Origin of the sequence: Mycobacterium sp. ACS1612 (genome assembly GCF_001667505.1) — a bacterium.
Taxonomy (GTDB): domain Bacteria; phylum Actinomycetota; class Actinomycetes; order Mycobacteriales; family Mycobacteriaceae; genus Mycobacterium.
Genome location: NZ_LZHZ01000045.1, coordinates 1 through 54729 on the forward strand (window position 1 = coordinate 1; position 54729 = coordinate 54729).

The window sequence follows — 54729 nt, forward strand, 5'->3', positions numbered from 1 at the left end:
AGGTGTAAAGCATCAGCCGAAACACTGTCAGCCATCAACCGGAGCCGAAACGTCAAGCATCAACCGACGTCATACAGCTTTTTGGTGCCCCCGCGGAGTTTCGATCTCCGTACCCGCGGATTAAAAGTCCGCTGCTCTTCCGAGTGAGCTACGGGGGCGGAGCCACTCTATCGGAGCGCCAGGCAAAGCGCCGTAGTCGGTGCCCGCGAGCTTCTCGTTTGAGGATTGGGGCCTCGGTACCCTAAGCTATCGAAGCTCCCAGCGTCACAGCGTTGTGAGTACCCCGGAGAGATTCGGCTGGCCCCCTTCGTCTAGCGGCCTAGGACGCCGCCCTTTCAAGGCGGTAGCGCGGGTTCGAATCCCGTAGGGGGTACCCGCGACGCCTCGTACGATGGAGTCGCACGGTACGACAAGCAAGGCCCTGTGGCGCAGTTGGTTAGCGCGCCGCCCTGTCACGGCGGAGGTCGCGGGTTCAAGTCCCGTCAGGGTCGCCAGTGTTTGGCGAGGCACTTGGGTTTTGAGGTATGGGTGCCTTCCGGCCAGGTAGCTCAGTTGGTATGAGCGTCCGCCTGAAAAGCGGAAGGTCGCCGGTTCGATCCCGGCCCTGGCCACCACAGTCGACGACGTTTTCCTCCGCGGTTCTCGGCGTCACTTGGCGACATTCGTCGTTGTAGCCAACCGCTTTGTCCAGAACGTCGCCGACCTCGGTGTGTGCTTGGCGGTGGCCACCGTGTTGCGGAAGCCAACACGACCACCTGATCGACCTGCCGCTCGCCTTGTCCAGAGGACATCCGCCGTTTCAACAACGACGCCGTCGACACTTTCCGACGTCGCGGCCACGGGCCCGCGACTCGCCGTTTGCTGCCGGGCCGGCCTGACACCCCAGGCAAGTCGCTATGGGGCTGGCTCGAACTTGACCCAGTCCACCAGCATCACTGCGGGAGACGGCGTCGAGGCATCTGGTCGACCCACCCAGCCCCCGGAAGCGACAGCCAAGTTCAAGATCAGATAGAACGGCTGATTGAACACCCAAATGCCGCCGAATTTCATCGACTCCGGGGTGAACGTTCCCCACGTAGTCGAGTCCACTCCAAAGGTGAGACTGTCCTCAGCGTGGATCATCCAATAGGTGTGAAACGCCGTGCTCAAATCCGGCGTGGGTGTCCTCAACTGGGCTTGGAAATCCTGCGGCAATATGTAGGTGAACGGTCCATTGATACTGGTATTGGCCTTTGTTGCAACGCTCGCGAATTCGAAAACGTCGATCTCGCCGCACGCTGGCCACGGCACACCTTCTGCGCCATTGGCTCCCAACAGCCAAAACGCCGGCCACAAGCCTGGTCCCATGCCGTTAGGTATTTGGATGCTCGCCGATAGGGTGCCGTAGCCGAAAGTGAACAGGTTTGCCGAGCTCGCCTGACTATTGTTGCCCGGATAAACTGGCACGGCGGTTTGCACACGACCCGACGTCCATTTGCCACCATTGTTGACTGCTTTCAACACCAGATGGCTGTTGCCGTCAACGTACGCGTTCTCGTTTGTATAGTTTTGCTGCCCACCCCAATGGAGGCCGTTCACAACGGCCCAGAAGGCCGGGTTGGGTGCAGACCCCGCCGGACCCGTGAAGTCATCGAAGAAATCGGGAGCCGACTCGGCCCTGGCCGCGGGAACGCGGACCGTGGTCGCCAGCAGGGCAGCAGCACCCGTCAGCATCATTGTGCGTCGATCGATCTCACGCATTGGACAGATACTAGTTGCTAGAAGGGCTCGGGCTACCAACTTGCTCGAGAAAGGCGGCACAGCCGACAGGCTGCGGCAGTTGGCCGGCGGCGCTGGCGGGCCGGTGGCGAGTTGGTGCCTCTGGAACCATTGACGTCGATGCGCACCGTTATCGCCCGCCTGCGGTGGATGCTGCGGCCACACCGCGACGTGCCCGTCGGCCGATTCGACGTGACAACGAACAAGTGGGCCGACGTCACGGTCGACGCCGATTCGACGCGCGACGATTTGACCCTGGCGACCTACAACATCTGGTTGAGCGACCACCACGCAGACGAACGCTACGGCGCGATCGCGCAGTTGCTCTCCGAGCATTCGCCCGACGTCGTCGTCTTCCAGGAAGTCACGCCCCGCGCGCTCGCTGCATTCCTTGCGCAACCCTGGATCCGGGAGCGCTACTACCGGGCGGCGGTGACGGGCAATGAGTTCGGCGACTACGGCCAGCTGATGCTCTCGCGGCTGCCGATCTCGCGGGTGACGTACACCCACCTGCCTACCAGTATCGGGCGCGGCTTACTGCAGGCCGAGTTGACGGTCAACGGGCGCGCACTGGCCATATGTTCGGTCCATCTGGAAAGCGGCAGGCGAGCCTCGCGGCTGCGCGCCCGACAGGTAGACCGGGTGTTCAGCGCGGTCGGCGCGGCGGAAGACGTTGTGCTCTCTGGAGACTTCAACATGCGCGATGACGAGGACGCGCGAATTCCAAACTCCTATGTCGACGCGTGGCCGACGCTGCACCCGAGCGAGGAGGGATTCACCGAAGACACCTCCGTCAACCTCATGCTGTTGGACAGCAAGAAGAAAAACAGACGTGTGCGGTTCGACAGGGTGCTGATCAAGGGCGACGGCTGGACGCCGGCGCTCATCCGACTTCTGGGTACCGAACCCGTCTCGAGCACGCTGCCCCGGGTGTTTCCCTCCGACCACTTCGGTCTGTTGTGCCGCGTTGTCCGGACAGCCGCTCAGCGGTCGATGCACGGATAATTCGAAATCCTAAACACCGGGGGCCTCCGTATGGTGATCCTGAAAAAGGGGGAAAGGACGGGGGAAGGTGAGCGATCGGATCTCGATCCTCATTGCCGAGGACTCGCTACTGATGCGCGACAGCGTCGAGCGGGCCTTGTCGACCGATCCCGAGGTGACCGTCGTGGGCACCGCCGAGGACTACGACTCCGCGGTCGAACTCGTCGACAAGCTGCGACCGACCATCGTGGTCACCGACATCCGGATGCCGCCGACGTCGACCGACGAGGGGATCCGGTTGGCGCGGTGGATGCGCACAGCCCACCCCGACACCGGCGTGATCGTGCTGTCGCAGTACGCCGAGCCGCGCTATGCGGCCGGATTGCTCGAGGACGGCACGGCGGGCCGCGGCTACCTGCTCAAAGAGCGGATCTCGCGTTTCGACGAACTGAACGACGCCGTGCGCCAGGTCGCCGGCGGCGGCACGGTGCTGGACCCCCTGGTCGTCGAAGTGCTTCTCGCGCAGCCCCGCTCGGCCCCCACCTTGAGTCGGCTCACGCCACGGGAACGCGAGGTGCTCAGCGAACTGGCGACCGGGTTCTCCAACCGAACCGTCGCCGAGCGGCTGGTGTTGTCACAGCGCGCGGTGGAAAAGCACATCAACTCCATCTTCGCCAAGCTGGAACTGACCGGCGACGACGCCGTTGACCGCCGCGTCAAGGCCGTGTTGATGTTCCTGAACGACAGCGGGTCGACGTGACCGCTGATGGAAAAGGTGGTGTGTGCACCCTGGTGCGCAGCAAATCCACTCGACACGATGACACCGTGGCGGGCGAACTCGTGCGCGTCTGGGTCGTCGACGACCAGGCCAGTTTCCGGCGGGCTGCCGCCGCGACGCTGGCTGCCATGGACGACTTCGAAATGGCAGGCGAATGCGAGACCGGTGAATCCGCCGTCGACCGCATCCCCGGCGGCGCCGACCTTGTGCTGATGGACATCCACATGCCGGGCATCGACGGCATCGAAGCCACCCGGCAACTCCGCGCGGCACACCCCGGCTTGCTCGTCGTGCTGATGTCGACCTACGACCTGGAGGACCTCCCGGCGGCCGCGTCCACCTGCGGTGCCGTCGCGTATCTGCATAAGGAGCACCTGTCGCCGGAACTGCTGAGCCGGATATGGCGGACAGCGAGCTGAAGTCGCCCGCCACCGGCGGCATGATGCCTCACTGGCGGGTACCGCAGGTGCTGCTCACCGCCGCGGTGCGCTCGTCGTCCCTGCTTGGTCATGACCTGATCAACCGATTTCGGGCCGAGCGTTATCAGCTTTTCCTCACCGGCCATCTACTCGGATGGGCCGGTGCCGGAATCCTGTTGCCGCTCTTGGAATTGGCGTTCTGGTACCGCAACCCGTACGTGCTGCTGTTCGCGGCGGTCGGCGCCCCGCAGTGTGTGGCGCTCGCGGTGGGGCTGCACCTGGCCCGGCTCGGCAGATACTCACAGTCGATCAGCCTGGTCTGCGTCACGAACTGGATCAGCGTGGTACTCGTGACGCTGATCAACCCCAACTTCCTGGCCGTGATGGCGCTGGTGGCCCTCGTTCCCGTGGTCTTCGCCGAGCCTTACATCCGCTGGCAGCGCGGGCTGGCCTTCACGGTGATCACCGCGCTGTGCGTACTGGCGATGGCACTGTTGGTGCGGATCCTTCCCGTTCCGGAGGCGGTGCAGAACGGGCCTCGTTGGTTGGAGACCGCGTTCATCGTTGTGGCGTTGCCGTTCAACGCATTTCACCTGTTGGTGATCGTGTGGAACAACGCCGCGGCCTTGCGGACGTCGGAGGGGCAACTCGCGGAACGCGCCGCCGAACTGGCGGCCTCGCGCACCCGGTTGACCACGGCCGCCGACGAAGAGCGACGCAAACTGGAACGGGATCTGCACGACGGCGCCCAGCAGCATCTCGTTTCCCTCTCGGTACTCATTGCGCTTGCGCGCAAAGCGGATCCGCAGCGGTGCCAGTCGCTGTTGAGCGAGGCGTCCGAACTCGTCGAGACCTCGATCGTCGAGATACGCCGGCTGGCCCACGGCATCTATCCGCCGCTGCTCGTCAGCGGCGGATTGACCGAAGCCCTGCCGACGCTGGCCGCTCGCGCGTCGGTCCCCGTGCACGTGGACCTGCAGGGCCTCGGCCGTTACCCGTCGTCGACCGAGGCGGCGCTGTACTACTGCTGCAGCGAGGCATTGCAGAACGCCGCCAAACACGGTGGTCCCGGCACCACGGTGACGATCAAGGCGCGCGGAGACGGGCAGGCACTGCACCTGTCGATCAGCGATACCGGCCGAGGATTCGAGCCGGGAACCATCGGCCACGGGCTGACCAACATGACCGATCGGCTTTCGGCCATCGGCGGTCAACTCGTGATCGACACGGCGCCGGGACGCGGCACCCGCATCGTCGCCGCCGTCGACGGCAGCGGGTCCTGACCGGGGGGTGTACACACCACCACCAATCGTGTTGTGCGCACGGTAGCTAACGCCGATCGGGGCCAGCAGGATGAGTGTCATCGTCGAAACTGGGGGCAGACATGACGATCACCATGAGCGCGTTGAGTGCGATGGACGCCGACGAACTCCTACCGACCGGCACCGTGACACTGCTGCTGGCCGACATCGAAGGCTCCACCCGACTCTGGGAATCTCAGCCCGAGCGGATGGCGACCGCCCTGGCCACCATGGATCAAGTGGTGGCCGACGTCGTCGACGCCACCAACGGGGTGTGCCCGGTGGCCCAGGGCGAGGGAGACAGCTTCGTGGTGGCGTTCACCCGTGCCGCCGACGGCGTGGCATGCGCGTTGGCGCTACAACGGGCCGCCCTGTCACCGATTCGGCTGCGGATCGGTCTGCACACGGGTGAAGTGATGCTGCGCGATCGCGGCAACTACATGGGGCCGACGATCAACCGGGCCGCCCGGTTGCGTGAGCTCGCCCACGGCGGACAGACTCTATTGTCCGGTGCGACAAGCGATCTCGTTCACGCTGCGCTACCCGACCAGGCGTGGTTGACCCCTTTGGGTTGTCATCCGCTTCGTGACCTGACGCGTCCCGAGCGCGTGGCGCAGCTGTGCCATCCCGACCTGGTCAACGACTTTCCGCCGCTACGTCGCAGTACGATGCCTGTGACATGAAAGGCATTGAGTGACCGCAGCCGCCGGGCGGCGTGACGAGGACGCGAGCAATTTCCGCCAGCGCCTGCTCGACGCCCTCGAAGCGTCGATCGCCGAGGACGGTTATTCGCGTACTACTGTCGCCGACATCGTGCGCCGGGCGCGTACCTCACGACGGACGTTCTACGAACACTTCGACAGCAGGGAAGCGTGCTTCGTCGCGCTGCTCACCGATGCGAACGCGTCGCAGATTCGGCAGATCTCGGCGGCAGTCGATCCGCAGGCCCCGTGGCGGACTCAGGTGCGGCAGGCGATCGAGTCCTGGGTGTCCTCCGGCGAGGCGCGGTCCCCGCTGATGTTGAGCTGGTTTCGCGACGTACCGTCACTTGGCGCGGTCGCGCGACGGTTGCAGCGGGACGGCACCGAGCATTTCATCGAGATGGTGCAGGCGCTCGGCGGCTCCGACGAATTCCGCGCGGCCGGCGTCGGCCCCGTTTCGCGACAACGGATCATCATGCTGCTCGGCGGTCTGCGTGAACTGGCCGCCATCACCGTCGAGGAGGGTGGCCGGATGAGCGATATCACCGAGGAAGCAGTTGACGCGTCGATCGCGTTGCTGAGCCCGCGGTGAACACGACGGCGTCGTCGACCGGACCGCGGCGCAGCAGCCGGACATCCTTGACGTAATTCTGATGCAGCCGCCACGGCGCGCGATCGCCCTGCTTCGGCAGCTCGGCCAGGCTGCGCTTGACGTACCCGGACGCCAGGTCCAGGAACGGGTTGGCCGCCGTCGCACCCGCCGCGTCCGGCGTCACCGCGGTGTAGCCGTTTCGGTCCATGTGCTTGAGCAGCCGGCAGACGTACTCTGCCACCAGATCAGCCTTCAGCGTCCATGACGCGTTGGTGTAGCCGATCGTCCACGCGAAGTTCGGCACACCCGAGAGCATCATGCCCTTGTAGGACACCGTCTTCGACAGCTCCACCGCGCGGCCGTCGACCTCGAGTTGCATTCCACCGACGGCGAGCAGATTCAACCCGGTGGCGCTGACGACGATGTCGGCTTCCAACTCTGCACCGGATCGCAGGCGGATGCCGGATTCGGTGAACGTGTCGATGTGGTCGGTGACGACCGATGCGCGGCCGTCGCGGATGGCGGTGAACAGATCGCCGTCGGGCACCAGGCACATGCGTTGGTCCCACGGGTTGTACGAGGGCGCGAAGTGGGTGTCGACGGCGTAGCCCTCGGGCAGTTGCTTGATCGCCGCCTTGCGCAGCATCGACTTCATCGTCTCCGGGCGGTGCCGACTCAGGCTGAAGATGGCGATCGCCTGTAATGCGTTCTTCCACCGCACGATCGCATAGGCGAGCTTGGCTGGCAGCCATGCCCGCAGGCGGTCCGCGATCGTGTCACTGGCGGGCCGCGACGTGACGTACGTCGGCGAGCGCTGCAGCATCGTGACGTGTGCGGCCGATTCGGCCAGCGACGGCACCAGCGTCACCGCGGTCGCTCCGCTGCCGATGACGACCACCCGCTTGTCGCGGTAGTCGAGGTCTTCCGGCCAGTGTTGCGGGTGGATCACCGGGCCGTGAAACCCCTCGACGCCAGGAAATTCCGGGGTGTACCCCTCGTCGTAGCGGTAGTAGCCGGTGCACACGTACAGAAACGACGCACTGATCGTCAACAGTTGGCCGGTGTCGGTGCGATGCACCTCGACCGTCCAGCATGACTCGGCGCTATCCCAATTGGCGCTCACCACACGGTGATTCAGGCGAATGAGCTTGTCGACGCCGAAACTCTGTGCGGTGTCGTGGATGTAGCGCAGGATGCTTCCCCCGTCGGCGATCGCCTTGGGGTCGGTCCATGGCGAAAACCGGTAGCCCAGCGTGAACATGTCCGAGTCGGACCGGATGCCGGGGTAGCGGAACAGGTCCCAGGTGCCGCCGATGGTGTCGCGCGCCTCGAGCACCGCCACCGACTTGTCCGGACACTCCTGCCGGAGTTGGCACGCTGCGCCGACGCCGGACAGTCCAGCGCCGACGATCAAGACATCAATTGTTTCCGCTGGTAGTGACATTGACGCCGCCTCTCGCCCGCGTTTCGGTACCGCGTTGTACCACGGTTCGGTACCAGACGGTACCACTATTAGACGCGTGTTGGAAAGGGTTGTGCAAATCGGTACCTTGGCGTACCGTGAACCGGTACCTCGGAGTACCACCAACGGAGGTGATCGCATGGCCGTGGCGACGACGGACCCGGTACGGCTACCGCCGGCACCGCGGATCCCGAAACTTCTGCAGGGTGTCGGGTTCGTCGCCGCCAGGGAGAGGTCCGTCGCCGCGTTGGCCAACCGTTACGGGTCCGCGTTCACGCTACGGTTGCCGATTCTCGGCGAGACCGTGGTGGTGAGCGACCCGGCGCTGATCAGAGACCTGTTCACCACCAACACCGACCTCATGCGTCGGGCCGGCGTGCTCGGCGAAATGTTCGGTCCGGGTTCGACTTTCAGCCTGGACGGCAAAGAACACCGCGAACGGCGCAAGCTGCTGGTGCCGCCGTTTCACGGCAAGCGGATGACGTCCTACGAGGACATCATCGAAGAAGAGGTGCTGCGCGAGACCGCGACATGGCCCGAAGGCAAGGAGTTCGAAACCATGCCGTCGATGATGCGCATCACCCTGAACGCGATCCTGCGCACCGTTTTCGGCGCAGAGGGCGCCGCGCTCGACGAACTACGTGAACTGCTGCCCGGCATGGTGCTGCACGCATCACGGTTGGCCGTCATGCCGCGGGTCGTGCGCCGTGACCTCGGACCGTGGAGCCCGGGCGGAAAGCTGGCGGCACACCGTACGCGCTACGACGAGATCATCCGGCGCCTGATCACCGACATCCGCGACGACCCGAAGTTCGCCGAGCGCAACGACGTCCTCGCCCTGCTGCTGCAGGCGCGCTACGAGGACGGCTCGCCGATCTCCGACGACCACGTCGCCGACGAACTGCTCACACTGCTCGCCGCAGGGCACGAGACGACCGCGACCACACTGGCGTGGGCTGTGGAGCGGCTGCGTCGCCACCCGCGCATGCTGGCCCGGCTGACCGCTGAGGTCTCCGCAGGCGGTTCGGACCTGGTGCAGGCCACCATCTGGGAGGTGCAGCGCAGCCGTCCGGTGATCAACAGCACGGCGCGACTGGCCAAGACACGAATCCGATTGGGCGAATGGGTGATTCCGGAGGGCCACACGATCCTGGCGAGCATCTCACTGGCGCACGCGTCCGAGGCCAGCTTTCCCGACGCCGCGACGTTCGATCCCGACCGATTCCTGGGCAACCCGCCCGACAACTATGCCTGGATCCCCTACGGGGGTGGAGTGCGCCGTTGCATCGGCGCGGCGTTCGCGAACATGGAGATGAATGTGACACTACGAACCTTGCTGCGCGAGTTCGAATTCGGCACCACCTACGCCCCCGGTGAACGCCTGCACTCACGTGGGGTGGCAACCGCACCCGCACAGGGTGGCCGTGCGATGGTGTACCGCCGGGCGGTCAGGACGGTGTCGAGGGCCGGGCATGCGCAGCAGGTTTCGGCATGACCGCCCGCGACGAGATACTGGTCGACGTCGGTCGCGGCATCGAATTGTGCTACGACCAGACCGGCGATCCCGCCGATCCGCCGATCGTGCTGATCGCGGGCCTCGGCCAGCAGTTGCTCTCGTGGCCGGACGATTTCGTCGCGGCGCTCGCCGGACGCGGGTTTCTGGTGACGCGGTTCGACAACCGAGACGCAGGCCGGTCGACGCACATGTCCTACCGGCCGCCGAACCTGGTCGCGATGCTGCGGGGCCGCAACCAGTACCACCTCGGCGACATGGCCCGCGACACCGTCGGCCTCCTCGACGCGCTCGATTTCTCCGACGCTCACCTGGTCGGCATCTCGATGGGCGGGATGATCGCCCAGACGGTCGCCGCACACCATCCGGGCCGGGTCCGCACGCTGACGTCGATCATGTCGAACACGGGAGCGCGTAGGCTGGGCCGTCCTGCACTGTCGACATGGCGGCTTATGCTGACCGCGGGACCGCCGCGGACGCGCGCCGAGGCGATCGACCGCGCGGCGAACATGTTCGCGCACATCGGCTCTTACGGGTTTCCGTTCGATGAGAATGCCGTGCGCGAATACGCAGGCACCGCGTGGGATCGGGATCCCAGCCCCACGGGCATCGCCCGTCAACTGCCGGGCATCTTCGCCTCAGGCGACCGCACCGCCGAACTGCGCGACATCGACGTGCCGACGCTCGTCATCCACGGCGACCGCGACCGGATGGTGCACCCCACCGGAGGCGCCGCGACGGCGCGGGCCATTCCCGACGCCCGCTTGGAGACCATCGTCGGACTCGGCCACGATCTGCCCATCGGGGCGTGGGGCCGAATCATCGATCTGATCACCGAGCACACATCGTCCTCACCAGCCACCTACGCCGAATCTGAGGAGCGAGCATGAGCCACCGAAAACGACAACGAGCGAGGACCGGAGCGAGGAGGAGTCGAGCATGAGTAAGAGGACCATCAGCGGCCGTACGGTCGTCATCAGCGGAGCGGCGTCCGGCATCGGTCGCGCGCTGGCGCAGCGGCTTTCGGCGCACAGTTGTCCCGTTGCGATCACCGACATCGACGAAAAGGAACTCAAGGAGACCGAGGCCTCGCTGAGCGGCCCGACGCTGCTGCGGGTCCTCGACGTAGCCGACGCCGGGGCGCAGCGTGACTTCGCGGCCGAGGTGCGCGACTGGGCGCCTAAGCCGATCGGCGCGGTGTTCAACAACGCGGGCGTCGCCACGTCCTCCAGCGTGCTCGACACCATCCCCGAGGACGACGACTGGCTGTGGAACATCAACTTCCACGGCGTCGTCAACGGCACCAGGGCATTCCTGCCGATCCTCGTCGAGCAGAACGACGGCGCGATCGTCAACACGTCCAGCGTGTTCGGACTGGTCGGCATGCCCAACCAAAGCGCCTATTGTGGAGCGAAATTCGCTGTCCGCGGCTTCACCGATTCGCTGCGCCAGGAACTGCGCGGCACCGGCGTCACCGCCATCAACGTCCACCCCGGCGGCATCAACACCAACATCGTGCGAAACGCCCGGTGGCGCAAGGACCCCGCAGGCCGCGGCCGCAGCCACGAGCAGATGGTCCAGGAGTTCGCCGCGATCACACTCACCCAACCGGACAACGCCGCCGAGATCATCCATCGCGGTGTGGAACAAGGTAAAGCCCGCATCCTGGTGGGTCCGGACGCGTATCTAATCGACGCGCTCGCGCGGTTGGCGCCGACGCGGTACTACGACATCCTCGGTCGACTCGAATCGGTGTTGCGCCGCCGGACGACCAGTGCAGCCGAGGCCACCGTCTCGTGAGTGCCGTGCACATGCCGCCAGGCCCGCGGCGGCCGGTGCCGATCCAAGGACCGGTGTATATCGCTGCGCGCCAACGCATGATGGCAATCCTCGGTAAGCGCTACGGCACCACGTTCACCGTGCGGGTGCCGTTCTTCGGGCCGACGGTGGGCGCGCCGTGATGTACCGACGGATGCCTGCGGCCGCAGCGAAAGCCGCCAAGAGCAGTGTCGGAGTTGGTGTGTGAGCATGCGCGCGGTCGTCATCACCAAGCACGGTGACCTGTCGGTGCTCCAAGTGCAGGACCGTCCCGACCCTCCACGGCCAGTCCGGGGGCAGGTACGCATCGCGGTGCGCGCGGCCGGGGTCAACTTCGCCGATCATCTCGCCCGGGTCGGGTTGTATCCCGATGCGCCGAAGCCACCGATGGTCGTCGGATACGAGGTGGCCGGAACCATCGAGGCCGTCGGCGGCGGCGTCGACGCGGCCCGGATCGGGCAGCGGGTGTTCGCAGGCACGCGGTTCGGAGGCTACGCCGAGATCGTCAACGTCCAGGCGGACGACGCTGTGCCACTGCCTGATTCGCTGACCTTCGAACAGGGCGCCGCGATCCCGGTCAACTACGCGACGGCGTGGGCGGCGCTGCACGGCTACGGGTCGTTGCAGGCCGGTGAGCGCGTGCTGATCCACGCGGCGGCAGGCGGTGTCGGCATCGCGGCCATCCAGTTGGCGAAGGCGGCCGGCGCCGAGGTGCACGGCACCGCCTCGCCGGGCAAACACAAATGGCTCGCCGAGTTGGGTGTCGACCGTGCCATCGACTATCGCCGAGACGGTTGGTGGAAAGGCTTACCGCCATACGACATTGTGCTCGACGCGATCGGCGGCACGTCGCTCAAGCGGTCGTATCAGCTGTTGCGGCCGGGAGGCCGGCTCGTCGGATACGGCGTGTCCGCCATGCAGCAGGGGGAGAAGCGGTCGTTGCGCACCGCACTACCGCAACTATTGTCGATGCTGCGCGGGTTCAACCTGATCAAGCAGTTGTCGGAGTCGAAGAGCCTGATCGGGCTGAACATGCTCGCGTTGTGGGATGACCGCGGCACGCTGCAACCCTGGATCGAACCGCTGTCCACCGCACTCGCCGGCGGCATCGTCGCGCCAGTCGTGCACGCCGCGGTGCCGTTCGCCGATGCCCGCGAGGCCCACCGCATCCTGGCGGCGCGCGAGAATGTGGGCAAGGTCGTATTAGTGCCGTGACGGCGTGGGGTCGGCGACCCCACCACCCCTTTAGGCAGTAGTGCGTGCTTGCTCGAGCAACGTCGGGTCGTGCGCGCAGACAATCAACAGGTCCGGCTCCTGGCGCGCGTACAATTCGGCGAGGCGAGCATGGTTGTCCAGCACCGCTTTTCGGTCGAACGCGAACATTGTCTCCATCGCGGTCAAGGCCCGCGGCACTGGCGTCCCGTCCAGCGTGCCGTGGTGGTAGAACGCATCACCGGCGTGCAGCACCCAGCGATGGCCTGCGTCGACGGCCACGCAGGCGTGGCCGCGGGTGTGTCCGGGTAGGGCGACCAATGCGATGCCAGGCGAGATCTCCGTCAGTTCCTTCGCCGCGGCGAAGCCACGCCACTTCTCGCCGCGCGGATCGTGTTCGACGATCTTCGGGTTGTGTGCCCACTGCACCGAGCGGTATCGGACCTTCTCGCGTCTCGACGGCGCCCACATCGCGCCGAGCGCCTCCGCGGCGGTGAGATGGACCTGAGCCTGGGGAAAATCGGCCAACCCGCCCGCATGGTCCATGTCCAAGTGGGTGATGACGATGTGCCGCACGTCGTTTCGCGCAAATCCGAGTCCCTCGATCTGATGCGCGACGGTCTCGTCGTGCCGCAGAACCGGTCTGACCATCCGGCGGGCAGGCCCCACCCGCTTGGGATCGACACAGTCGTGGCTCCCGTAGCCGCTGTCGACGAGCACCAGTCCGCTGTCGGTTTCGACGAGCAGCACGTGGCAGACCATCGGATGTGGCTTCGTCATCGTCCCGCAATTGAGGTGATAGACCTTCACGGCCGCATCCCCAGTCGGGAGGCCAGCAACTGCTCGACCTCGCCGCGCGCGGCGACCAGATCCACCTTCTCGTCGAGCAGATGTTGTAATGCGACTCCTCGCAACATCGCGACGATCACCGTCGCCAAACCGACGGGGTCGACGTCGTCGGGCACGTCGCCGGCGGTCACCGCCGACTGGATCCGCTTCTCGATCTCCTCGCGGAACTCGCGGTCGGCGGAGACCATCTGCGGTCTGACGTCCTCCGATGGCCCCGCCACCGCATCGGCCCACAACACCAGTCTGGCGCGGTTCACCGGCTGGAGGTCGGCCACCACCCGAAAGTAAAAGTCGACCAGCTGGCGCAGCTGGTCCATCGGCGAATCCGATTGACTCTGTTGGCTGATCGCGTCGCGGAACTGACTCGTCACCACCTCAACGAGCCGCTGCATCAACGCGCCCTTCGACCCGAAATGGTGCGTGGCCAGCCCGCGGCTGTAGCCGGCGCGCTGACCGACGTTCGCCAACGTGACCCCGGTGGGCCCGACCTCGCCGACCAGTTCCGCAGCAGCGTGCACCAACCGGCGTTCGGCGTCGATCCTGCGCTGCTCCTGGGTACGCGGCAGACCCGATTCAGTCACCGAGTGTCCCTGCCAGCGCGAGCAATTCGCCGCGGCCAATCTGCGTGACCAGACTCGCGGTGTCAAAGTAGATGCGCTCGTTGATGATTCGGTCACCCTCGAAGAAGAACACCGCAATCAGCGGCACCCGGAACGACTTTCCGGTGGGCGGCATACCGTAGAACTCACCGAGATTCGTTCCTAGAAGGTCGAATTCGACGATCACCGCATCGTCGCAGACATGGAATCGGGCGTTCTCGTGACGCTGGTCCGGGAATGCGGTGCGAGTGCTCAGGTAATAGCCCATCACCTCGTCGTCGCCGTCGTAGATCTGACCGGTGGCCATGATCTCGTAACGCGGATGGCCTTCTCCGTTGGTCTTGAACGTCGCCAGGGTGGCGTCGAACTCCTTGGTCACCTCGGTGTCCATGTGCGTGCGGACGATCGCGAGGCGGCGTTGGCGGAGATCGTCGGTAATCATGGAGCCCTCCCGAGCACACTTGCTTGTTGACGAACAAGTTACGGTACCTGACGGTACCGCGTCAAGAGCCGCCTCAGTTTTGCCGGGTGGCAGAGCGCGCGAGCATCCGGATCAACAACAGGCAGACCGCCGCCAGTGGCGCCTTGACCAGCGGCAGCCGGGCGCTGGACGTGAGGGTGTAGGTGATTTGCGTGCCCGTCCCTGCCTCGCTGAGCCGCACCTCGCCTCCGTAGCCGGGAAACGGCACGCCGGCCAGCGCTTTGTACCCGAGCAGATGAGGCGGTTCGAATGCCACGACTTCTTCGACGAGGTCCGGTGCAGGTCCCGCGACCGCGATACGCCGAACGGCGCCAAGGCCGTTCGGATCGCCTGCGCCGACTTTGTCCATCGTCACAGCCAGCCCGGGCGCCCATCGGCCGATCCCGACGTGATCGCTCAGCGCATCCCATACGGCGTCGATTGGCGCGGCAACCGTTGTTTGTGACGTGACCTGCATTCGTCCCCCTAGGCGGTGTTCTTGGCGTGTTCGTAGAGCTTGCGGTCGTGCGAGCACACGATGAGCATGTCGGGAGCACCGCTTCGATACAACTCGACGAGGCGAGCGTGGTTGTCCTGCACCATCTTCCAATCGAACGCCGTTGCCCGTTCGAATGCGGCGAGCGACCGTGGCATGCGCGCCGTTCCGTCCAGCGTGCCGTGATGAAAGTACGCGTCACCGCAGTGCAGCACCCACCGGTGTCCGGCGTCGACCGCCACGCAGGCATGGCCTCGGGTGTGCCCCGGTAACGAAATCAACGCGATGCCCGGTGACACCTCGTCGAGTTCCTTGGCCGCCGCGAATCCGCGCCACTTCTCGCCGTCGGGCGTGTGCTCGACGATCTTGGGTCCGTGCGCCCACCGGATGGTGCGGAACCGCATCTTCTCTGAGCGGGTCGGCGTCCGTAGCGCGCCGAACGCCTCCGTGCCGGTGATGTGCACCTGGGCGTTGGGGAAATCCGCGATTCCGCCGATGTGGTCGCAATCGAAGTGGGTGATCAGGACATGGCGGACGTCGTCAGCCCGAAAGCCAAGACGGTCAACCTGTTTGACAGCGGACTCGGCAGGGTCGAGCACTGGTCGGACGAAGGTGCGGGAGGCTCCCACCCGACGCCATGGGTCGGCGCAGTCGTGCGTTCCGAAGCCCGTGTCGATTAACACCAGGCCGTTGTAGGCCTCGACGAGCAGGACGTGACACACCATCTGTCCGCACCCGAGCGGATAAATCGTTCCGCAGTTGAGGTGGTGAACTCTCACATGTGCAGTCTCACACGCGAGATGGCACCTCGAGGTCGCTAATCTTGTGCCGATGCTGCCGCTCGACGGTCGCGAAGTAGAACGCGTAGGCGAACGCGCAGCTGGTGAACAGGCTGGACACGAAGAACAGCCACGGCCGCCGGATGCCGCGTCGACGCCCGTCGATGATCGTGAACAGCGGCAGCAGAAGAACATTGACGATCGTGTAATCGGCGCTGGCGGAGGCCGCCGCGGGGTTGACGTAGCCCATCGAGATAAACTGCGTCCAGTTCGCGCCGTCGCCCCAGAAGGGGTTGGCGGAGTATCCGTACACGTATTGGACGTTGAAGTACCAGCACAGCGGCAGTGACGCCAGGCCGATCGCCCAGAACACGATCTCGAGAGTCGAGAAGCGGGCGCCGCCGGCGGGCCGGTTGAAGATCTTCGGGTTCGACGCGATGGTGAACCACACGGTGACGATTCCGAGAATTGCGTGCACGACGAGGGAGACCATTTCCGGAGTGTCGCCAGCCATCCGAGTTTTGTCAATATTGACATAACTGGAGTGCGGTACCTTACGCACATGGTCCGGCCTGCCCAAACGGCACGCAGCGAGCGCACCCGCGAGGCGCTGCGCCGCGCCGCCGTGGTGCGGTTCACCGCGCAGGGCATCGAGGACACCTCAGCCGAGCAGATCGCAGCCGACGCGGGGGTGTCGCTGCGGACCTTCTATCGCCACTTCGCCTCGAAGCACGATCTGCTGTTCGCCGATTACGACGCCGGTGTGCACTGGTTCCGCAAGGCGCTGGCGGAGCGCTCGGCCGACGAACCGATCATCGAGTCGGTGCAAGCGGCGATCATGGCACGGCCCTACGACGACTGGGCGGTGACCGAGATCGCCGCGCTTCGGGCGCAGGAACTCGAACCCGGCCGGATCGTCCGGCACATCCGGCAACTCGAGGTCGACTTCGCCGAGGCGATCGAGGAGCGACTCACCGGCGACAATCCGCCCAAGGCGGGCACCGACGAGCGGATGCGCATCACGGTCACCGCGCGCTGCATCGCCGCCGCGGTGTTCGGGGCGATGGAGGTCTGGATGCTGGGCGAGGACCGGTCGCTGCCCGAACTGGACCGGTTGTGCCGCGCCGCGCTGAAGTCGCTGCGGACAGGGCTGGGGGAGCGGGATTGACCCCTAGTTTTGTCAATATTGACAAAACTATCGGACCCGTGTCAGCCTCAGCCGATGACGGACTTTGACGCGATTGTCGTTGGCGCGGGCCACAACGGGCTGACTGCGGCGGTGCTGCTGCAGAAGGCCGGACTGCGCACGCTGTGCCTCGATTCCAAGCTGTACGCCGGCGGAATGGCGTCCACGGTGGAGTTGTTCGACGGCTACAAGTTCGAGATCGCAGGCTCGGTGCAGATTCCGACCTCGGCGGTGGTGAGCCGCGAACTCGGACTCGACGAGCTGCCGACCGTCGAGCTCGACGTGATGTCGGTATCGCTGCGCGGCGTCGGCGACGAACCCCTCGTCTACTACACCGATCCGATGAAGCTGCTCACCCACATCAACGAGGTGCACGGCGCCGAGGCCGTCAACGGAATGGCCGGGCTGATGGCCTGGTGCCAGGCGCCGACGCGCGCGTTGGGGCGCTTCGACGCTGGCCAGCCACCGAAGACTCTCGACGAGATGTATGCCTGCGCGACTAGCGAATTCGAGCGTTCGACGATCACCGACCTGCTGTTCGGATCCGTCACCGATGTGATCGACCGCTATCTGCCGGACAAGGAGAAGAACGGTGCGTTGCGCGGCATGCTCGCGCTGTTGGCGTGTAACACCACCTATCGCGGACCTGCGACTCCCGGCACCGCCGCCGCGTTGGCGTACGGCTTCGCCGTTCCCGACGAGAACGCGCTGCTGGTCAAGAAACTGCGCGGCGGCATCGGCGCCCTCACCACACACCTGCTCGACGTGTACACCGCCAGCGGCGGAGAGTTGCGCCTACGCAGCAAGGTCGAGGAGATCCTGGTCGCCGACGGACGGGTCACCGGCGTCCGCCTGGAAGACGGTACGACGCTCACCGCGCCGGTCGTGGTGTCCGGTATCGCACCCGATCTGACGGTCGGTCTGGTGGACGGGGCGGCGATGCCCGCCGACATCCGGGAGCGGTTCTCCCGTATCGATCACCGCGGTAGCTACCTGCAGATGCACTTTGCGCTCGACGGGATACCGGAGTTCGCCGCACCCTACGAACTGTTGAACGACCCGGCGATGCAGTCGAATATCGGGATCTTCAGCACGCCAGAGGAACTGCAGCAACAGTGGGAGGACTGCAGGCGCGGCATCGTGCCCGCCGATCCGTCCATCGCGCTTCAGATTCCGTCGGTCAACGATCCCGGTCTCGCGCCGCCGGGCAAGCACGCCGCGTCGGCGTTCTCGCTGTGGTTTCCGCCCGCGGACGCGAGGAGCGGAGATAACCGGGAAGAAGGCGACGTCGGCTACGGGGAGATGAAAGTGCAGATGGGGCAACGGGTGATCGACAAGATCACGAAACTGGCGCCGAACTTCGCGGATCTCATCATCAGGCACACCACGTTCACGCCCAAGCACATGGGCACCATGTTCGGGGCGCCCGGCGGCGACTACTGCCACGGTCTGATCCATCCCGACCAGATCGGCATCAACCGGCCGGGGCCGAAAGGTTATGTCGACCAACCGATTCCGATCGGGGGGTTGTATCTGGGCAGCGCGGGCTGCCACGGCGGGCCCGGTATCACGTTCGTTCCCGGCTACAACGCGGCCAAGGCGGCGCTCGCCGACGCGTAGGTGTATCCGCCGAGACCCCGGTTTCTGACGAAGAATCAGCAGAATCCATCAGAAACCGTAGTCTCGGCGCTGTTTGTTCGGCCGGGCGGCGGGGAACGCCACCGGGTATGTCCCTCACAGTTGCCGTCACAGGTCCCACCGGTGACATCGGTATCTCGGCGGTCCAGGCGCTGGAAAACGACCCCGCAGTCGGTCGAATCGTCGGGATGGCGCGACGGCCGTTCGATCCGGCCGCTCACGGGTGGACCCGGACGCAATACCTGCAAGGCGACATCCTGGACCGCGAAGCCGTCGACGCGTTGGTCGCCGACGCCGACGTGGTGATCCATCTTGCGTTCATCATTCTGGGCTCGCGGGAGGAGAGCGCCCGCGTCAACCTGCAGGGCACCCGCAACGTCTTCGAGGCGACGGTGGCAGCGGCGCGGCCGCGCCGACTCGTGTACACATCGTCGGTGGCCGCCTACGGCTATCACGCCGACAATCCGGTGCCGATCACCGAGGATGTGCCGCCGCGAGGTTCCCCAGAGCACTATTACTCCGAACAGAAGGCTGCGTGTGAGGCGGCGCTGGCCGAGATCACCGGCGGCTCGTCGCTGGAGGTGTACGTGTTGCGGCCGTGCATCGTCGCCGGCCCGAAGGCGCCCGCGTTGGCTGAGGCGATGCCGTGGAACCAGCTGCCTGGCCCGGTGAAGCGCATCGCGCAGGCGCTCCCGGTACTCAAGCCGCCATTCCCCGATCCCGGCACGCCGCTGCAACTCGTTCACCACGACGACGTCGCTGCGGCAATCGCTTTGGCGGCAACGACTTCCGCCCCGCCCGGCGCCTACAACCTCGCCGGTGACGGGGTGCTGTCGATGTCCGACGTGGCCGAGGCGCTCGGTGCCAGGCCCATCCGGTTGCCCCGCGTCACCGCGTCCGCGGCGTCACAAGTCATCGCCCGCCTGCCGTTCGTGCCGTCGGCGCTGGAGTGGCTGCATGCGGGCCGCACGTCGGTGCTGATGGACACCACCAAGGCGAAGACCGTCTTGGGGTGGACGCCCAAATACACTGCCGCCGAGACGTTGTCGTTGCTGGGCGAGGCGATCTAGCGGTCGTCGGTGTCTTCGGCAGGCCCACTCGGTGTGGCGCCGCCTTCGTCGGACCAGTCGCTGCGTTCGCCCGCGCCTTTCGCCGGATCGCTTTCGACGTCGTCGTCGGTCTGTGGCTTCTTGCTGTTCACCGCTGGTGACTACCCGCGTCGTCGGGTTCGGAAACGGTCAGCACGGCGTCGACCACGTACGGGTCGTCCTCCAGTTCGCGCTCGAGGTGGCGCAGCCTGCGTGCCACCGACGACTCCGCGTCGTCGCCCGTGAGATCCACGCTGGCCACCAGGAAAAGCTGTTTGGGCCCAATGAATTCCAGCCGCAGGTACCGCACCTCGGCGACACCATCGAGTTGCCGCACCCGGGTGACCGCCGCATCTCTCAGGTCCGCCGACCCTGGCTCACCGGTCAGGAACCGGCGGTTGCGGTCGATCAGCAGCACAGCGACCACGCCGAGCAGCACGCCCACCAGGATCGACCCGATCGCGTCCCACGCGGCGACACCGGTCAACTCGTGCAGCGCGATCCCCGTCCCGGCGATGACCAGGCCCACCAACGCCGCAGCGTCTTCGGCGAACACCGCTCGGGTGGTCGGATCCGACGTTTCCAGCGCGTGCGTCAGCAGGTCGCGATGCAGGGTGTGAGCTTCCGCGCGCAGCTGCCTGACCGCTTGCGTAAACGAAATACTCTCCAGCACAAGGGAAACAGCTAATACGACGTAGGCAAGCGTGTAGTCTCGGCCGCCCGGGTCCTGGTCACTGGTGAGCTCGGTGATGCCGTGCCAGATCGACACCGACGCGCCGACGACGAACAGCCCGATCGCTGCGAGCAGCGACCACACGTACGCCTCGCGGCCATAACCAAGTGGGCGACGGTCGTCGGCCGGGCGGGCGCTGCGCCGATTGGCGATCAACAGAAACACCTCGTTGCCGGTGTCGGCCCACGAGTGTGCGGCTTCGGCGAGCATCGACGCGGATCCCGACACTGCCGCGGCCGCCGTCTTCGCGGCCGCAATCGCGAGGTTCGCACCGAACGCGACCAGAACCGTCAGTGCGCTTTCGCCACCGGCCTTGGCCACAAGTCCTCAGCCGCGCTGGCGCAGTTGTGCCACCCAGTCCTTGGGCACCCGCTCGGCGGGACCCGGCACCGCCTGGTCGGCCGGGTGGCTTTCGGGCGGCGCCAACTCCGGTCCGTCGTAGTACTCGTTTGCGTCGAAGTTCCAGAACCAGTCTTCGCCAGGTTCGTACGACCGGATGATCGGATGCCCGGTTTCCCGCCAGTGCGCGGAGGCATGCCGGGCCAGCGAGTCGTCGCAGCAGCCGATGTGACCACAGGCCGCGCATCGGCGTAGGTGAACCCACCAGCCGCCGACGGCGTCGCACTCGACGCATCCCGGGCCGCTCGGCGGAATTGACGGATCCACAGCGGTGCTCATGGGACAGGAGCCTACCGAGTGAACCCTTGCGCGCTCTTTCGTCGAATGTGCGTCGCCGGCGCCTCAGCGCGCCATCGTCGATTCCGGTGCGCTCCAGTCGGTCGACACGAAGCGGTGCCGGATCAACCAGTGGTCGTCGACTGGTACGAAAACGTCGCGATAGCGGCCGTAGTGGTCAAGGCCGATCTCGTGAGAACGGTGAAATAGCAAGCTACCCAGCAGGTCGACGATCGCGGCGCGTCCGCGGACGAGATTGCTGCCCCGCAGTTCGAGTTCGCCGTCTTCGCAGAACGTCTGCGCGAGTTCGTCGAGCCGCAGAGCGTCACCGGACCAGTTGTACCGGGCCAGCGTGTCCCTGATGCGTTCGCGGGCCACCAACTCCCAAAGCTGCATGGTCCAAACCGTAAACCGTTATGGTCGCGCCATGGCTACCAGCGATTCCCGTGAGGTTGTGATCGAGGCCAGTCCGGAGGAGATTCTCGACGTCATCGCCGACGTCGAATCGACACCGTCGTGGTCGCCGCAGTACCAGAGCGCCGAGATCTTGGAGGCCTACGACGACGGCAGGCCCAAGCGGGTGAAGATGAAGGTGAAATCCGCAGGCATCTCCGACGAACAGGTCGTGGAGTACACCTGGACTGACAACAAGGCCAGCTGGACCCTGATCTCGGCGGGCCAGCTGAAGGCCCAGGATGCCAGCTACACCCTGACCCCGGTCGGCGACGAGACGAAGGTCAAGTTCGACATCGCCATCGACCTGTCGGTGCCGCTGCCGGGCTTCGTGCTCAAGCGGGCGATGAAGGGCGCGATGGAAACCGCCACCGACGGGCTGCGCAAGCAGGTGCTGAAGGTCAAGGGCGCCAAGTAGTCTCCTAGGCAAAGTAGTTGGGGTCGCCGGCGCGAAGTCGACGTAAATACCGCGCGAGCGACATTGCGTCTTTTAACCTCCTTGCATGGGTTTGACGTGGCCGTTAATAGGCCGGTCGGACGAGATGGCAGTTATTCAGGACGTCATCTCCTGTCCGGCAACGTCAGGCCTCTATGTTTGCGGAGCGGCGGGGGTCGGCAAGAGCCGCGTCGTCCGCGAAGCGCTCGCCGCGGCGGCATCCGCGGGATGTGAGACCCGCTGGATGGTGGGCACCCCCTCGGCGCGGGGCATTCCACTCGGCGCGTTCGCAGCATGGGCGCCGTCGGGTGTCACCGACACCTTTCAGTTGTTGCGTGGGGTGATCGAGTCGCTGACCACCCAGGACTCGGCGCGGCAGGTCGTCCTGGGCGTCGACGATCTACATCTGCTCGACGATCTGTCGATCTTCGTCGTCCATCAGGTCGTCCAGCGGGGTGCGGCGAAGGTGATCCTCACCGTGAGAGATTGCGCACGCATGCCCACCGGGCTGCAGGAGTTGTGGGCGGCAGGCCAGTTCGACCGACTCGAGTTGAAGGCGTTGTCGTCCGACCAGATCGCCGAGTTGGTCTCCGCCGCGCTGGCCGGTCCGGTCGATCCGGACGCGGTTCAGCGGCTGTGGAAGTTGACCGGAGGCAATGTGCTCTACCTGCGCAACATCGTCGAGCAGGAGGTGGCCGACGGACGCATGGTCGAAGAGCGCGGCGCGTGGCGGTGGGTCGGTGACCCGATCATGCCGCCCGGACTGGTCGAGCTCATCGAAGCCAGAATCGGAGAACTGCCGGGGCCGGTCAGCGATGTCATCGACGTGCTGGCGCTGGGGGAGCCGATCGAACTCGAGGCGCTGATTCGGATCACGGACGCTTCGGCGGTGGAGGAGGCCGAGACTCGCGGCTTGATCACCATCGACCCCGCCGGTCGCAGCATCGAGGTGCGTATCGCGCATCCGCTCTACGGTGAAGTACGCCGCAAGCGTGCCCCGTACACCCGGCTGCGACGGCTGCGTGGACTGGTTGCCACCGAACTCGCCGCGGCGCCGGACCGCGACGAGATCAAGGCCGTCGTGCGTCGCGCGACGTTGAGTCTCGAGTCGGACCTACCGCCGGACGGCGATCTGTTGGTCAGGGCGGCGCACGGCGCCGTGCTGCTGGCGGACCTGCCACTTGCGCAACGACTCGCCGAGGCGGCTTATCGCGCCGGGGTCGGGCCGGAGGCCAATTTCGTTCGCGCATACGCGTTGTCGTGGCTCGGGCGGGGTGAGGAGGCCGAAGCCGTGCTCGCGGGTATGCGCGGCGACGACCTGAATGAACACGATCAGGCGAGGGTCGCGTTCGTCCGATCCAGCAACATGCTGTGGGCGCTGGCCGATCCGATCCGCGCCAAGGCGCTCATCGACGAGGCCGCGCGGGTCACTCATCCCGATGCGTGTGGCTACATTGACGCCTTCCTCACGCTCTACTGGTTCGCGATGGACGAGCCGGAGGCCGCGGTGCAGGCGTCTAAAAACCTTGCACTCGAGGCCATTCCACTCATCGGCGCTGAGGTCACGTGGGCGCTCACCCAGATCTACGCGGAAGCTGGGCGGGCATCCGAGGCATCGGCCCTGGCGGCCGCGCGACGCAGCATCGCAAGCCGTCCGCTGGAGGCCCCGCACGTGCGGCTCAACGTCGCAGATGCGGAAATCAGCGCACTGCAGCTGTCCGGACAGGTCACGAAGGCGCTCGAGGTGGCAACCATGGTCCGTCATGAAGCCGCCAATCTCCCCGGGATCGCACAGCTACTGGCCGATGCGGTGGCCGGCCGTGCGGCGCTGGGCGCAGGGAACCTGCACGAGGCATGCCTGCGCCTGGAGCGTGCGACGGCAGGCCTGTGCGGATCGCACCCGTTCGGCTGGGGCTACCGGTACCGCATCCCGTATGCGACCGCGGTCGCGATGCGCGGTTCGGCGTGCGAGGCGGCGACCACACTGGTCGCGCTCGATGCTGTCGAACGTCGATTCCGGTCTCTCGACCCTGAGCGCAGCCTGGCCCGTGCATGGGTGTCGGCCAGCCAGGGGGCGGTCAGCGAAGCGATCGGCGTTCTGCTGTCGGCAGCCGAACGATGCAGAGTGACAGGCCGGTTCGCCGACGAAGTGCTGTGTCTGCAGACAGCCACACAGTTCGGTGATCGCGGTAGTGCGCCGCGGTTGCGTCTACTCGAATCGATCGTCGAGGGGCCACGCGCCGGCCTTGCGGCGCGGTTCGCAGCCGCCCTTGGCGACGGCGATGCCGACCAGTTGTGCGTCGTTTCCGAGGAATTCGAGCGCATGGGTGACCTAGTCGCCGCCGTCGACGCCGCCGCCCTCGCCGCGTTGGCTTACCGTCGGCAGGGCAAACGTGGCACGGCCCTGGGCTGCTCCACGCGCGCAGATGCGCTGGCGCAGCGGAGCGGCGCATGCACCCCGGCGCTGCTGCAGGCCAGGGAGAGTCTGCCGTTGACCGACAGGGAAACAGAGATCGTGATGTTGATCGGTCAGGGTCTGTCGAACCGCGCGGTCGCCGAGCGGTTGACGTTGTCCGTGCGCACTGTCGAAAGCCACATCTACCGGGCGATGCTGAAGACCGGAACAACCAGTCGTGACGAACTCGGCGCCCTGTTGCCACATCACGATTCGGCTAAGTAGCCGCCGGTGCTCCCAGCGGATCCGCCAGGCATTCTGCTCCGCCGACTCCTCGCTGTCCGCTTCGATGGTCGCCGAATGGCTACGGTTTTCCAATGGCCGTCACCGAGACACGGGAGGTCGTCATCGAGGCGACACCCGACGAAATCATGGATGTGCTGTATGACCTCGAGTCGCTGACGAAGTGGTCGCCGGCGCACCAAAAGGTCGAAATCCTCGATCGCGACGAGGCGGGCCACCCCCGACGGTCCCGGCAGGTGGTCAAGATCGTCGGTGTCCGCGACGAGCAGGTGCTCGACTACACGGTGCATGACGACGGCGTGAGCTGGACGCTGGTGAGCTCCAAACAACAGCGTGCGCAGGCTGCCCGCTACACGCTGACCCCTGAGTGCGACGGCACCCGGGTTCGATTCGAGCTCACCGTCGATCTCCTCGTGCCGCTGCCCGGCTTCCTGATCAAGCGAGGCGCCAAGGGGTTGATGGACACCGCCACCGAAGGATTGCGAAAGCGGGTTTTCGAGGTGCGCGGGCGCGCCTGAGTTACGTTGCTTCGATGACCAACACCGGACCCCTGGCCGGGGTGAAGGTCCTCGAGCTCGGCGGCATCGGACCCGGCCCGCACGCCGCGATGGTGCTCGCCGACCTCGGCGCCGACGTGGTGCGGGTGCGCAGGCCGGGCGGCCTACAGATTCCCGCCGAAGAGTTGGACCTGCTGCATCGCGGTAAGCGCATCGTCGATCTCGACGTCAAGCGCGAGCCGGCCAAGCTGCTGGGCCTGGCGGCCAAGGCCGACGTGCTGCTCGACGGCTTCCGGCCAGGCACCTGCGAACGGTTGGGCATCGGACCCGACGACTGCGCGGCGGTCAACCCGCGGCTGATCTACGCCCGCATCACCGGCTGGGGGCAGCACGGACCGATGGCACAGGCCGCGGGCCACGACATCAACTACCTGTCGCAGACCGGGGCGCTGTCGGCGATCGGCTACCGCGACCGCCCGCCGGTCGCGCCGCTGAATCTGGTTGCCGACTTCGGCGGCGGGTCGATGTTCGTCCTGCTCGGCATCGTCGCGGCGCTCTACGAACGGGAACGGTCGGGTGAAGGCCAGGTGATCGACGCCGCTATGGTCGACGGGGTATCGATCCTGGCGCAGATGGCGTGGACCATGAAGTCGACCGGCTCTCTCAAGGACGAACGCGAATCGTTCATGCTCGACGGCGGCGCGCCGTTCTACCGCACCTACGAGACCGCCGACGGCAAGTACATGGCGGTCGGCGCGATCGAACCGCAGTTCTTTGCCCAATTGCTGACCGGCCTAGGTTTGTCGGCCGAGGACGTCAACCAACTCGACGCGGCGGCTTTCCCGGACGTCCACAAGTTGTTCGCGGAGAAGTTTGCAGGCAAGACGCGCAACGAGTGGACCGAGATCTTCGCGGGCACCGATGCATGCGTGACTCCGGTGCTCACCTGGCGTGAGGCAGCGCAGAACGAACACCTCAGGGCGCGCTCAACAATGGTTACTGTCAATGGTGTTGATCAGGCAGCGCCTGCCCCGCGGTTCTCCCGCACCTCGGCAGGCCCGGTCGGCTCACCACCCCAGTCGATCACGCCCCTCGACGAAATCGACTGGTGAGATAAATTAGCTACAAAACGGGCTGCGGTTCGTCAGCGAGTTAGCTAGACTCTGCGGGTATGGCTGTCCGGGCATCGAGAGAGGTCGTCTTCGAGGCGTCGCCTGAAGCGATTCTGGAGGCGCTCGCCGACATCGAGTCGGTGCCGGATTGGTCGCCGGTGCACAAGAAGGCCGAGGTGATCGACCGGCATCCCGACGGCAAGCCCCGTCACGTCAAGGCGACTTTCAAGATCATGGGCATCACCGAGAAGGAAGTGCTCGAGTACAACTGGGGCCCGCGTTGGATGGTGTGGGATGCGAAGGCGACGTTCAACCAGCGCGGCCAGCACGTCGAGTACAACCTGACACCCGAGGGCGACGACAGGACGAGGGTGCGCTTCGACATCATCCTCGACCTGGGCGCCCCCATTCCCGAGTTCCTGATCACGCGGGCCAAGAAGATCGTGCTCGACGTCGCGACCGAGAGCCTGCGGAAGCAGGTCATGGAGAAGTACGCGTCGTAGGTTCTCGGAATAGCGGATGCGGGGTCCGCGGTTGCCCGCAGGTATGCCGACAGGAATCGTGCTCTTCCCCAATCCGCAAGCCCCCAATCTCGTCGACGATGTGATCGGGCAGGCCGCCCGCGCATACGAGCTCGGCGTCCGGCAGATCTGGCTGGCCCAGCAGCTCGACCACGACGCGATATCGCTTGCGGGTTTGGTCGGCGCGGCGGTGCCGGGGCTCGGTGTCGGGACGTCGGTGGTGCCGATCAACCCGCGCCATCCGCTGATCATCGCGTCGCAGGCGCAGACGGCGCAGGCCGCATCGCACGGCAACTTCAGCCTCGGCCTCGGCCTGGGCGCGCACGAGCCGGAACGGCAGGCGTTCGGCGTGTCGTGGCCCAACACCATCACCCGCCTTCGCGAACACCTCACCGTGCTGAGGGCCATCTTCGACACCGGGACCGTCGACTTCACCGGTGCCGAGGTCAGCGCACATTCTGGTTGGCCGGTGCGCGTCGCGGGAGGCACACCGGTTCCCGTCTACGTCGCGGCGATGGGACCGAAAGCGCTGCAGGTGACAGGCGAATTAGCCGATGGCACATTGCCTTTCATCGCCGGCCCGCGTGCCATCGAGGAGTTCATCGAACCGACGATCGCAAAGGCGGCTGCCGACGCAGGTAGACCCAAACCAAAGGTGATCGCCTCGGTGCCGGTGCTGGTGTCCGACGACGTCGAATTCGCGAAGCGGGTGGCGGCGCAGGAGCTGGGGTTCTACGCGACGATCCCCTCGTATCAGAAGGTCATCGCCAGGGAACGGGTCGACAGTGTCGCCGACCTCGCCGTGGTGGGCCCCGCGCAATCGGTGGCGCGTCAGCTCAAGCGCTACCTGGACGCCGGGGCCACCGACGTCGTGCTCAGCGCGATCGACCGCACCGACCCGGCGCAGGCCGAAGAACTCTGGGCGGTCGCCGCCTCGCTCTGAGCGCTAGTGGCAGGGGAACCCCAGCAGGTGACGGGCGTCGTGCATGAACTCGTGAATCGCGGTGTTGGAGCCGAAGATCGACGATGCGCCCTGGTCGAGGCCGACGAAGTACAGAGTCAGCAACGCCAGCAGCACGGTGACACTCAGCCACCCGGCGCCTGCCAGCGTGATCGACCGGCTCTTGGCGACTGTTTCACTCATGTCCGTCTCCGTTCAGTTTCGGCGGCGCGGTCAGCAGCCGGTGGTCGTCGATCACCTTCTCGAGTGCGGCGACCCAGTGGTCGTAGTACTGCCAGTCGCCGCGCCCGTCGGCCGGTGCACTCTCCCATTCACCGATCGCCTCGATCAGACTCTGCTGGAATTCACTCCACTGGTAATGGCCGAATTCGGACAGCGCCAACGCCAACCCGAACGCCCGCCGCTGCCATTCGTGCTCGAACTGCGGTGCGGCCTGATCGGTTGTGCAGGTGTCGTGCAGCCTCACGACGCCTGCCCTGCCAACGCGACCCCCATCATGGATTCCGTCGTCACCAGATCCATCAGCATCTCGTCAGTGAAATCCTCGGTGCCGCAGGGCCGTTCGGGGATCACGAACCAGCGGGAGTGTCCGCTGCTGTCCCAGACCTTGATTTCGGTGTCGTCGGGCAGGTGCAGACCGACCTCGGCGAGCACCTTGCGCGGTTCGCGCGCGGCCCTGGCCCGGAACACCGGATCCTTGTACCAGTACGGTGGCAACCCCAGCACCGGCCACGGAAAGCACGAGCACAGCGTGCAGATGATCAAATTGTGTACGCCGGGGGAGTTGGCGACGGCCTGCAGGTGTTCACCCTCCGCGCCCGCCATGCCCTCGGGTAGGTCGAGTTCGGCGATCGCGGCGGGCGTGTCGGTGACCACCCTGGCCGCGAAGTCGGGATCGGTCCACGCCTTGACGACGATCCGCTTACCGTTCAGCGGCGTCATCTCCGATTCGAAATAGGCCAGCACCTTGTCGACCGTTTGCGGATTGATCACCCCCTTGGAGATCAAAAGTGATTCCAGCGCTTCGACTTTCGCCGCGCTGGACGCTTCCCGGTCGTCGGGATACTGAAACTGGCCGCTCATCACATACCTTCCAGGTAGGCCTCGAACAACTCGGCGTAGAACATTTGCGGGCCGGCCTCGGCACGCACACCGAACAACTCGGACGGGTCGAACGCGACGATGTAGACGGGCATCGGGGTGCCGATGCCGTCGCCGGTCTCCACGAAATAGGCGTAGTCGCCCTCGAAGATGCGCTCGACGATGCCGGTCCTACCGCGTAGGTGGCCCGGCAGTCGGGTGTGCTCGGCGGCGGGCACGTTGGTGATCCGGACCTTGTCGCCGACGGCGAACTTGGGGTGCGCCACATCCCGGCGAGGGGAGTCGCCCTTGCGCAGGTAGCGCGTCACCTGATCATCGATCGCAGGCTGGGGATCGGGGAGACCGGGAGCCTGTCCTGACGCCAATTCGGTTTGCCGCGAGGTCAGTTCGTCATCGGTCAGGTAGCCCTTGTCGATTAAGAACTGGGTGATGCCACCCAACCACTTCTCGTAGTACCGGTACTTGAAGTAGTCGAACGGGTCCATCGCCTCGGCGCCGGTGCGCAAGTGGGCCCATGTCCAGGTCTCCGCGAACGTCGTCGGCACCTGATCGATCGGATATTTCGGCAGCGCGGCACTCAGGTGCTTGGACAGGCCCATCATCGCGACATGGATGCCGAAGATGCGCTTCTCCCAATCCTCGACGAACACCCGCCTCTCGAGGTTCCTCAGTTCGGGTAGCCCTTCCAGGCCACCGAGATAGTGCTGCAACTTCATCCGGCCGGATTCCTTTCACGCGGGCGATGAAATCAGGCTCCGGCGACGTTGTTACGAACGTGTTACACCGTGTTTTCCATCCGCGACGAACTAGGACGCCGGATACGCAAATCCGGACATCACCCAAGGCGGTGCGCTGATGCCTGCGGCGTCCAAACAGGTTGCGGTGCTGGTGTATGACGGCGTGCGCACGCTGGATGTGACCGGTCCGTTGGAGGTTTTCGACGTTGCCCGATCATTGCGCTGCCGCTACGACGTCCAGCTGTACGCCGTAACGGGTGACACGGCGGTGCGTTGCTCGTCGGGTATGACCCTGGGAGCTGCACCGCTCTCCGCGCTTCCATCCGCCGTGGACACCCTGGTGGTGCCCGGCGGTGAATGCCTGGTGGCGCCTGGCCCCGACCCTCGTCTGGTGGCGGCCATCCGCCGCCACGCGCCGACCGCGCGGCGCATGGCGTCGATCTGCGCCGGTTCGTTCGCACTCGCGGCGGCGGGGTTGCTCGACGGTGTGCGCACCACGACGCACTGGCGCCTTCTCGACGTCTTCGCCCGTCGACATCCAGAGGCGGTGCTGGAATCCGAATCGGTGTACGTCCGTGACGGTGAGATCTGGAGCTCGGCCGGCGTGGCGGCGGGCATCGACCTGACGCTCGCAATGGTGGCCGACGATCATGGGGCGGCGATCGCGCACGAAATCGGCAAAGACATGGTGGTTTTCAGCAGGCGTCTGGAGGGGCATCCGCAGCTGTCGGTGTCCGCACGAACCCCGCGGCCCAGCCATCCCCGCCTGGAGCACCTGCTGCAGACCATCAACGCCGACCCCGCCGCCAAATACACGCTCGACAAGGTCGCGGCCGATATCGGGGTGAGCGCGCGGCACCTGACCCGGCTGTTCAGGTCGCAGGTGGGCTGCACGTTGCGGGAGTACGTGGTGGCGGTGCGGATGGAGGGCGCGGTCGGACTGGTGCTCGCCGGTGAGTCGTTCCACGCCGCAGCGCGTCGGTGCGGATTGCGCGACGGTTCGCAGTTGCGTGAGCTGTTGGCTTCGCCGCCACCGCCGTTCGGGCGGTGACGCTACCCGCGCAGCACCGACAGTCGCCGGATGGCCTCGTCGAGCGTCTCGTCCCGCTTACAAAAGGCGAAGCGCACCAAATGATTCCACGCTGCGGCGTGGTCGGCGGCCGGATCGCAGAACGCGGACATCGGGATTGCCGCCACGCCTGCGCGTTCAGGCAGTTGCGCACAGAATTCGGTGCTGTCGTGATAGCCGAGCGGCCGCGGATCCGCGCACAGGAAGTAGGTGCCGAAGCTGTCGTGCACCTCGAAACCGAGTTCCGCCAAGGCCGATCCGAGCTTGTCGCGCTTGGCCTGTAGCGAGTCCCGCAGCGCCGCCACCCAGGTTTCCTCGGTGTTGAGCGCATGCGCGACGGCGGGCTGAAACGGCGCACCGCCGACGTAGGACAGGTATTGCTTGGCCGCGCGCACGCCCGCAATCAAATCCGCTGCGCCGCAAGCCCATCCGATCTTCCACCCGGTGCAGTTGAACATCTTCGCCGCGCTGGAGATGGTGATGGTACGGGCCGCCATACCCGGATAGTTGGCGAGCGGCAGGTGACGGTGACCGTCGAAGACCAGATGCTCGTAGACCTCGTCGGTGATCACCAGCAGGTCGGCGTCGACCGCGAGCTTGGCCAGCGCCCGAAGTTCGTCATCGGTGGCCACCATGCCCGTCGGGTTGTGCGGCGAGTTGACAATCAACGCTTTCGTCTTCGGCGTCACCGCGTTCCGGAGTCCGTCGACGTCGATCCGGAAGCCCCGGCCGTCCTGCACCAGTGGGATCGCCCGGCGCTCGCACCCTGCCATCGCGATGACGGGGGAGTAGGAGTCGTAGAACGGTTCGATCAACAACACCTCGGAGCCGGGTTCGACGAGGCCGAGCACCGCCGCCGCGATGGCCTCCGTCGCACCGACGGTGACAAGCACCTCGGTGTCGGGGTCGTATTCGGTGCCGAAGTGGCGGCTGCGTTGCGCGGCGATCGCCTCCCGCAGCGGCGCGATGCCGACGCCGGGCGGGTATTGGTTGACGCCCTCGGCGATGGCGTTTTCGGCGATCTTGAGCATCGCGGGAGGGCCGTCCTCGTCGGGAAAACCCTGGCCGAGGTTGATCGCGCCGATGCGGGCGGCGAGCGCCGACATCTCGGCGAAGATCGTGACCGCATAGGGCTGCAGCCGAGAGACTGTCATGGTCGCCGAGCCTAGGCGAACAGAGATACACAGCAGGAGTGGCGAGTGGACGAGCGGTAGCTCCGCTGCTGAGCAGCCTCCCAACCACCCGGTTGGGTGGGGCTGTTAGGCTCGCCGTATGTCTGAAGAAGCCTTCATCTACGAGGCCATTCGTACGCCTCGCGGCAAGCAGCGCAATGGCTCACTGAACGAGGTCAAGCCCCTGAACCTGGTCGTCGGCTTGGTCGACGAACTCCGTCGGCGCTACCCCGATCTGGACGAGACCCTGATCAGCGACATGATCCTCGGTGTCGTCTCCCCCGTCGGCGACCAGGGCGGCGACATCGCCCGCACCGCCGTGCTCGCGGCGGGTCTGCCAGAGACCACCGGCGGCGTCCAGCTGAACCGGTTCTGCGCGTCTGGCCTCGAGGCCGTCAACACCGCTGCGCAGAAGGTGCGGTCCGGCTGGGACGACTTGGTGCTGGCCGGTGGCGTCGAGTCGATGAGCCGGGTGCCGATGGGCTCCGATGGCGGCGCATGGGCGACCGACCCGGAGACCAACTACCAGATCGGCTTCGTGCCGCAGGGCATCGGCGCCGACCTGATCGCCACCATCGAGGGCTTCTCCCGTGAGGACGTCGACCGCTATGCGCTGCGCAGCCAGGAGAAGGCGGCCGCGGCATGGTCGGGCGGCTACTTCGCCAAGTCGGTCGTGCCGGTGCGCGACCAGAACGGTCTGGTCATCCTCGACCACGACGAGCACATGCGCCCCGACACCACGCTCGAAGGCCTCGGCAGGCTGAAGACCGCCTTCGACGGCATCGGTGAGATGGGCGGCTTCGACGACGTGGCGCTGCAGAAGTACCACTACGTCGAGAAGATCAACCACGTCCACACCGGCGGCAACAGCTCGGGCATCGTGGACGGCGCCGCTCTCGTCCTCGTCGGCAGCGAAAAAGCAGGCGCCTCACAGGGATTGACCCCACGAGCGCGCATCGTGGCCACCGCCACCAGCGGTGCCGATCCGGTGATCATGCTGACCGGTCCTACGCCGGCCACCCGCAAGGTGCTCGATCGCGCCGGGCTGACGATCGACGACATCGACCTGTTCGAGCTGAACGAGGCGTTCGCGTCGGTGGTGCTGAAGTTCCAGAAGGACCTGAACATCCCCGACGAGAAGCTCAACGTCAACGGTGGCGCCATCGCGATGGGCCACCCGCTCGGCGCCACCGGCGCCATGATCACCGGCACCATGGTCGACGAGCTCGAGCGTCGCAACGCCCGTCGCGCGTTGATCACGCTGTGCATCGGCGGCGGCATGGGCGTGGCCACCATCATCGAAAGGGTGTAAGACCGTGGCAGAGAACACCATCAAGTGGGACAAGGATGCTGACGGCATCGTCACCCTGACACTCGACGACCCCACCGGCTCGGCGAACGTGATGAACGAGCACTACAGCGAGTCCATGCACAACGCTGTGGAACGGCTTGCCGCCGAGAGGGATTCGATCACCGGCGTCGTGATCACGAGCGCGAAGAAGACCTTCTTCGCCGGTGGTGACCTCAAGGGCATGATCAACCTCGGGCCGGAGAACGCTGGCGAGGCGTTCGACACCGTCGAGGCCGTAAAGCGTGACCTCCGCGCGCTGGAGACGCTGGGCAAGCCGGTCGTCGCCGCCATCAACGGTGCCGCGCTCGGCGGCGGCCTTGAGATCGCGCTGGCCTGCCACCACCGCATCGCCGCCGACGTCAAGGGCAGCGTGCTGGGCCTGCCCGAGGTGACCCTGGGCCTGCTGCCCGGCGGTGGCGGCGTCACCCGCACCGTGCGGATGTTCGGCATCCAGAACGCGTTCATGAACATCCTGAGCCAGGGCACCCGCTTCAAGCCCGCCAAGGCCAAGGAGATCGGTCTGGTCGACGAACTCGTCGACTCCGTCGAGGAATTGGTACCCGCCGCCAAGGCCTGGATCAAGGCCAACCCGGATGCGCACACTCAGCCGTGGGATGCCAAGGGCTACAAGATGCCCGGTGGCACACCGAGCAGCCCGGCGCTGGCCGGCATCCTGCCGTCGTTCCCCGCGCTGCTGAAGAAGCAACTCAAGGGCGCGCCGATGCCCGCACCGCGGGCCATCCTGGACGCGGCCGTCGAGGGTGCGCAGGTGGACTTCGACACCGCCAGCCGCATCGAGAGCCGCTACTTCACCCAGTTGGTCACCGGCCAGGTCGCCAAGAACATGATCCAGGCGTTCTTCTTCGACCTCCAGTACATCAACGGCGGCGGGTCGCGGCCCGACGGCATCGAACCGGTCAAGATCAACAAGATCGGTGTGCTGGGCGCGGGCATGATGGGTGCGGGCATCGCCTACGTCTCGGCGAAGGCCGGTTACGACGTCGTACTCAAGGACGTCAGCCTCGAAGCCGCGCAGAAGGGCAAGGGCTACTCCGAGAAGCTCGAAGCCAAGGCCCTTGAGCGGGGCAAGACCACGCAGGAGCGCTCCGACGCACTGCTGGCGCGTATCACGCCGACCGGCGACGCGGCCGACCTCAAGGGTGTCGACTTCGTCATCGAGGCGGTGTTCGAGGACCAGGACCTCAAGCACAAGGTGTTTCAGGAGATCGAGGACATCGTCGAGCCCAACGCGCTGTTGGGATCGAACACCTCGACCCTGCCGATCACCGGCCTGGCGACCGGCGTGAAGCGCCAGGAGGACTTCATCGGTATCCACTTCTTCAGCCCCGTCGACAAGATGCCGCTGGTCGAGATCATCAAGGGCGAGAAGACTTCTGACGAGGCGCTGGCCCGGGTGTTCGACTACACGCTGGCCATCGGCAAGACGCCGATCGTCGTCAACGACAGCCGCGGCTTCTTCACCAGCCGCGTCATCGGCACCTTCGTCAACGAGGCACTGGCGATGCTGGGCGAGGGTGTCGAGCCGGCGTCCATCGAGCACGCCGGTTCGCAGGCCGGCTATCCGGCCCCGCCGCTGCAGCTGTCCGACGAGCTCAACCTGGAACTGATGCACAAGATCGCCGTCGCCACCCGCAAGGGGGTCGAGGCCACGGGCCAGACCTACGAGCCGCACCCGGCCGAGGCGGTAGTCGAGAAGATGATCGAAATCGGTCGTCCGTCGCGGTTGAAGGGTGCAGGCTTCTATGAGTACGTGGACGGCAAGCGCACCGGTCTGTGGCCTGGCCTGCGCGAGACGTTCAAGTCCGGCAGCGCTGCAACGTCTCAAATCCCGCTGCAGGACATGATCGATCGGATGTTGTTCGCCGAGGCGCTGGAGACGCAGAAGTGCCTCGACGAGGGCGTGCTCACGTCGACCGCCGACGCGAACATCGGCTCGATCATGGGCATCGGCTTCCCGCCGTACACCGGTGGCTCGGCGCAGTTCATCGTCGGATACCAGGGCCCGGCGGGTACCGGTAAGGACGCCTTCGTCGCCCGCGCCAAGGAACTGGCGGCACGCTACGGCGACCGCTTCACCCCGCCGGATTCTCTGACCAGTTAGCGGTCCGTACGCGAAAGCCCCCGAACAACTTTCGGGGGCTTTTGCTATGCGACCAGTTCGTCGTTGTGCGCCAGTGGATTCGCCGCGGCGTTGGCTGCCAACGCGTCGAGCACCACGAACCACACCTGAGGGCTCAACACCACGCCGAGATGCCCGGCGGGCAGTCCCGGATAGAGGTCCTGCAGAACGACGTTCGTGACGTTGTCGCCTTGTAGCAACTGCTGGGTGTACGGGGTGACGATCTCGTCGTTCTTGGAAATGATGTTGGTGTACAGGACGCCGGGGCGGGTGTCGCCGTTGCCGTACACCTCCTGTTGGAACGGGTTGCCCATCGACTGCTGCTCCAGCGCGGGGCCCAACGCGTTCGCGAGCCCGATGAGCAGCGGCCCGATGATCGGCAGCGCCTGCAGGCCGATGAGGCCGGAGGCGTCTGTGCCGTGGTTGCTCGGTGCGATGCCGATGACCTGTGACACCTTGTCGGCGCCGCCCAGGTTGTTGATGTAGTAGGCAGGCAGGATCCCGCCGCCCTGCGAATGCCCGATCAGGATCACCTTCGGAGCCTGGGTTTCCTCGAGGACCTTGTTCACTTCGGCGGCTAGTTGTTTCGCGGATTCCCGGATGTTGTCGGTGGCTTGAATCGGGTAGTTCGGGTCATCACCGACGTTGCCGTAGTTGAACGTGTAGACCTTGTAACCGGCGTTGGCCAGGACGGGTGCCCCGACGCTCCAGTTGACGCCCTGCGTGGTCGTCGTGCCGTTGAGCAGAATGATCGGCAGCGGATGCGCAGCAGTGAGCTTGATCGACGGATCGTTCGCACCGGGCGGCGGCTGCCGCGGAGTGAAGAACGCGAGCCCGTTGAGGATCCCGTATGTGACCGGGAACGGCTCGGTGCCCGTGGCGCCCGACGGTGCGCCGATCAGCGTCCTGCCCACCGCCGCAGCGGAATTCGCCACCGCCGACGCCAGCGCATACGGCGCTCCGAAGAAGCTGTGTGGGCCGAAGATGTTCGCGACGGTGTCGGCGGCGGTGTAGACGACTGACACCGCGACCACGCCGACGTCGGACACCAGCCCGACGACCTCTCGTGGCTGCGGAAGCCTGACGGACGGCGCGCTGGTTTGCGGACTCGAAACCGAGGGGGCGGGCTCGGCGAGCTTCAACTGCGCCCGCGGCGCGGAAGTGATCGCGGCGTCGCCCACCGGCTTGTCAGGTGTCGCGGACTTCGTCGATGTGACGGTCAGGCTCGGTCGGCGAGGCTTGTGGCGGACCTGGGTTGATGACGGATCGTCCTGCTTCGACGCCGCCTCCGCCTTTTCGTCAGGGGCGGTGCTCTTGTCGGCTGGCTTGACCGATCCGGCCGATTCGGTGGTGTCGTCGGCTTTCGTCTCGTGCTTCTTGGCAGCACGCTTCGGCTTTGGCTTCGGCCGCTCGGGCTTCGACGGTTTTGCCTCGCTCGCCGCGCCCTCCGAACTCGACGACGTCCCCGACGTTGACGGGGTGTCGGCATGGGCGATGCCGGTGGACGCCAACGTCACCCAGGTGGTCAGCAGGAACGCGGCCAGCAGAATCTGAAGCAACAGACGTTTGGTAGACAACCCCAGACCTCCCGACAGACAGGCATGCAATGTATCCAGCCGACGGTCCGCGCGTGCCCCTTTTGGCAATGCTCGTTGTCGTTTGACGAATCGCGTCTTCCCTTGATGAAGAATCCGACCCGCTCCGGCGTTAAGCCGAACAATGGACGACGACGGCGAATGCTTGGATGGTCGCGAAATGGCCATGGTGCACAGGATGTTTCGCAGAGAGTTCGGTCTCGCCGGCGGTGTGGTGCGTCGCGTTGCCAACGGCGACACCGCACGCGCCGAGGCGGTGGCCGGGCATCTGCGGTTCATCGGGGCGGTCCTGCATCACCATCATTCGGGCGAGGACATCCACGTGTGGCCACTCCTGGAGCAGCGAGCACCCGCGCAGCTGTCGTCGCACGTACAGCGCGTGACCGAACAGCATCGGCAGATCGATGCGCTTCATGCGGAGGTCGACGCGGAACTGCCGATCTGGGGTGCTTCGGCGACTGCTGCCGCCGGTGTGAAGTTGGCCGCCGCGGTGGATCGACTCGCCACTTCGCTCGTTGAGCACATGGATTACGAGGAGTCCTACATCGTCCCCCTCATGGAGACGCATATCGGCTTGGCCGAGTGGAACGACATCGTAAAAATGATGGGCTGGCCTGGATCCCGACCACAGGCTGCTCGTCCTCGGCATGAGCATGTACGAGGCCGACCCGGACCTCATCGAGCGCACCATCGGAAACATGCCTGTGGAGATGCGCGCCGGTCTGCGCTGCAGCGCGGCCCTCGCGTATGCCGAACACGCGCAACTGATCCACGGCACCGTCACCCCGCCCCGCAGTGCGGAGATCGCGGGTTCAGTGACAGGTTGACCAGACCCGCAGCATCGCCACGTCGTGTGGTGCCACGGTGCGCCTGATCTCGCCGGTGGTCGTCGTTTCGGTGTGGCTCCACAGGTCGCGCACCGTGAAACAGTCACCGACCAAACCGGCCGCGGCGGTGCTGGTGGCGATGTCGGCAGGTTTGTCGTCGGAGTTGAACAACGCGACCGCCATGGCGCCACCGGAGAGGGGTTTCACCAGCACCCGGTGGTCGTGCGGAAACGTGGTCGCCTCCGCGACCAATGGATCCTGGTCGACCGCGATGACGTCGCGGTTGGTCAACATATCGCGCGTCTGGTCGTCCATCGTCCGAACGTCGTTGCCTGCCAGCAGGGGCGCGGCGAGCATCGCCCACAGCGAAAAGTGGGCCCGCTGTTCAGATGCGGTCAGGCCCGGTTGGCCGTTGGCGCGCCACGCCACATCGGCGTCGGACAGAGCGAGCTTCATCCGGAGCTTTTCCAGACGCTCCGGTGTCAGCTGGTCCTGCGCCACGATGACCCGGCTGAAGTCCAGATGATTGACGAAGAAGTCGCGCCACGACAGACCGACGACCAGCATGTCGGGGTCGTTGAAGAACCCAGGGCGGCCCCGCGAAGCCGTCGGCAATGAGGCAAGGAACTCGTCGGGCACACCGAGGTACGAGCCGGTGAGGAACGAATCAGAGCTGTCCATCGGCGGCAAGGTGCTGCGCCAGACCGGCACCAGATCGGCGGTGTTCCGGGTCATGTCGGCGATGCCCGACCAGTCGTATTCGGTGCCAGCGTGGTGGTTGTTGGAGCTGTTCGGGTTGATGCTGTAAAAGATGCGACGACCCGTGGCGCGCAACGCGTTTCGCATCGTGGTGAAGAGCTTGACCTGGTTGGCGTGGTCGGCGTTGCTGTGGCACCAGTCGTACTTCAGGTAGTCGACGCCCCATCCCGCGAACGTCCGCGCGTCGGTGTCCTCGTGCCCGGCGCTGGCCGTGCGGGGATCTTGGCCGCAGGTCTCGTCGTACGGACTGGCGTACAGGCCGAGCAGCATGCCGCGGTCGTGCACGTAGCGGGCCAACGCCGCGATGCCGTGCGGAAACGTCTTCGGATCGGCCCGCAATCTGCCGTCGGACCCGCGGGTCGGGGCCGCCCAGCCCGCGTCCAGATTCACGTATCGGTAGCCGGCGTCGCGCATGCCGGAGGACACCATTGCGTCGACGGTGGCCTTCACGGTTTCCTCGGTCAGCGGTATGCCGGAATTCCACGAGTTCCAGCCCATCGGCGGCGTAAGACGTTGCGGCGCGCCGGTGTCGGTGGCGGTCGCACATCCGGCGACGTAGGCACCGGCCAGAATCAGCGCCGCGACGATCGAGCACAGCCGTAGGCTCACCTGCCGAGGATCGCCGACCCGGTTGTACGGGCGCTGCCAGCACGCTGCCTGCCTGCTGTGGTTGTCGTTGGCTATCGTCTATGCGTGCCCGAAAGCTTTACCGAAACGTTCGCGGCAGGGCTCGCGAGCTACGGTGCGAAGCAGTGCATCGAATTCCACGGCCGCTGGTACACCGGTGACGACATCACCGCATACGCCGACGCCCTCACCACGGCCCTCGGCGACGCGGGCGTGCCTCCCGACGCGCCCGTCGGCCTGGTGGTCCGCAACCGGCTTCCGCACGCCGCCGCGATCATCGGCTTCCTCGCGTCGGGCCGGCCTGTCTCGATGATCTACTCGTTCCAGTCGCCCGAGGCCATCGGCCGCGACATCGAGAAGCTGAATCCGGCTGCCGTCGTCGCCGACCGCGAGGACTGGTCCGACGAGGCCGTCACCGCCGCGAAGCGTTCCGGCAGCGCGGGCGTCGCGATCTCGTTGACGTCGCCGCGCGTCGCGGCCGTCGACGGACTCGAACGCAGAGACCCCGAACACGCGCACGCCGACGTGGAACCTGGTGTGGCGCTGCAGATCCTGACCAGCGGCACCACCGGCCCGCCGAAGCGGCAGGACATCAGGACGTCGGTGCTGGAGCGCACGGTGTTCAGCGTGACCAGCGGCGAGAAGGCCCCGCCAGACGCTCCGCCCGAGTTCGCCTACTGGCAGTTCGGCGGCATCGGAGTATGCCAGTTGGTGGCGGGTGTGCACAATGGCAGACGCATCGTGATGCTCGAACGGTTCACCGTCGACGGGTTCGTACATGCGATCAAGACCCACCGCATCAAGCGTTCCGGGGTGCAACCGGCCGTCGTCCGTATGCTGCTCGACGCCGACGTGCCCCCCGAAGATCTCGCGTCGCTGGACTTCCTGATCAGCGCGTCCGGCCCGCTGGACCCCGAGACCCGCGACGAGTTCGAAAAGCACTTCGGCATCCCGATCCGGTTGGCCTATGGGGCAACGGAATTCGCGGGTTCACTGTGCGCCTGGACGCCCGCTGACATCGACAGGTTCGGCGAATCCAAACGCAACAGCGTGGGCAGACCACTGCCCGATACCCAGGTGCGCGTCGTCGACCCGGACACCGGAGGCCAGTCGCCATCCGGTGAGCAGGGTCTACTGGAAGCGAAGGTCTCCTCGATCGGTCCCGACTGGATCCGCACCACCGATATCGCGTCGATCGACGCCGACGGGTTCGTCACCCTGCACGGCAGGGCCGACGGCGCCATCAACCGCGGCGGGTTCAAGATTCTCCCGGAAACCGTTCGGCGCGTGCTCATCTCACATCCGGCCGTGCGGGACGCCTGCGTGGTGGGCGTACCCGACAAGCGGCTGGGGCAGGTTCCGTTCGCGGCCATCGAAACCACGCCGGGAATGCCTACTCCTACGGCCGACGAGCTGAAAGACCTTGTCCGCCAGTCATTGTCGGTTTACCACGTGCCCGTCGACTTCGCCGTCGTCGACGAACTGCCGCGCAACCCCGCGCTGAAGGTGAGCCTGCCCGCGGTCGCGGCGCTCTACGACGCGCGGAGTTGACTCACAACGCGCCGAGATCGGACGAAAGCCAGTGCTCCGGTTTCATGAAGATGGCTACACCCACGCCGTGTTCCCTGCGGGCGAATTCCAAGTAGGCGTCCACCTTGTCGGCAGGCAGATAACGCTTCACCATCTCGACGAGCTGTTCGTCGGTGGCCGGCTCGATGCGGCTCACCGGCCCGTCGACCGCGACATAACGCACCGTCGGCTCGACGCGCTCGACCATCAACGTGAATTCACCCTGCGCCTCGATCAACCGGTGCTTGCGTGAGCCTTCTCCGGTGTGCACCCACGGCTCACCGCCGGGCGTGTACTGGTACCAGATCGGGACGGTGAGTGGTCCGCGCTTGTCGCCTGCGCTCACCGACAGCGCCGCGATGTGCGGCTCGGCCAGAAACTGTTCGCGTTCGTCCTTGGAGAGGGCCATGGATCCAAGGCTAGTCGCGCGTCAGCACCAGGCCCTCGAGAAAAACGCCATCGCGACGATGCCGATTGCCAGGGCCGCCTGGGTCTGGCCCATCGAGGCCGTGCTGACGATCCCTGCGAGCGCGCAGATCGCGATGACGGCCAAAAGCGAGTTCTTCACCCAGTGGATGCCGTCGACCGAACCCCCGGCGCCCGACAGCCTGGCTTTGGGCCCCGGAACTGAACGACCGTTGTGTTCGAGCACAGGGGCCCCCTTTGTGTTTCAGCTCACATTTAGTTGCCGATGTGAGGCACACCATATCGCATATCGGCGGTTCGCTGGCAGATTCCGAGGTGACGTTTGGGTCCCGTTCGGCTACAGCGCGATGAATCGCTTGAGTTTGCCACTGGCCTGGTTGCGGGGGATGCGGTCGACGATCCGGATGGCCACCGCGGGGTCCGTAAGCCCGCAGCGGCGCAACGCGCTGACCATCGATGTCGTCAGCGTGCCGACATCGGGGCGACCGACGGTGAGGATCTCGGCGCCCCTGTTCGTCTGCGTCACCTGGTACTCGGAGATGCGCGGATCGGTGCCGAGTACATGGCGGAACGTGACGGCGGGCACCGTGATCGGGCCATAGCGGAAGTCGTCGTCGCGGCGGCCGCCGATATCGGCGACCCGGGCGAACGCGCTGCCGCACTGGCACGGTCCGGGTATCAAGGTGACCTCGTCGCCGAGGTCATAGCGGATGAACGGAAACGTCAGGTTGGCCAACCCGGTGGCCAGTGTTCTGGCCGCCGGTTCGTCGGGTCCGACCGGTGCGCCGTTGGCGTCGACGCGTTCGAGCACCACCTCGTCCTCGCAGATGTGCAACCCGTCGCCGACCCCGCACGCGACCGCCTGCACCCCGATCTCGGTGGATCCCCACAGGTTGTGGATCGGGACGCCCCATGCCTCGGCGATCGCCGCGCGGTCTTCCTCGAGCAGCGGTTCTGAATTGGTGCTGACCCGGACGGGGTGACAGTCCAGTTCGCCCGCCAGCGAGGCCCTGGCGAGTCGCCCGATGACGGACGGATAACCCACGAGATGTGTGGGTCGCGCGTCCGCAACGGCGGCGAGCACCTCGTCGAACGGGTCGCCCGCAGGGATCACCACGGTCTGCATGCCCGCCGCGGTGGGCACGTCGAACAAGGGGGTGCTGGCATGCGGCGGCATCCCTGCCTCCAGGACGGCCAACACCGTCGGCCGCGACGGTTCTCGTTGCTCCGCCCGCGCCTGGGCCCGCCACGCCAGACATGCGGCCGACACGAAGAACTGCCAACCCCACACATACACGCCGCGTACCCCGCTCGAGCCGCCCGAACTGAACATCTGATAGCCGTCGGGCGTGTAGGAATACCATTCCTGTTGCCGCAGAATGCGTTCCGCGCGCTCACGGGTGAGCCTGCGGTCGGTGACGATGTCGTCCCAGCTGGCCTGCGCCTCCTGCTTCGTCATCACGGGCAACGTCGCCAGGTCGGCCACCGACGCGGAGGACAGGTCCAGGGCGCGCAGCCGACGCGCGTGAAACGGCGAGCGCTGCCTGGCGTACGCCAACAACTCGCGGAGTCGGTGCTCGCGGTACTGGTTGATCTGGTCCGGTGTCCAGTCGAGGCGCGTGACGTGATCCACGAGCGCGGCCTGAACCGCGTTCAGATGGACGGCGCGCATGCGCTCGTATTTGGCTCGGGCCGTCATGGAGTCCTACGTTCAGCGCTATTTGACGTGTCCGTCAATCAGCATAGGTCCAGCGCGTCCCCAGATGGCGGATTTAAAGTCGACTGTCATGCGCTTCGGACTCTTCATCCCGCAAGGCTGGCGGCTCGATCTCGTCGACATTTCCCCACAACAGCACTGGCCGGTGATGCGCGACCTCGCTGCCTACGCCGACGGCGGTGCGTGGGACTCGTTGTGGGTCTACGACCACTTCCACACGGTGCCGGTGCCGACGCATGAGGCCACCCACGAGGCGTGGTCGCTGATGTCGGCCTACGCGGCGTCCACGTCGCGGATCAAGCTCGGCCAGATGTGCACGGCGATGGGCTATCGCAACCCCGTCTATCTCGCGAAGGTGGCCGCCACCGCCGACATCATCTCCGGAGGCCGGGTGCAGATGGGCATCGGCGGCGGCTGGTATCAGCACGAGTGGGAGGCCTACGGTTACGGCTTCCCGTCGCCCGGCGTCAGACTGGCCATGCTGGACGAGGGTGTGCAGATCATGCGCGACGCGTGGCGCCATGGTGAAGTCACCCTCGACGGTAAGCATTACCAGGTCGAGGGCGCGATCGTGGAGCCAAAACCGTTGCAGGACGGCGGTCTTCCGCTGTGGATCGCGGGCGGCGGTGAGAAGGTGACGTTGCGCATCGCGGCCAAGTACGCGAATTACACCAACTTCACCTGCGAGCCCGAGGGGTTCGCGCACAAGTCGCAGGTGTTGGCCGGCCATTGTCGCGACGTCGGCACTGACTACGGCGCGATCGTGCGGTCGGCCAACTTCAACGCCGTGGTCGGCGAGTCGGAGGCCGAGGTCACCGACCGGGCGGCCCGTGTGCGGGACAGGTTGGTCTCCGTGGCGAACGAGGCTGCGGTCGACGCCATGTTCGGCACCGTGACGGCCCCGGAGTCCGCGAGCGGAACTCCCGAGCAGATCGTCGAGAAGCTGACGCGGATGCGTGAACTCGGCTGCGAATACGCGATATTGAACTTCCCTGAGGCTGCCTACGACCGCTCGGGCATCGAGTTGTTCGAACGTGAGGTCATCCCCGCTCTGAGCTAGCTGGCTGCCGATGCCTGGTAGTGCAGGATGCGCCAACCGGCGTCCGTGTGTGTCAACAGCACACCCAGATTCAGACTCACCGTCGGCCGATCCGAGTACGAGAAGTCGGCGCGGACGTATCCGAGCACCAGATCGCCTGCGGGTCTGCGTGTTTCCAACACCCGGTAGCTGACCGTCATGTCGAGTGGCTGGCTGTCGTAGTACTCGAAGACTCCGTCGGGGCCCACACTGTACGGGCGTAGGCCCTGAAAGAGAGCGTCCTCGGTGAACACCGCTGCGACCCGCCGCGGTTCGTGCGCGTCGATTCCCGCCTGCCACTGGTCGAGGACACCACGCAGAATCTCAATGTCCTGCACTTTGACCACCGTCCACATGCAGGATCTCACCGGTGACGAACGGCGCGTTCTCCAGATACAGGACCGCGTCGACGACATCGTCGATCTCACCGAGCCTGCCGACGGGATGCAGCTTCGCCAGCGCGTCGTGTGAGGCGGGATCGTGCATCGGGGTGCGGATGATGCCGAGTGCCACTGCGTTGGAGCGGATTCCGCGTTCGGCGTACTCGACGGCAAGCGCCCTGGTGACCGCATTCAAGCCGCCCTTGGTCAGCGACGCCAACGCCGACGGCACCGCTGAGTTCGCGTGGTCGACCAGGCTGGTGGAGATGTTGACGACGTGACCGCCGCCCTCCCGCGACAGCATCGCCGCGACCGCCGCACGGGACACCTCGAAGAATCCGCGCAGGTTGACTCCGGTGACCGCGTTGTAGTCCTCGTCGGTGTACTCGGTGAACGGCTTCGGAATGAAGATGCCTGCATTGTTGACCACGGTGTCGACCCGGCCGAACCGCTCCATCGCCGCCGCCACGATGCGCTGCCCGACCCCGGGTTGCCCAATGTCACCGGGCACCGTCAGGATCATCGGGTCGTCGCTCTCGCCGATCGAGCGGGAATTGGCCACCACGGCGTAGCCGAGTTTGCGATAGCCCGTCACCAGGTGTTCGCCGATGCCCTGGGAAGCGCCGGTGATGATGGCGACGCGTTGTGAGTTGATCATGTCTTTCGATCCCTTCGTCGTGCGGATGCACGCTGCAACGCAAGACCTGGCCGCCTCGATTGCCCGCGGGTGCGACCGGTTAGCTCTCTGGTGAGAGGGATCGCCTACTACGCTTGCCGCGTGGAGCTGCGTCAACTCCGCTATTTCGTGACCGTCGCCGAGGAGCTGAACTTCGGCCGCGCGGCCGAGCGGTTGCACATCGCGGGCCCTTCGCTGTCTCAGCAGATCAAGGCTCTGGAGCGGGATCTGAAGGTCAGCCTGTTCGACCGGGACCGCCGCTCGGTCGCCCTGACACCGAGTGGGGCAGCTCTGCTGCCGCATGCTCGGGCGCTGGTGGAGCAGGCCGACGATCTGCGCAGGCGGGCGGCGGGCTTGACGGCCTCCGAGCCGGTACGCATCGGGTACGTGAATTGGTGTCCGACCGACTGGGCCGAAAGGGCCGCCGGGGTGGCGCAACTGCGCGTCGACACTTGGGTGATGCCGTCGCACGCACAGGCCGCTCGCGTCGCCGACGGAAGCCTCGACCTGGCGATCTGCTGGGTCCAGACAACGGATCTCGAGTCGCTGTCCCTCGACGCGCACCTGATCGGGGTGGATCGGCTGTACGCGTTGAGCGTCGGTTCGGACACGTCAGCGGTCGACGCGAAAGACACCCTGGTGCTGTTGGACGCCGACGAGGCCAGTTGGTCGTCGTGGAACCGATACGCCGAGCAGTTCGCGGCGGACACGGGAGCCCGAGCGGTCCGCGTCGACGACGGGGGAGTCACGGGGCAGGAGTTTTTCGAGCACATCCGGCGGTTGCGCAGGCCGGTGCTGAACAACCCCAAAGGTCAGGACGTGCCAGAGCCCACCGGTCTGGTGCGGCGACCGGTCGTCAACCCCGCACCGCTGTGGACGTGGTCGCTGGTGTGGCGCCGCGATGACGACAACCCCGTCGTGCGCGCCGTCATCGCCGAATTCACCCGCGACGCTCCAGCGCTAGACGTTCGCGGGGCGTGGCTACCTGCCGCGGATCCGCATCGGCCGACGGGAACCCGAATCTGAGCAGACCCGCGACCGTCGCCGATGCCAGCACGACCGCCGCCGCAACCAGCAGCGCAGGTGAAAAACCGTGGTGCAGAAGCGGTGTCACCGCGATCGGGCCGACGATCTGGCCGACAGAGTAACCACTTGTCAGCAACGCCACCGCGCCGGGGAAGCCGAGCAGCCGACCGGCCGCCAAAGCCATCGTGCTGACCCCGATGAAGGTGGCTCCGAACAGGGTCGCCCCGACGAACGCCGCGATGGGTCCGGAAGCCATGGCGGGCAAGGCGATTCCGACCGCCTGCAGCAGCAACGCGCCGACGAGCAGGGTCGGATGCGACCACCGCGCGCAGAGCCACGCCCACAGCGCGGCTGACGGAACCGCGGCCAGGCCGACGAATATCCAGGCGCCGCCGCCGAGCCAGCCGGCCGACGTCTGCCTGATGGCGGCGACCAGGAAGGTTCCCGCGATGATGTAGCCGATGCCCTCCAGCGTGTAGCTGACGAACAGCAGGGCGAACCATCGGTTCGCCCTGCGCCGAGGCGGTGACGGCACGGCAGCGGCAGTGGTCGTAGATCGACCCCGCATCGTCCACGCGCAGGCACCTAGCAGGGCGGCCAACGCCGCCGAGGTCCACCACGCGCCTTGCCATCCGGCCCCGGCGGGCATGGCCAGGACCAGTGCACCCGACAACGCGATGCCGAGACCGACGCCGCCGAAGCCCCAGCCCGGCAGGTGCGAAGGCAGGTGCTCCATCATCGAGTTGACGGCGATGACGAACACCACCGCGCTGGCGAAGCCGGCAACGGTACGCAGGACCAGCCAACCGATCATGTTGGGCCACAGGGGCATTGCGGCCAAACTGAACACCAGGACAACCAACGACGTTCGCCACGCGACCGCCGAGCGCGCCAACCGCGGCGATGCGGTGCCTGCCAGCGCGCCTGCGAGATAGCCGATGTAGTTCGCGGTGGCCAGCGCGCCGGCGGCTTTCGGGCCGAGCGCGGTCTGTGCCGTCATCAGCGGCAGGATCGGGGTATAGGCGAAGCGGCCGATGCCCATGGCGGCGCCCAACCCGGCGGCGCTTCGTCCGACGTGGGCCCAGTGCACATGCATTGCTCAAGGGTGCTGCCCAACGGGTTCGGCGGCCACGACCGAATAGCTCTCAGCTGGAAGGTGTTACCTCATGTGAGAGCGCGCACAGCTTCCTCCTGATCACCTGAGTTGATTACATACCGTATGCAATCCGTGCTACCTGTAAACGTGAATGGAAAGTAACTGTGTGCCACCGGAACTTGACGACCCGGTGAACCTGTGGGGTCGCTGACGTTTCCTTACTTGTAGAGGATCTGTGGGTGCTATCGATTACACGCGATGTTGGTGTCGAACCCCACCTTGCGGTGCGGGTGCCCCGGCCCCGTGTCGTCCATCCGCGTCCGGAGGCGTGGACGCGTCCGGCGCATCCGGCCGACATTGCCCAAGCCCGGCTGTTCGACGCGGTCCTACTAGGCGAAATAGCCGAGTTGGAAGAGCTTGCCGCGTCGATGGAGAAGCGTTGGTTGCGGCGATGTGAGCGTGGCATCGACGACATCAGTCGGCCCCCGGAGAACCTGGCCCGCATGCGCGGCCGGGTGGCCGAAGCGCAGCAATTACTGGACGCATTGCGGGACCGGTTTCCAACGGAGTGAGGGCACTTGCGGCCGCTCGAGGGAGATCCGCTCACGGTGATCGCAATCGACGGCCGCCCACACGGTCTGGGTCTTGCCTGTGCAGTCACTGACGACAATTGTGTTGGTGATGAACAAGGTTTCGCTTACTGCTATGGCGCGGGAGCAACTGGGAGCGGCCCGCTCGGCGAGCAGCGGACGCAGCGCGCACACCGTCTACGGCGGCCACGAGCATTCGCTGCGGCAGACGCTGATCGCGCTGACGGCCGGCAGTGAGATGGATGAGCACGAGAGTCCAGGCGAGGCAACGCTTCAGGTGCTCGTCGGAAGAGTGCGGCTGACCAATGCGGAAGTGCACTGGGAGGGCACGGTCGGCGACCACATCGTCGTGCCGCGGTCCCGGCATGGCCTGCAGGCCCTCGAAGACTCTGCCGTGCTACTGACTGTCGCCAAAGCCATTGGGCCGCACGTCTAGCGGTGGCTCAGCACATTGACGATGTTGCCCGATGGGTCGGCGAAGAAAAACCTTCGCACGCCCCACTCCTCGTTGCTGAGCGGATGGACGATCTTCAGTCCCGCCGCCACCGCGGCCTGATGCGCCGCGTCGACGTCGTCGACTTCGATCGAGACATTCGGGTTGACCGGCGCCGTCTTGTCTTTGGTCATCAGGCTGACTTGGTGGCGAAGCTCGCCCGAATCGTCCGGGCCGGCCAGCGTGACGATCCAGCCGTGGTTCATCACCTCGTGCAGGCCCAGCACACAGATGTACGCGTCGCGCGTGGCCTCGACGTCCGGCACCGTGAGAACCGGCATGACGCGACGGACCCTTTGGGTCGAGCTCCTCAATCCGGACTCGTTCCTCGCCGCTTGATCGTCGCTCGACGCCGTCATATCGCCGGCCCCAGCAGGTCGTCGGCGTCCTTGATGACGTAGCCATAGCCCTGTTCGGCGAGGAACCGCTGCCGGTGCGCGGCGTATTCGGCATCCAGGCTGTCGCGGGAGACCACCGAGTAGAACATCGCCCCGCCGCCGTCGTGCTTGGGTCTCAGCAGCCTGCCCAGCCGCTGTGCCTCTTCCTGACGCGATCCGAAGGTGCCCGAAACCTGAACGGCCACAGAGGCTTCTGGTAGGTCGATGGAGAAGTTGGCCACCTTGGACACCACCAGGGTGGAGATCTCGCCGCTGCGGAACGAGTCGAAGAGCGCCTCACGCTCGGCCGTCTTCGTCGAGCCCTGGATCACCGGCGCGTCGAGTTCGGCACCCAATTCGTCGAGTTGGTCGAGGTAGGCGCCGATCACCAGCGTCTGCTCGCCCTTGTGTTTCTCCAGGATCGACTTCACCACCGCGATCTTGGTGTGCACCGTCGAGCACAGCTTGTACCGCTCGTCGGGTTCGGCGGTGGCGTAGAGCATCCGCTCGTTGTCGGTCATGGTCACTCGCACCTCGACGCATTCGGCGGGCGCGATCCAGCCCTGCGCCTCGATGTCCTTCCATGGCGCGTCGTAGCGCTTGGGTCCGATCAGGCTGAACACATCGCCCTCACGGCCGTCTTCCCGGATCAGCGTCGCGGTCAGCCCGAGCCGCCTGCGCGACTGCAGGTCGGCCGTCATCCGGAACACCGGCGCGGGCAGCAGGTGCACCTCGTCGTAGATGATCAAGCCCCAGTCGCGGCTGTCGAACAACTCGAGGTGGCGGTACTCGCCCTTGGTGCGGCGGGTGATCACCTGGTAGGTGGCGATGGTGACCGGGCGGATCTCCTTGCGCTCGCCGGAGTATTCGCCGATCTCGTCCTCGGTCAGCGACGTCCGGTTGATCAACTCACGCTTCCACTGCCGCCCCGCAACCGTGTTGGTCACCAGGATCAGCGTGGTCGCCGACGCCTTGGCCATGGCCGCCGCGCCGACGAGCGTCTTCCCTGCACCGCACGGCAGCACCACCACACCCGAGCCGCCCTCCCAGAACGAGTCCGCGGCCATCTGCTGGTAGTCGCGCAGCTGCCAGTCCGCCTGATCCAGCGCGATCGGGTGCTTCTCGCCGTCGACGTAGCCCGCCAGATCCTCTGCGGGCCAACCGATTTTGAGCAGCATCTGCTTGACGCGGCCGCGCTCGCTGTTGTGCACGATCACGGTGTCGTCGTCGATGCGGGCACCGAGCATCGGGGCGATCTTCTTGTTGCGCAGCACCTCCTCGAGCACCGCGCGGTCGAAGCTGACCAACGTCAGCCCGTGCGCCGGATGCTTGACCAACTGCAGCCGCCCGTAGCGGGCCATGGTGTCGACGATGTCGACGAGCAGCGGTTGGGGCACCGCGTAGCGGGAGAAGCTGACCAATGCGTCGACGACCTGCTCGGCGTCGTGGCCCGCCGCGCGCGCGTTCCACAGCGCCAGCGGGGTGATGCGGTAGGTGTGGACGTGCTCGGGCGCGCGCTCGAGTTCGGCGAACGGGGCGATCGCCGCGCGCGCCGCGCCTGCCAACGCGTGGTCGACTTCGAGCAGCACCGTCTTGTCGGACTGCACGATCAGGGGGCCGTCGGTCATGCGCGATCCGCCTGCGCTTCTCGCTTGAAGGTCATTGTGTCCATTATCCGGATCACTCCGACGTGCCTGCGTTCAGCGGGTGGCGGTCTGCGGCGGGGGAGGGCCCGCGGGGGCGCCGCCGCCCTGGCCGGGCAGTGGGATCTTCGGCGCGTCCGGTGTGGCGATCTGACCTGCCAACCACGGCAACGCCGCGGTGAACACGTCCGCCGCCAACGGCCAGTCGTGGCGGCCAGGGTGCGGGATTACCGCACACGTGATGCCGTTCGCGCGGCCCAGGCTGCACAGCGAGTTGGCGGCCTCCGTCTGGTCCGTCGGCATCCCGGCGGCGTCCTGGCCGCCGAGTCCGGTTCCGGTCATCTTCGGGAAACCGTCCTTGTGCTGCGGAGGCGCGTCCGAGGAGATCGCGAACCAGCCCGAGACACCGTGGTACGGCCCGTGCTTGTCGATCACCGTGGTCGGGTCGAACGTGGCCCACGCCGCGGCGTTCCCACCGTAGAGGCGCGCGATGGTCTGCTCCTTGGTGCCGGCGTTGGGTCCGGTGTCGCCGGCGATGTCGACGAACGTGCTGAACAACTCGGGATGCATCACGGTCAGATCGACCGCGCACGTTCCGCCCATCGACCAGCCGACGATGCCCCAGTTGGCGGGATCGGCCGAGACGCCGAACGTCGATGTCACGTAGGGCACGACGTCCTTGGTCAGGTGATCGGCCACGTTGCCGCGTGGCCCGTTCACGCATTCGGTGTCGTTGTTGAACGAACCGCCCACGTCGACGAAGACGAACACCGGTGTGTTGCCGTTGTGGTCCGCTGCGAACTTGTCGATGGGCGTGATCGCGTCGCCGGTGCGCGGCCAGTCCGACGGTGTGTTGAACTCACCGGCGATCATCATCACCACGGGCAGCTTGGGTGTATTCGCGGCGAACCAGGCGGGCGGTAGGTACACCAGTTCAGTCCGGTGCTTGAAGCCCGACGCAGCGGAAGGGATGGTCACCGGTACCAGCGCCCCGTGCGACGGAGCCCCCTTGCCACGCATCGCCATCACGGTGTTCATGTCGGTCTCGTCGGGCAACGGGCCGGCGGTCAGTTCGTTCCACGCCGCCTGCACGGTGCGGAAGTAACCGACCCACAGGTTCAGCGACACGCCCGCACTCAGCAGACACAGCAGCACGGCGGCCAGCGACACCCCGCGCCGCCACCATTGGGTGCCGCGCCAGCCCAGCACCGCGACCGCCAACGCCAGACCCGTCAACCCGACCCAGATCCACAGCGACGACGGGGCGGGGTCACCCGCGAGGCCCTCGGAGTCGATGTACCAGTGCGCCCACGCCGCCAGAATCAGACCGACAGCGACCGCCACCGGCAGCCACACCAGCCGCCATCGCCGTGACCGCCACCCGACGGCCACCGCAAGGGCCACCGCCGCGACGGCCCATATCGTCAGTGGTAGCCACCCGTGCAGCAGTGAAACCCCGCCGCGGTATCCGCCGACAGCCTGTGCAGCCGCGTCCAACGTCGTTGTCACACAGACATGTTCACCAACCCGTCTGTGAACTCGCTGTGCCGACGCTAACTATCCGGCATCGGCGGCGACCACCGAGGTGACCCGGTGGATCGCGAACTCGCGCACCCGGCCCGACGCCGGATCGTAGGCCGTCAGCTGCCCGCCGCGGACGTTGATCGGCGCCACCACCCGTTGGGTTGCCACTCCTGCGGGGTCGACGTAGCCGATCACCACCGAAGCCTGGTGGTGCGCGGCCTCCTGCAGTTGTGAGATCGCGACTGCGGGGTCGAGGCGCATGTCGTCGAACGACGCGGACGCCACCTTGCGCAGCACCGCGACGATCGCGCCGAGCGTCTGGCTGGTCGGCGTCGGTGGGCGGTAGCTGCGCCGCCGCCCCGGTGGCGCGGGCACCCGGGCGCCGCGTGCGCGGATGTCGACGATGGTGCCGGTTGAGTCCTCGGCCGCGGGCGCGAAACCCGCCTCCCGCAATCCGGCGAGCACATCGGAGATCGGCGCCTGCGACACCGCGACGGTCGGGGCGAGCAGCCGCATCTCCAGTTGGTCGACGGCGGGCGCCGCGACGGCCTGTGCGAGCAGCGCAGGGTCCTCACAGCGCACGAACGACTGGGCCATGCCGACGCGCAGTTGCCCGTGCCGACGCGCCACGTCGTCGATCAGATAGGTAAGGCCTTGCGGCACAGGAGTTTTCGAGTGCTTGCCGAACAGCGCATGCAACTCGCTTGCGGTCCGGCCGGTGTCGAGGGCGCGCCGGATCGACGCCTCGCTGATGCGATACACCATCGCCGCGCCCGCGGATTCCACCGTCGCCACCGACGCCAGTTGTTCGGCCAGGTCGCGCTGCAGCGGCCCTGGCACGATGACCGTCAGATCGGCCTGCAGCAGGAAGTGGTCGATGGGCGCGGGCAGCACCTTGTCCATCGCCGCGATCACCGCGTCGGCCGATTCGTCGGCGAGCATCTTGCGCGCGGGCGAGGCGATGGCGCCGCGGCCCACCAGGCCGACCGCATGTGCCTCGGCCAGCAGGTGACCGACGGGATCGGGTTGCAATCGCGCCGCCCACCGGGGGCGCCGCCACGTCATCGCGCGGGACGCGGAGATGGCGTCGACGCCGGACCCGGCGGGCAGGTCGGCCAACACGTCGAGCAGCAATCGGCGGTCCAGGGGTGCCGCCGTCGAGAACAACGAATCTGAAAGCGCGGCATAGGGTTTGCCGTCGGGGCCGCGGCTGCCGACCAGGCTCGGCCGTCCCGGCAGCTCCAGCCACGTCGTGGCCAGCAGATGCCACTTGGTGGCGGTCGACGACTCGACGAACCGGTCGGCCGCCACCGTCGGCGACCAATACGGCCCGAGGCCGCCGTCGTGCGGATCCGGTTCGGGCATGCCCGCCGCGATCAGCTTTGCCGCCGCCGACACCTCCAGGATGAGCCCGAGTCGGGAATCGTCGATGCCGGTGATCTTGGTCAGCCGCTTGACGTCGCGCACCCCCAGCCCGCCGCTGCGCAACTCGGGAACCGGTGTGGCGCCAAGCGTTTCGATCACCAGCTCGACCTCGCGCAGCAGGTCGAGCACCGCGCCCGCGGCCACCGCGTCGACGTCGGCGGCGGTGGTGGTGGACACCGTCGGATCGGGTTGCACCAGATGCACCGGGCCGGGCTGCTCGCCGCGCATCACCTGCCCGACCAGCCGCGGCAGGATCACGGTCTCGTCGTCGACCTGACGCAGCAGCCCGGCGGCCAACAGGCGCTGCACCGGACGGTCCGCCGGGGTGCCGGGGGCGGCGTCACGGGTGCGGCCCATCGGCGAACCCTCCAACAGGCGCTGCAGCAATTCGCGGGCGGGACCGTCAAGCGTTTCGAGTCGGGCGGCGATGTCGGTCTGCTCGGTGTCCTCGAGGGTGGCCTGGCCGGGAAGCCAGGGCAGCCCGGACGCGGCCTCGGCCACCACCCGCACGGTCGAGTCGCCCCACACGAGCGCCCGCTCGCGGAGGTCGTCGAGTGCGGCGGCGAGGGAGCCTTCGGGCGCGCGGTCCCCGACCAGCGCCAGTAGTTTGGCCAGCGGCACGGCGGCGGTGTCGGCGTGCAGCACCAGCAGCCCGTCGAGCAGCGCCAGGTGCAGGAAATCCAGCCCGTCGGTGGCGGCCTTGACCGACTGCCGGGCCTGGGCGCGGGCGGCCAGCGCGGCGATGGTGCCCGGCGGCGGTTGGGTCAGGTCGGGCCGCAGCTCCAGCAGCCGGATCAGCCGCTCATCGTCAAGCTCGGCCAGCCAGGCGCCCAGCGGGACGCCCGGAGAACTATCGGTCATTGCTGACCAGCGTAAAGCAGTTGGCCGGTGTCGCCACTGGCCGCTGGGCCTGCCACAATGTGCACGTGGCTGACAACAAAGGCAAGAAGCAGTACGTCGACCCGGGCTGGCCCGTGCTCGACGGCGATGACGATCACGCGGTCAGCGAGCTGGCCACTGACCGCACCGGTGCGCTGTCGCCATTCGGTGAGCTCGTTTTTCCACAGCCGGCCGACGAACTTCCCTACGTCCACCCCGTCACCGTCGTCAACAGGTAGCGGTGGACCAAGCACGTCGGCTGTCGCATCTGGATGAATCCGGTGCGGCGCACATGGTCGACGTCACAGGTAAGGACGCGACCAAACGCATCGCGGTAGCCGCGGGAACCTTCCACACCACCGCCGATGTCGTCGCGCTGATCGCATCCGGCGGGCTGCCCAAAGGCGATGCGTTGGCCACGGCGCGGGTCGCGGGCATCATGGCCGCCAAGCGCACCTCCGACCTGATCCCGCTGTGCCATCCGCTGGCGCTCACCGGTGTTGACGTCGACTTCGAGATCGGCGACGACCACGTCGCGATCACCGCCACGGTGCGCACCACCGACCGCACCGGCGTCGAGATGGAGGCGATGACCGCGGTCAGCGTCGCCGGGCTGACGCTTTACGACATGATCAAGGCCGTTGACCCCGCCGCCCGCATCGACGACGTCCGCGTACTGCGCAAAGAGGGCGGCAAGACCGGGCTGTGGACAAGGTGATGAGATCCGGCCGGG

At 66.3% G+C, this 54729-nt stretch carries 60 protein-coding genes, 4 tRNA genes and 2 pseudogenes (1 of these 66 only partly in view); 36 read left to right on the forward strand and 30 right to left on the reverse strand.

Features of this window, described 5'->3' with window-relative positions:
• Nucleotides 1–82: 82 nt before the first annotated feature.
• Nucleotides 83–158, reverse strand: a tRNA-Lys gene (locus tag A5724_RS18095).
• A 142-nt stretch (nt 159–300) separates the two neighbouring features.
• On the opposite strand from A5724_RS18095, the gene A5724_RS18100 reads away from it, so the two are divergent.
• The 3 genes from A5724_RS18100 to A5724_RS18110 all read left to right on the forward strand — a co-directional run bounded on the left by A5724_RS18100 (nt 301) and on the right by A5724_RS18110 (nt 614).
• Nucleotides 301–373 (forward strand) — tRNA-Glu (locus tag A5724_RS18100).
• Between the two features lie 44 nt (nt 374–417).
• A tRNA-Asp gene (locus A5724_RS18105) sits at nt 418–494 on the forward strand.
• Nucleotides 495–537: 43 nt separating this feature from the next.
• Nucleotides 538–614 (forward strand) — tRNA-Phe (locus A5724_RS18110).
• 280 nt (nt 615–894) lie between these two features.
• Here A5724_RS18110 and A5724_RS18115 read toward each other — a convergent pair.
• Nucleotides 895–1740: a glycoside hydrolase family 16 protein gene (locus A5724_RS18115; protein WP_232004885.1), complete on the reverse strand. Its 846-nt coding sequence runs from the start codon at nt 1738–1740 to the stop codon at nt 895–897.
• Between the two features lie 138 nt (nt 1741–1878).
• Between A5724_RS18115 and A5724_RS18120 the strand changes: the two genes are divergently transcribed.
• The 6 genes and pseudogenes from A5724_RS18120 to A5724_RS18145 all read left to right on the forward strand — a co-directional run bounded on the left by A5724_RS18120 (nt 1879) and on the right by A5724_RS18145 (nt 6533).
• Nucleotides 1879–2763, forward strand: a complete 885-nt coding sequence (locus A5724_RS18120) for an endonuclease/exonuclease/phosphatase family protein (protein WP_232004886.1) — start codon at nt 1879–1881, stop codon at nt 2761–2763.
• Between the two features lie 67 nt (nt 2764–2830).
• Nucleotides 2831–3502 carry a response regulator transcription factor gene (locus A5724_RS18125; RefSeq protein WP_082965124.1) on the forward strand — a complete coding sequence of 224 codons (672 nt, stop codon included), beginning with the start codon at nt 2831–2833 and terminating at the stop codon, nt 3500–3502.
• A 65-nt stretch (nt 3503–3567) separates the two neighbouring features.
• Entirely contained in the window at nt 3568–3939 is a 372-nt protein-coding gene (locus tag A5724_RS18130; protein ID WP_232004887.1) for a response regulator transcription factor, read from the forward strand.
• The gene (locus A5724_RS18135) at nt 3921–5222 is read left to right on the forward strand and encodes a sensor histidine kinase (RefSeq protein WP_067804856.1); all 1302 of its coding nucleotides are present in this window, start codon (nt 3921–3923) and stop codon (nt 5220–5222) included. Before A5724_RS18130 ends, A5724_RS18135 begins: the two co-directional genes overlap by 19 nt.
• Nucleotides 5223–5323: 101 nt before the next feature.
• Nucleotides 5324–5899, forward strand: a pseudogene (locus tag A5724_RS18140) (adenylate/guanylate cyclase domain-containing protein); the annotation flags it as partial.
• Nucleotides 5900–5933: 34 nt separating this feature from the next.
• Complete coding sequence (locus A5724_RS18145) at nt 5934–6533, forward strand: TetR/AcrR family transcriptional regulator (RefSeq protein ID WP_067804864.1); 600 nt, start codon at nt 5934–5936, stop codon at nt 6531–6533.
• Here the strand turns inward: A5724_RS18145 and A5724_RS18150 are convergent.
• On the reverse strand, nt 6484–7977 hold the full coding sequence (locus tag A5724_RS18150) for an NAD(P)/FAD-dependent oxidoreductase (RefSeq protein ID WP_067804867.1): 1494 nt from the start codon (nt 7975–7977) through the stop codon (nt 6484–6486). The genes A5724_RS18145 and A5724_RS18150 overlap by 50 nt on opposite strands.
• Before the next feature lie 157 nt (nt 7978–8134).
• Here A5724_RS18150 and A5724_RS18155 point away from each other — a divergent pair, with 157 nt between their 5' ends.
• The 5 genes from A5724_RS18155 (at nt 8135) to A5724_RS18170 (ending at nt 12541) form a co-directional block, all read left to right on the forward strand.
• Nucleotides 8135–9490, forward strand: a complete 1356-nt coding sequence (locus tag A5724_RS18155; protein ID WP_067804870.1) for a cytochrome P450 — start codon at nt 8135–8137, stop codon at nt 9488–9490.
• Nucleotides 9487–10398 (forward strand): alpha/beta fold hydrolase, encoded by a 912-nt coding sequence (locus A5724_RS18160; RefSeq protein ID WP_067804871.1) that lies wholly within the window; start codon nt 9487–9489, stop codon nt 10396–10398. The genes A5724_RS18155 and A5724_RS18160 overlap by 4 nt, the downstream gene beginning before the upstream one ends.
• A gap of 49 nt (nt 10399–10447) precedes the next feature.
• Nucleotides 10448–11308, forward strand: a complete 861-nt coding sequence (locus A5724_RS18165) for an SDR family oxidoreductase (protein WP_067804874.1) — start codon at nt 10448–10450, stop codon at nt 11306–11308.
• Nucleotides 11305–11469, forward strand: coding sequence for a hypothetical protein (locus A5724_RS33825; protein WP_156752351.1), 165 nt, complete (start codon nt 11305–11307; stop codon nt 11467–11469). The genes A5724_RS18165 and A5724_RS33825 overlap by 4 nt, the downstream gene beginning before the upstream one ends.
• Before the next feature lie 67 nt (nt 11470–11536).
• Entirely contained in the window at nt 11537–12541 is a 1005-nt protein-coding gene (locus tag A5724_RS18170) for a zinc-binding dehydrogenase (protein ID WP_067804877.1), read from the forward strand.
• 30 nt (nt 12542–12571) lie between these two features.
• Here A5724_RS18170 and A5724_RS18175 read toward each other — a convergent pair whose 3' ends face one another.
• From A5724_RS18175 to A5724_RS18200, 6 genes are all read right to left on the reverse strand, one after another.
• On the reverse strand, nt 12572–13348 hold the full coding sequence (locus A5724_RS18175; protein WP_067804880.1) for an MBL fold metallo-hydrolase: 777 nt from the start codon (nt 13346–13348) through the stop codon (nt 12572–12574).
• On the reverse strand, nt 13345–13968 hold the full coding sequence (locus A5724_RS18180) for a TetR/AcrR family transcriptional regulator (RefSeq protein WP_067804883.1): 624 nt from the start codon (nt 13966–13968) through the stop codon (nt 13345–13347). The genes A5724_RS18175 and A5724_RS18180 overlap by 4 nt, the downstream gene beginning before the upstream one ends.
• Nucleotides 13961–14428 carry an ester cyclase gene (locus A5724_RS18185; protein ID WP_067804887.1) on the reverse strand — a complete coding sequence of 156 codons (468 nt, stop codon included), beginning with the start codon at nt 14426–14428 and terminating at the stop codon, nt 13961–13963. Before A5724_RS18185 ends, A5724_RS18180 begins: the two co-directional genes overlap by 8 nt.
• A 73-nt stretch (nt 14429–14501) precedes the next feature.
• Complete coding sequence (locus A5724_RS18190) at nt 14502–14924, reverse strand: SRPBCC family protein (RefSeq protein WP_067804890.1); 423 nt, start codon at nt 14922–14924, stop codon at nt 14502–14504.
• Nucleotides 14925–14932: 8 nt separating this feature from the next.
• Nucleotides 14933–15721, reverse strand: a complete 789-nt coding sequence (locus A5724_RS18195; protein ID WP_067804893.1) for an MBL fold metallo-hydrolase — start codon at nt 15719–15721, stop codon at nt 14933–14935.
• A gap of 10 nt (nt 15722–15731) precedes the next feature.
• Nucleotides 15732–16214 carry a DUF2834 domain-containing protein gene (locus A5724_RS18200; protein WP_067804895.1) on the reverse strand — a complete coding sequence of 161 codons (483 nt, stop codon included), beginning with the start codon at nt 16212–16214 and terminating at the stop codon, nt 15732–15734.
• A 69-nt stretch (nt 16215–16283) separates the two neighbouring features.
• Here A5724_RS18200 and A5724_RS18205 point away from each other — a divergent pair, with 69 nt between their 5' ends.
• From A5724_RS18205 to A5724_RS18215, 3 genes are all read left to right on the forward strand, one after another.
• A complete protein-coding gene (locus A5724_RS18205; RefSeq protein ID WP_067804898.1) occupies nt 16284–16889 on the forward strand; it encodes a TetR/AcrR family transcriptional regulator in 606 nt (201 codons plus the stop codon).
• Nucleotides 16890–16943: 54 nt separating this feature from the next.
• Nucleotides 16944–18527 (forward strand): NAD(P)/FAD-dependent oxidoreductase, encoded by a 1584-nt coding sequence (locus A5724_RS18210; protein WP_067804900.1) that lies wholly within the window; start codon nt 16944–16946, stop codon nt 18525–18527.
• 107 nt (nt 18528–18634) lie between these two features.
• Nucleotides 18635–19615: an NAD-dependent epimerase/dehydratase family protein gene (locus A5724_RS18215; RefSeq protein ID WP_067804903.1), complete on the forward strand. Its 981-nt coding sequence runs from the start codon at nt 18635–18637 to the stop codon at nt 19613–19615.
• On the opposite strand, the gene A5724_RS34940 is transcribed toward A5724_RS18215, so the two are convergent.
• From A5724_RS34940 to A5724_RS18230, 4 genes are all read right to left on the reverse strand, one after another.
• The gene (locus A5724_RS34940) at nt 19612–19746 is read right to left on the reverse strand and encodes a hypothetical protein (RefSeq protein ID WP_255397285.1); all 135 of its coding nucleotides are present in this window, start codon (nt 19744–19746) and stop codon (nt 19612–19614) included. The genes A5724_RS18215 and A5724_RS34940 overlap by 4 nt on opposite strands.
• Entirely contained in the window at nt 19743–20687 is a 945-nt protein-coding gene (locus tag A5724_RS18220) for a cation diffusion facilitator family transporter (protein WP_067804905.1), read from the reverse strand. The genes A5724_RS34940 and A5724_RS18220 overlap by 4 nt, the downstream gene beginning before the upstream one ends.
• Nucleotides 20688–20693: 6 nt before the next feature.
• On the reverse strand, nt 20694–21044 hold the full coding sequence (locus A5724_RS18225) for a UBP-type zinc finger domain-containing protein (protein ID WP_067804907.1): 351 nt from the start codon (nt 21042–21044) through the stop codon (nt 20694–20696).
• A gap of 63 nt (nt 21045–21107) precedes the next feature.
• The gene (locus A5724_RS18230) at nt 21108–21437 is read right to left on the reverse strand and encodes a nuclear transport factor 2 family protein (protein WP_067804910.1); all 330 of its coding nucleotides are present in this window, start codon (nt 21435–21437) and stop codon (nt 21108–21110) included.
• Between the two features lie 31 nt (nt 21438–21468).
• On the opposite strand from A5724_RS18230, the gene A5724_RS18235 reads away from it, so the two are divergent.
• From A5724_RS18235 to A5724_RS18260, 6 genes are all read left to right on the forward strand, one after another.
• Nucleotides 21469–21912, forward strand: coding sequence for an SRPBCC family protein (locus A5724_RS18235; protein ID WP_067804913.1), 444 nt, complete (start codon nt 21469–21471; stop codon nt 21910–21912).
• Nucleotides 21913–21997: 85 nt separating this feature from the next.
• Nucleotides 21998–24610, forward strand: coding sequence for a LuxR C-terminal-related transcriptional regulator (locus A5724_RS18240; protein WP_067804916.1), 2613 nt, complete (start codon nt 21998–22000; stop codon nt 24608–24610).
• Nucleotides 24611–24702: 92 nt separating this feature from the next.
• Nucleotides 24703–25146, forward strand: a complete 444-nt coding sequence (locus A5724_RS18245) for an SRPBCC family protein (protein ID WP_067804918.1) — start codon at nt 24703–24705, stop codon at nt 25144–25146.
• 14 nt (nt 25147–25160) lie between these two features.
• A complete protein-coding gene (locus A5724_RS18250; protein ID WP_067804923.1) occupies nt 25161–26237 on the forward strand; it encodes a CaiB/BaiF CoA-transferase family protein in 1077 nt (358 codons plus the stop codon).
• Nucleotides 26238–26296: 59 nt separating this feature from the next.
• Nucleotides 26297–26740 (forward strand): SRPBCC family protein, encoded by a 444-nt coding sequence (locus A5724_RS18255; protein ID WP_067804926.1) that lies wholly within the window; start codon nt 26297–26299, stop codon nt 26738–26740.
• 43 nt (nt 26741–26783) lie between these two features.
• Nucleotides 26784–27701: an LLM class F420-dependent oxidoreductase gene (locus A5724_RS18260; RefSeq protein WP_067804929.1), complete on the forward strand. Its 918-nt coding sequence runs from the start codon at nt 26784–26786 to the stop codon at nt 27699–27701.
• A gap of 3 nt (nt 27702–27704) precedes the next feature.
• On the opposite strand, the gene A5724_RS18265 is transcribed toward A5724_RS18260, so the two are convergent.
• Genes A5724_RS18265 through nthB form a run of 4 tightly spaced genes read right to left on the reverse strand, consistent with a single transcriptional unit; the run spans nt 27705 to nt 29536 of the window.
• The gene (locus A5724_RS18265) at nt 27705–27902 is read right to left on the reverse strand and encodes a CbtB domain-containing protein (RefSeq protein ID WP_067804933.1); all 198 of its coding nucleotides are present in this window, start codon (nt 27900–27902) and stop codon (nt 27705–27707) included.
• Entirely contained in the window at nt 27895–28185 is a 291-nt protein-coding gene (locus A5724_RS18270; protein ID WP_067804936.1) for a nitrile hydratase accessory protein, read from the reverse strand. Before A5724_RS18270 ends, A5724_RS18265 begins: the two co-directional genes overlap by 8 nt.
• Nucleotides 28182–28802 carry a nitrile hydratase subunit alpha gene (gene nthA, locus A5724_RS18275; protein WP_067804939.1) on the reverse strand — a complete coding sequence of 207 codons (621 nt, stop codon included), beginning with the start codon at nt 28800–28802 and terminating at the stop codon, nt 28182–28184. Before nthA ends, A5724_RS18270 begins: the two co-directional genes overlap by 4 nt.
• Nucleotides 28802–29536, reverse strand: coding sequence for a nitrile hydratase subunit beta (gene nthB, locus A5724_RS18280; protein ID WP_067804941.1), 735 nt, complete (start codon nt 29534–29536; stop codon nt 28802–28804). The genes nthA and nthB overlap by 1 nt, the downstream gene beginning before the upstream one ends.
• Nucleotides 29537–29675: 139 nt before the next feature.
• Between nthB and A5724_RS18285 the strand changes: the two genes are divergently transcribed.
• A complete protein-coding gene (locus tag A5724_RS18285) occupies nt 29676–30608 on the forward strand; it encodes a GlxA family transcriptional regulator (RefSeq protein WP_067804944.1) in 933 nt (310 codons plus the stop codon).
• A gap of 2 nt (nt 30609–30610) precedes the next feature.
• Here the strand turns inward: A5724_RS18285 and A5724_RS18290 are convergent, their stop codons facing one another.
• Nucleotides 30611–31780: a pyridoxal phosphate-dependent aminotransferase gene (locus A5724_RS18290; protein WP_067804946.1), complete on the reverse strand. Its 1170-nt coding sequence runs from the start codon at nt 31778–31780 to the stop codon at nt 30611–30613.
• 118 nt (nt 31781–31898) lie between these two features.
• On the opposite strand from A5724_RS18290, the gene A5724_RS18295 reads away from it, so the two are divergent.
• Together A5724_RS18295 and A5724_RS18300 are read left to right on the forward strand one after the other, a co-directional pair.
• A complete protein-coding gene (locus tag A5724_RS18295; protein WP_067804951.1) occupies nt 31899–33110 on the forward strand; it encodes an acetyl-CoA C-acetyltransferase in 1212 nt (403 codons plus the stop codon).
• Between the two features lie 4 nt (nt 33111–33114).
• Entirely contained in the window at nt 33115–35271 is a 2157-nt protein-coding gene (locus A5724_RS18300) for a 3-hydroxyacyl-CoA dehydrogenase NAD-binding domain-containing protein (protein WP_067804954.1), read from the forward strand.
• A gap of 44 nt (nt 35272–35315) precedes the next feature.
• On the opposite strand, the gene A5724_RS18305 is transcribed toward A5724_RS18300, so the two are convergent.
• Nucleotides 35316–36866, reverse strand: a complete 1551-nt coding sequence (locus A5724_RS18305; protein WP_232004888.1) for a triacylglycerol lipase — start codon at nt 36864–36866, stop codon at nt 35316–35318.
• Nucleotides 36867–37062: 196 nt separating this feature from the next.
• Here A5724_RS18305 and A5724_RS34640 point away from each other — a divergent pair.
• Together A5724_RS34640 and A5724_RS34645 are read left to right on the forward strand one after the other, a co-directional pair.
• Nucleotides 37063–37380 (forward strand): annotated as a pseudogene (locus tag A5724_RS34640) (hemerythrin domain-containing protein); the annotation flags it as partial.
• Nucleotides 37381–37531: 151 nt separating this feature from the next.
• On the forward strand, nt 37532–37711 hold the full coding sequence (locus A5724_RS34645; RefSeq protein ID WP_232004893.1) for a hypothetical protein: 180 nt from the start codon (nt 37532–37534) through the stop codon (nt 37709–37711).
• Here A5724_RS34645 and A5724_RS18315 read toward each other — a convergent pair.
• Nucleotides 37697–39079: a glycoside hydrolase family 27 protein gene (locus A5724_RS18315; protein WP_232004889.1), complete on the reverse strand. Its 1383-nt coding sequence runs from the start codon at nt 39077–39079 to the stop codon at nt 37697–37699. The genes A5724_RS34645 and A5724_RS18315 overlap by 15 nt on opposite strands.
• A gap of 84 nt (nt 39080–39163) precedes the next feature.
• On the opposite strand from A5724_RS18315, the gene A5724_RS18320 reads away from it, so the two are divergent.
• Nucleotides 39164–40648, forward strand: coding sequence for a class I adenylate-forming enzyme family protein (locus A5724_RS18320; RefSeq protein WP_082965128.1), 1485 nt, complete (start codon nt 39164–39166; stop codon nt 40646–40648).
• A 1-nt stretch (nt 40649) separates the two neighbouring features.
• Here A5724_RS18320 and A5724_RS18325 read toward each other — a convergent pair whose 3' ends face one another.
• The 3 genes from A5724_RS18325 to A5724_RS18335 all read right to left on the reverse strand — a co-directional run bounded on the left by A5724_RS18325 (nt 40650) and on the right by A5724_RS18335 (nt 42791).
• Entirely contained in the window at nt 40650–41075 is a 426-nt protein-coding gene (locus tag A5724_RS18325; protein WP_067804964.1) for a pyridoxamine 5'-phosphate oxidase family protein, read from the reverse strand.
• A gap of 21 nt (nt 41076–41096) precedes the next feature.
• Nucleotides 41097–41318 (reverse strand): hypothetical protein, encoded by a 222-nt coding sequence (locus tag A5724_RS18330; protein ID WP_067804966.1) that lies wholly within the window; start codon nt 41316–41318, stop codon nt 41097–41099.
• A gap of 111 nt (nt 41319–41429) precedes the next feature.
• Nucleotides 41430–42791 (reverse strand): phenylacetate--CoA ligase family protein, encoded by a 1362-nt coding sequence (locus A5724_RS18335; RefSeq protein ID WP_067804968.1) that lies wholly within the window; start codon nt 42789–42791, stop codon nt 41430–41432.
• A gap of 88 nt (nt 42792–42879) precedes the next feature.
• Between A5724_RS18335 and A5724_RS18340 the strand changes: the two genes are divergently transcribed.
• The gene (locus A5724_RS18340; RefSeq protein WP_067804972.1) at nt 42880–43869 is read left to right on the forward strand and encodes an LLM class F420-dependent oxidoreductase; all 990 of its coding nucleotides are present in this window, start codon (nt 42880–42882) and stop codon (nt 43867–43869) included.
• On the opposite strand, the gene A5724_RS18345 is transcribed toward A5724_RS18340, so the two are convergent.
• On the reverse strand, nt 43866–44225 hold the full coding sequence (locus tag A5724_RS18345) for a nuclear transport factor 2 family protein (RefSeq protein ID WP_369830649.1): 360 nt from the start codon (nt 44223–44225) through the stop codon (nt 43866–43868). The genes A5724_RS18340 and A5724_RS18345 overlap by 4 nt on opposite strands.
• Nucleotides 44212–44925: an SDR family NAD(P)-dependent oxidoreductase gene (locus A5724_RS18350; protein ID WP_067804978.1), complete on the reverse strand. Its 714-nt coding sequence runs from the start codon at nt 44923–44925 to the stop codon at nt 44212–44214. The genes A5724_RS18345 and A5724_RS18350 overlap by 14 nt, the downstream gene beginning before the upstream one ends.
• A 120-nt stretch (nt 44926–45045) precedes the next feature.
• On the opposite strand from A5724_RS18350, the gene A5724_RS18355 reads away from it, so the two are divergent.
• The gene (locus tag A5724_RS18355) at nt 45046–45969 is read left to right on the forward strand and encodes a LysR family transcriptional regulator (RefSeq protein ID WP_067804981.1); all 924 of its coding nucleotides are present in this window, start codon (nt 45046–45048) and stop codon (nt 45967–45969) included.
• Here the strand turns inward: A5724_RS18355 and A5724_RS18360 are convergent.
• Nucleotides 45884–47065, reverse strand: a complete 1182-nt coding sequence (locus A5724_RS18360; protein ID WP_067804985.1) for a YbfB/YjiJ family MFS transporter — start codon at nt 47063–47065, stop codon at nt 45884–45886. The two genes, A5724_RS18355 and A5724_RS18360, sit on opposite strands and share 86 nt — an antisense overlap.
• A 239-nt stretch (nt 47066–47304) precedes the next feature.
• Between A5724_RS18360 and A5724_RS18365 the strand changes: the two genes are divergently transcribed.
• Together A5724_RS18365 and A5724_RS18370 are read left to right on the forward strand one after the other, a co-directional pair.
• Nucleotides 47305–47637, forward strand: a complete 333-nt coding sequence (locus A5724_RS18365; RefSeq protein ID WP_156752352.1) for a hypothetical protein — start codon at nt 47305–47307, stop codon at nt 47635–47637.
• Between the two features lie 109 nt (nt 47638–47746).
• Entirely contained in the window at nt 47747–48091 is a 345-nt protein-coding gene (locus tag A5724_RS18370) for a cupin domain-containing protein (RefSeq protein ID WP_067805110.1), read from the forward strand.
• Here A5724_RS18370 and A5724_RS18375 read toward each other — a convergent pair.
• The 4 genes from A5724_RS18375 to A5724_RS18390 form a co-directional block, all read right to left on the reverse strand.
• Entirely contained in the window at nt 48088–48429 is a 342-nt protein-coding gene (locus A5724_RS18375) for a VOC family protein (protein ID WP_067804992.1), read from the reverse strand. The genes A5724_RS18370 and A5724_RS18375 overlap by 4 nt on opposite strands.
• A gap of 74 nt (nt 48430–48503) precedes the next feature.
• Nucleotides 48504–50153: a DNA repair helicase XPB gene (locus A5724_RS18380; RefSeq protein ID WP_067804994.1), complete on the reverse strand. Its 1650-nt coding sequence runs from the start codon at nt 50151–50153 to the stop codon at nt 48504–48506.
• A gap of 72 nt (nt 50154–50225) precedes the next feature.
• On the reverse strand, nt 50226–51677 hold the full coding sequence (locus tag A5724_RS18385) for an alpha/beta hydrolase family protein (protein WP_067804999.1): 1452 nt from the start codon (nt 51675–51677) through the stop codon (nt 50226–50228).
• 48 nt (nt 51678–51725) lie between these two features.
• A complete protein-coding gene (locus A5724_RS18390) occupies nt 51726–53978 on the reverse strand; it encodes a helicase-associated domain-containing protein (RefSeq protein WP_067805002.1) in 2253 nt (750 codons plus the stop codon).
• Nucleotides 53979–54037: 59 nt separating this feature from the next.
• Between A5724_RS18390 and A5724_RS18395 the strand changes: the two genes are divergently transcribed.
• The 3 genes in view from A5724_RS18395 to A5724_RS18405 are tightly spaced (at most 2 nt apart) and all read left to right on the forward strand, a layout consistent with a single transcriptional unit that may run on beyond the window.
• Complete coding sequence (locus A5724_RS18395; RefSeq protein WP_067805113.1) at nt 54038–54235, forward strand: hypothetical protein; 198 nt, start codon at nt 54038–54040, stop codon at nt 54233–54235.
• A 2-nt stretch (nt 54236–54237) separates the two neighbouring features.
• Nucleotides 54238–54714: a cyclic pyranopterin monophosphate synthase MoaC gene (gene moaC, locus A5724_RS18400; protein WP_082965129.1), complete on the forward strand. Its 477-nt coding sequence runs from the start codon at nt 54238–54240 to the stop codon at nt 54712–54714.
• On the forward strand, nt 54714–54729 hold the 5' end (the start) of the coding sequence (locus A5724_RS18405) for a molybdenum cofactor biosynthesis protein B (protein ID WP_197518711.1). 461 nt of this gene lie beyond the right edge of the window; 16 of the gene's 477 nt are visible here — the first part of the coding sequence; its start codon is at nt 54714–54716; its stop codon lies beyond the right edge, outside the window. The genes moaC and A5724_RS18405 overlap by 1 nt, the downstream gene beginning before the upstream one ends.

Bases quoted from the DNA above. Each gene is read 5' to 3' on its own strand.
- A5724_RS18115 (WP_232004885.1), bottom strand. From the start codon at position 1,740: ATGCGTGAGATCGATCGACGCACAATGATGCTGACGGGTGCTGCTGCC.
- A5724_RS18120 (WP_232004886.1), top strand. From the start codon at position 1,879: ATGCGCACCGTTATCGCCCGCCTGCGGTGGATGCTGCGGCCACACCGC.
- A5724_RS18135 (WP_067804856.1), top strand. From the start codon at position 3,921: ATGGCGGACAGCGAGCTGAAGTCGCCCGCCACCGGCGGCATGATGCCT.
- A5724_RS18150 (WP_067804867.1), bottom strand. From the start codon at position 7,977: ATGTCACTACCAGCGGAAACAATTGATGTCTTGATCGTCGGCGCTGGA.
- A5724_RS18155 (WP_067804870.1), top strand. From the start codon at position 8,135: ATGGCCGTGGCGACGACGGACCCGGTACGGCTACCGCCGGCACCGCGG.
- A5724_RS18160 (WP_067804871.1), top strand. From the start codon at position 9,487: ATGACCGCCCGCGACGAGATACTGGTCGACGTCGGTCGCGGCATCGAA.
- A5724_RS18165 (WP_067804874.1), top strand. From the start codon at position 10,448: ATGAGTAAGAGGACCATCAGCGGCCGTACGGTCGTCATCAGCGGAGCG.
- A5724_RS18170 (WP_067804877.1), top strand. From the start codon at position 11,537: ATGCGCGCGGTCGTCATCACCAAGCACGGTGACCTGTCGGTGCTCCAA.
- A5724_RS18185 (WP_067804887.1), bottom strand. From the start codon at position 14,428: ATGATTACCGACGATCTCCGCCAACGCCGCCTCGCGATCGTCCGCACG.
- A5724_RS18190 (WP_067804890.1), bottom strand. From the start codon at position 14,924: ATGCAGGTCACGTCACAAACAACGGTTGCCGCGCCAATCGACGCCGTA.
- A5724_RS18200 (WP_067804895.1), bottom strand. From the start codon at position 16,214: ATGGTCTCCCTCGTCGTGCACGCAATTCTCGGAATCGTCACCGTGTGG.
- A5724_RS18205 (WP_067804898.1), top strand. From the start codon at position 16,284: ATGGTCCGGCCTGCCCAAACGGCACGCAGCGAGCGCACCCGCGAGGCG.
- A5724_RS18210 (WP_067804900.1), top strand. From the start codon at position 16,944: ATGACGGACTTTGACGCGATTGTCGTTGGCGCGGGCCACAACGGGCTG.
- A5724_RS18215 (WP_067804903.1), top strand. From the start codon at position 18,635: ATGTCCCTCACAGTTGCCGTCACAGGTCCCACCGGTGACATCGGTATC.
- A5724_RS18225 (WP_067804907.1), bottom strand. From the start codon at position 21,044: ATGAGCACCGCTGTGGATCCGTCAATTCCGCCGAGCGGCCCGGGATGC.
- A5724_RS18230 (WP_067804910.1), bottom strand. From the start codon at position 21,437: ATGCAGCTTTGGGAGTTGGTGGCCCGCGAACGCATCAGGGACACGCTG.
- A5724_RS18235 (WP_067804913.1), top strand. From the start codon at position 21,469: ATGGCTACCAGCGATTCCCGTGAGGTTGTGATCGAGGCCAGTCCGGAG.
- A5724_RS18240 (WP_067804916.1), top strand. From the start codon at position 21,998: ATGGGTTTGACGTGGCCGTTAATAGGCCGGTCGGACGAGATGGCAGTT.
- A5724_RS18245 (WP_067804918.1), top strand. From the start codon at position 24,703: ATGGCCGTCACCGAGACACGGGAGGTCGTCATCGAGGCGACACCCGAC.
- A5724_RS18250 (WP_067804923.1), top strand. From the start codon at position 25,161: ATGACCAACACCGGACCCCTGGCCGGGGTGAAGGTCCTCGAGCTCGGC.
- A5724_RS18255 (WP_067804926.1), top strand. From the start codon at position 26,297: ATGGCTGTCCGGGCATCGAGAGAGGTCGTCTTCGAGGCGTCGCCTGAA.
- A5724_RS18260 (WP_067804929.1), top strand. From the start codon at position 26,784: ATGCCGACAGGAATCGTGCTCTTCCCCAATCCGCAAGCCCCCAATCTC.
- A5724_RS18265 (WP_067804933.1), bottom strand. From the start codon at position 27,902: ATGAGTGAAACAGTCGCCAAGAGCCGGTCGATCACGCTGGCAGGCGCC.
- nthA (WP_067804939.1), bottom strand. From the start codon at position 28,802: ATGAGCGGCCAGTTTCAGTATCCCGACGACCGGGAAGCGTCCAGCGCG.
- nthB (WP_067804941.1), bottom strand. From the start codon at position 29,536: ATGAAGTTGCAGCACTATCTCGGTGGCCTGGAAGGGCTACCCGAACTG.
- A5724_RS18285 (WP_067804944.1), top strand. From the start codon at position 29,676: ATGCCTGCGGCGTCCAAACAGGTTGCGGTGCTGGTGTATGACGGCGTG.
- A5724_RS18290 (WP_067804946.1), bottom strand. From the start codon at position 31,780: ATGACAGTCTCTCGGCTGCAGCCCTATGCGGTCACGATCTTCGCCGAG.
- A5724_RS18295 (WP_067804951.1), top strand. From the start codon at position 31,899: ATGTCTGAAGAAGCCTTCATCTACGAGGCCATTCGTACGCCTCGCGGC.
- A5724_RS34645 (WP_232004893.1), top strand. From the start codon at position 37,532: ATGAGCATGTACGAGGCCGACCCGGACCTCATCGAGCGCACCATCGGA.
- A5724_RS18325 (WP_067804964.1), bottom strand. From the start codon at position 41,075: ATGGCCCTCTCCAAGGACGAACGCGAACAGTTTCTGGCCGAGCCGCAC.
- A5724_RS18335 (WP_067804968.1), bottom strand. From the start codon at position 42,791: ATGACGGCCCGAGCCAAATACGAGCGCATGCGCGCCGTCCATCTGAAC.
- A5724_RS18340 (WP_067804972.1), top strand. From the start codon at position 42,880: ATGCGCTTCGGACTCTTCATCCCGCAAGGCTGGCGGCTCGATCTCGTC.
- A5724_RS18350 (WP_067804978.1), bottom strand. From the start codon at position 44,925: ATGATCAACTCACAACGCGTCGCCATCATCACCGGCGCTTCCCAGGGC.
- A5724_RS18360 (WP_067804985.1), bottom strand. From the start codon at position 47,065: ATGCATGTGCACTGGGCCCACGTCGGACGAAGCGCCGCCGGGTTGGGC.
- A5724_RS18370 (WP_067805110.1), top strand. From the start codon at position 47,747: ATGAACAAGGTTTCGCTTACTGCTATGGCGCGGGAGCAACTGGGAGCG.
- A5724_RS18375 (WP_067804992.1), bottom strand. From the start codon at position 48,429: ATGCCGGTTCTCACGGTGCCGGACGTCGAGGCCACGCGCGACGCGTAC.
- A5724_RS18380 (WP_067804994.1), bottom strand. From the start codon at position 50,153: ATGACCGACGGCCCCCTGATCGTGCAGTCCGACAAGACGGTGCTGCTC.
- A5724_RS18390 (WP_067805002.1), bottom strand. From the start codon at position 53,978: ATGACCGATAGTTCTCCGGGCGTCCCGCTGGGCGCCTGGCTGGCCGAG.